This is a genomic window from Parasegetibacter sp. NRK P23 (assembly GCF_023721715.1).
In the GTDB taxonomy this organism is placed as follows: Bacteria; Bacteroidota; Bacteroidia; order Chitinophagales; family Chitinophagaceae; genus Parasegetibacter.
This window is the reverse complement of the sequence record NZ_JAMDLG010000017.1, coordinates 173,015-230,685: the sequence shown is the minus strand read 5'-3', so window position 1 is coordinate 230,685 and position 57,671 is coordinate 173,015. Positions and strand designations below refer to the sequence as shown.

Sequence of the window (57,671 nt, the reverse complement as noted above, 5' to 3'; positions counted from 1 at the left end):
CCCAATCATCCATATTGCCTCGGAAACGTTGGCAGAGGATCATGGGTGCTCCGGAACCAACGGTGCGGTAAGCGATTTTTCGGCCATTGATATCGGCGAATTGCGTAGGTGCATTCACTGCTGTAATGCTTGGTTTGTCTGACATAAGTGTATTTTTTGTGTTGTCGTTTTTACAACCGGCGAATGCCAGCAGGCAGAGGATGTAAGCCGGAAGCATGGTGCGTGGAAGAAGGATGATTTGTCTCATGGTAGTATGTTTAATGGAATGGAACAAAGCTATTCCTTCAAAGTGCCGGATACAATTCACATATGGATCCGTTCATTGTATAATTAGGATTAAAACGAATTTGTATTCAGCGGTTGTTTTTAAAATGTGTTGATATGTACAAGAGTTGTGACCGTATATGAATTGCCACCGCTGTAAGGTCTTGATAGCTTTGCGGAAGAAAATCATTCACAACGCTAAAAGTTTTCATTATGAAAAGAACATTCAACACACTCGCCACACTGTTGCTGGCTTCCGTTTCAGTAACTGCCGTTTACGCGCAGAAGCCATCTTCGGAATTATTGAATCCCACCAACCATGCGCTGGTTATGATCGACCACGAAAGCCAGATGGGATTCGCCGTAAAAAACATCGACATGATGGAACTGCGCAACAATACGGCTATGGTGGCTGGCGCCTCTGTTATATTCAAAGTGCCCACTGTGGTAACCACCGTCGCGGAGAAATCTTTCAGCGGGCCCGTGTTTGCCGAAGTGGAAGCATTTTACCCACAGGCTACTTCCAATTACATCGACAGAACCACAATGAACGCCTGGGAAGATGTGAACGCGCATAAAGCGATTGTGGCAAAAGGAAAAAAGAAGATCGTGCTCGCGGGACTCTGGACCAGTGTATGTATTGTTGGTCCGGCATTATCAGCCAAAGCGGAAGGATACGATGTGTATGTAATTACCGATGCCAGTGGTGACGTGAGCAAAGAAGCGCATGAAATGGCGATGTACAGAATGATACAGGCCGGCATTAAGCCGCTTACTTCCATTCAGTACCTGCTCGAATTGCAACGCGATTGGGCCCGCAGCGAAACGTACAAGGCTGTTACCGATCTGGTAAAAAAATATGGCGGCGCTTACGGAATTGGTATTCAGTATGCCCATGAAATGTTGAAACACTAAAATGTTTCAACTGTAATCGACTCGTTCCATCTCCTTCATTTAATTCATCCACATGAACCGGTGTTTCTTTTTTGTACTCTTTGTAATGTGTAGTATTGCTTCCTTCGCGCAGCGAAAAGCCGATATCATCCTTTATAATGGAAAGGTGCATACGGGCGATGAAGCCATTCCGCTGGCCGAGGCCATTGCGGTGAATGGGAACAGGATCAGCAAGGTAGGCAGCAACAAAGATGTGCTGCGGCTGAAAGGCAACGGCACAAAAATGATTGATGCGAAAGGACATACCGTGATTCCCGGCCTGTTCGATAGTCATCTCCATGTGATCAGGGGAGGCAGATTCTACAACACCGAATTAAGGTGGGATGGCGTGAAATCACTGAAGCGCGCCCTGCAAATGCTGAAAGAGCAAGCCGAAAGAACACCCAGCGGACAATGGGTGCGCGTAGTAGGGGGATGGAACGAGTTCCAGTTTGAAGAAAAAAGACTGCCCACCATAGAAGAGATCAATGCGGCTACCGGAAATACACCCGCTTTCATTTTATACCTGTACGGAAAAGCATGGCTGAACAAAGCCGGATTAAAGCAAATCGGCATAACAGGAGCAACCGCGAATCCCAAAGGCGGACTCATTGAAAAAGACAGCGAAGGCAATCCTACAGGTTTGCTGGTGGCCGAGCCGAACGCGTTCATCCTTTATTCCACACTGGCAAAGTTGCCCGAACTGACTACGGAGGAAAAAATAAATTCCACCCTGCAATACATGGCCGAACTTAACCGGCTTGGGGTAACGGCGGTAATGGATGCCGGCGGCGGGTTTCAGAATTTTCCTGACGATTATGGTATTACAGATTCACTGAACACAGTTGGTAAAATCACCGTTCGGCTCCCGTATTTTCTTTTCGCCCAGAAAGCTGGTTCGGAACTGGCCGACTTCACCCGCTGGACAAATATGGTAGACATAGATGTGCACCATGCCAATGGCATCAACGAAATTGATTACCATGTGCAGGGCGGCGGAGAGAACCTGGTGGCCGATGCGGCCGATTTTGAAAACTTTCTTTTTCCGCGGCCCGAGCTTCCTGCTTCACTCGAAGCCAGTCTGAAACCCGTAATACGTATGCTGGTACAGCGGCGATGGCCCTTTCGTCTCCACGCCACGTACAACGAAAGCATCTCCCGCGACCTGGATGTGATTGAAGCCGTGAACAGCGAAATACCGCTGAACGGTCTGGTATGGTTCTTCGATCATGCGGAAACCGTCAGCGAAGAAAATATGCGACGCATCAAAGCGCTGGGCGGCGGTATCGCCATACAACACCGGATGGCCTACCAGGGTGAACATTTTATCAGGAGATATGGGGCGGAAGCCGCGCGGAATGCGCCACCTGTAAAAAAAATGCTGGAGTTGGGTATACCCGTTGCCCTGGGAACAGATGGCACCCGCGTGGCCAGCTACAATCCCTGGGTGGCGCTCTATTGGATCACTACAGGAAAGACGATTGGTGGAGCACAGGTGATGGGAATAGAAAATACGCTGGATAGAAACGCAGCGTTATCGCTCCTTACCTTCGGCGGTTATGCATTGCTGAAAGAAACGAATAAAGGAAAGATAAAGGAGGGTTTTTTCGCTGACATCTCGCTGCTGGACAGAGACTATTTCTCGGTGCCTGACCAGGAGTTGTTGTCCATTACTTCAAAGCTTACCATCGTCGATGGAAAACCAGTGTACGGCAGTGCGGAATTCAGTGGTTTTGCACCACCGAAACTGCTGGTAATCCCTGCGTGGAGCCCGGTTAAATACTATGGTGGTTACCAGTAAAAAACGGTATGAAAAAATGTTTCTTTTTTCTGCTGTCGGTTTTTATACAAGATGTTTTTGCGGCAGGATGCATTACTCCCGCAATGCAGGATACTATATCTCCCGGAGAAGCGCGCGTTGATACCTTACCAGGTAAGATGTTATCGCAACGTGCTGCTCCGGGTAACAAAACCGGCACCGCGGTTTCTGCCGGAGGATCAGCCAGGCTGCAATACTTCTATTTGCGCAATGAACAATGGGGCGATGCGCCCAAAGATAATGACGGCTTTGTAATGGCGCGTTTTCTATGGCATGGTGCTGTACAATGGAACAGCCGCCTTAAAACCTTCGTGCAATTGCAAAGCAGTCTTGCAAATGGAAAGAACGATATGAGTCCGGTAGATGAGAATCCGCTTGATGTGCACCAGGCTTATGTCCATTACAAAGTGCCACTATCAGACAGCCTTTCGATGCTGCTCCGTGTTGGCAGACAGGAATTTTCCTATGGCAGTCAACGGCTGATCTCTGTACGTGAAGGACCAAACAACCGGCAGGCATTCGATGCGGCCAACATGATAATGCAGCGGAAAGATCTTCGGCTCGATGCATTTTTCAGCTACTATGTGGCCGCACGGAATGGCATCTTCGACGATGGGTTTCGGCGCGATACCAGGTTGTGGGGTGTTTATCTGGTGAAAAATCAGGTTCCGGTTTTAAAGAACGCGGACTTCTATTACCTGGATATCTGTAAAAAACAGGCAGCTTTCGAAGATGGTACCGGAATGGAGCAGCGTCACTCGATAGGAACGAGAATATGGAACAAAACCGGGAACACGATGTACGACCTGGAAGCGGTTTACCAATATGGCCGGTTCGCTTCAAAAGCCATCCGGGCCTACACCGTCTCCTTGAATACAGCTTATCGTTTCAACAGGTGTAAATACGAACCTGAGATCGGTATAAAAACGGAACTCATCTCCGGCGATAAAACACCGGGCGACGACCGGCTGCAAACCTTCAACCCGCTTTTTCCAAGAGGCGCCTATTTCGGCCTGGCTGCATTGATCGGTCCGGCCAATCTTATAGATGTTCATCCTTATTTTAATTGCGTCCTTCATCCAACCCTCGACTGGGGGATGGACCTGGATATCTTCAGGAGGTATTCCACCCGCGATGGTATTTACGGTCCCAACGTGGCCCTTATCTACCCGGGCGCCAACGTTGCACCCGCTTTCATTGGAAGCCAGCTCGCCACAAACCTGGAATTCAGCGCCAGTAATGCGCTAGCGCTCACCTGGGAGTTCACCTGGTTCAATGCGGGCCCATTTCTCCGCGCAGCGGGGAATGGAAAAGATATTATTTTTACAGCCGTCACACTTCAATATAAATTTTCATCAAACTAAATACCATGCAAACAGGAATTGGCATCAGCGAAGAAGATCGCTCGAAAACCGCTCAGGAACTATGTGTTTTTCTGGCGGATGAATTCGTTTTGTACACCAAAACCCGACACGCGCACTGGAACGTGGAAGGAAGCGATTTTTACGAAAAACACAAATTCTTCGAATCGCAATACGAAGAACTGGATGAAATGATAGATGATGTTGCGGAACGCATCCGCGCACTTGGCCATTATGCGCCTGCTTCACTAAAAACTTTCCTCGAACTAACGCACCTCACCGAATTGAGCCGGGAAAAGAACGACGGCGCTGGTTTCGTAAAAGCTTTACTCGCCGACCACGAAAGCATCATCATCCGGATGCGGGAAAAGATCAATCTGATCAGCAACGATTACAAAGATGCGGGTACAGGCGATTTTATTACGGGACTGATGGAAACGCACGAAAAAATGGCGTGGATGCTGCGGGTGCAGTTGAGGTGATAGACGACCATATTGAAATGTGGATGCGCTAACTTCTTACCTTCTCCGCACCCAATACAATCAGGGTGCCGAGCGTGTAGGCTGCGAGGTCTATCCATTCAAATGAAGTACCTATTACAACTCTTGCCAGGTAATATTTCCCGAGTCCGAGCAGATGAACAATATCGAAATACTGCAGTGTTTCGATCAGGAAGGCGAACAGCAGCGTAGCGATGGCTGTGGGCAATACCGGGAAGCGAAAAAAGCTTCGTACAAAACAATAGATCAGTATTACTACCAGTACATCGCCAACATAGGGCCTTATGACCTGGTCGTGGAGGTATTTTGCGATCAGCACTTCAATGGTGAACAAAAGAATGGTGAGGAGGAGGTATGGAATACTGAAACGGAAATATGCTTTCATGAATGCCTATGAATTTGCTGCTAAAGGTAACAGGATCGGTGGTTCTTTTCTGAAAGCCGGGGAAGAAACGTAACTTGCGCCCGCCCAAAAGCAAAATCAGGGCGATACAAATATGAATACCAGCATCACCGCACCATTGAAAGAACGTTGCCAGGGCACCTGTGAATTGTGTACCGTGGAACCGGCGGCTATCGCCTTTGCCGTGAGCCCTAAAAACAACGACTACATCGAAAACGAAGTGGCGTTGTGTACCACCTGCCTGGCCATGATGGACAACAAAGATGCGGCGCAGCACTGGCAATGCCTTGCGGGAAGCATCTGGAACCCGGAACCCGCTGTGCAGGCCCTGAGCTACAGGATACTGTACGCCAACAAAGAACAGGATTGGGCCGCCGATATTATGAATGGGGTTGAACCGGATGATGCCGTGCTGAACTGGGCCCTGAGCGCTTTTGAAACCGTAGAAGTCCATAAAGACAGCAACGGAACGCCGCTCAGCAACGGCGATACCGTGGTGCTCACCCAGGTGCTGAACGTGAAAGGAACGAACTTCATGGCACCGAAGGGCACGATCGTAAGAAAGATCAGGCTGGTGCAGGATAATCCGGAACATATTGAAGGAAAAATCAATGAACAGACGATCGTGATATTGACGAAGTATGTAAGGAAGTCGTGATGGTGAATAACCTGAACAAGATAATGCCCATATAAAAATCTTCGTTTACACTATCCTGTTATTAACTCTCCTTTTAAGAAAATACGCGTTCTTTCTGAACGGCCATTCATTTGCTCCAGCAGCAGGTGGGTGGCCTTTCTGCCCATATCCACCAACGGTTGCCTGATGTAGGTAAGTGGCGGATCCACGAAATGAAAGAGGTCCGTTTCATCGAAGCCCACAATTTCGGGTAGGGAAGAAGTGTTACGGTGCTTCGATCGCAACAACTTCAGCGCTTTGGTGGCGATGACGTTGGAGGCGCAGATAATGGCTTCCGGTGGTTCCTGTAATTGCAGCAGTTCGTTCATCGCCTGTTCCACCGCTTCTTCCGTCACAACAATATCGATCTCCTTCAGCAAAGATGGGTTGAAAGGGATGTCGGCGGTTTTCAGTCCGTCAATGTACCCGTTCTTACGGTCCTGCAGGTGTTCCAGCGTGGTGCGGTAAGCGATCATGCCAATGCGGGTTTTGTGTTGTAGCAGCAGGTGTTGCACTGCGGCATTGGTGGCTGCGTGGTTATCGAGGCAGATGGTATCGGCTGTGATGTTGGAAAAATAGCGGTCCAGCAATACGAATGGGGTATTCTGTTCCACAAGTGCCTGCAAGGCGTTTGCTGAGTTTTCCGGCGGGGAAAGAATAAGTCCGTCTACCTGCCTGTTGAGTAACGCCTCGAGCAGCTTGTTGAATTTTTCAGGGTGCTCATCGGAACTACCGAAGATCACCGTGTAGCCCTGGAGGTCCGCTTCGTCTTCAATGATGCGTGCCAGCGATGCGGAGAAGGGGTTGGCGATATCCGCCACGATCAGCCCGATGGTAAGTGTTTTGCTGCTTCTCAAACTCCTGGCCGCCTGGTTGGGTCGGTAATTCAGGGCAGCCGCGGCCGCTCTTATTTTCTGCGCCACTTCACGGCTTATCCGCCCTTCCTTCCTGTTGTTCAATACATAAGATACGAGCGCGGTGGAAACACCCACCAGTTGAGCAATATCTTTTAAGGAGGTTTTTTTCTGCATGGCAATCCGTTAGAAAGAAAAAAAATATCGGAACCGAAGTTATTGTGTTCCCGCTATTTACGTTTTTAAAATGCCAATCTACACAATTTCACGATTTGTTTAAACGTTTAAACAAGAATTTTGCTTATTTTTGCACTTGTTGATCTATAATTAAAAGCCACGTGAGATGGAAACAATGAATGCAGGGCTGATTGAGTTTAATCAACCAACAGATCCATATCTGATCGATGAAAGCGGTAGTTTCAACGGGTATCATGTTAAAAAAGTGATGCTGAAAGAAGAGACCGCCGCGCTTACAAAAGAGAAATTTTCAGGCGCCGAACTGGTGCACAATACAAGCGATATCCTGGAGGATGAGTCTATTCACCTCGTGATCGTTTCCGCTCCCGATGAAGCCGATATGAGCCTGGTAGGAAAAGCGCTTCAGGCCGGGAAGCAGGTTCGGATCTTATAAATCACTTTTGCTTTGCTGAAATGAATTGACGGCCATCGTGCCGTACTATGAATACCGTTAACGAATGCCTGCTGTTACAAAGCGGGCTTTCGTATTTAACAGAATGATGCTTGCGTATGGATGTGTTTAATCATCTAAAACGCAAAAAATGAAAACAATTGGAATCAATCTTCCCGGATCTGCCAGGATCTATGTAAGTTTCTCGAAGGGAAGTAAAAAGAAACAAGGCAATTTTATGGAGAACAACCATGCCGAGCTGGAAGAGAAGCTGGATGCGCGTTTCGATGTGTCAGCATTTCAACGCAAGGCGCACCTGGGGAATTTCTTCGCCGGACCACATTGCGTGTTTGATCCCAGGTTGATTAAATAAGATTGTACACCGGAACGATGGCCACGGTAAGTCGACTCACGCAAACGGGTTTGCCGGCTTCGTTGCTGATCCTGATGTCCCACACATGGGTCTTCTGCCCGATATGAATGGGTGTACAAACACCGTGAACGTATCCCTCTTTTACGGGACGGAGGTGGTTGGCGTTGATTTCCAGTCCAACGGCCCGGAACTGCTGTTCATCAATAAGCAGCAGGCTGGCCACGCTCCCCAAAGTTTCCGCCAGTACAACCGAGGCGCCGCCGTGCAGGATGCCGAAAGGCTGGTGCGTGCGGTGGTCAACGGGCATACGGGCGGAAAGGGTGTTGTCGGTAAAGCCGGTGAACGCAATACCGATATAAGATGCCATGTTCGGTGGCAGGTTATTCAGCTTTTCAAGATCAACCGGCTTTGTCCAGATCATATTTTCTTTGATTTAGATGGAATCGTAGATGATTACTTTTTCGAAATAAGCCCTGCATTCATCGAGGAAACCGGTGTGCAGCGGATGCACCTGGTAAAGATCGTGTCCGGCCATATCTTCAAAGAAGATCACCAGGGAAAAAGTATAGCTGGTATCCACTACGGCGCGGTCGATGGAAGAAGGTGTGCCTACATGGAACGCCTTCACGCTTTCAACTTTTTCAAGGGTCTCCAGACTTTTGCGGAAGGCGGCTTTCTGTTCTTCGGTAGTATCGGCTTTCAGCCAGAAAAGGACGTGGTGTGCGAGCATAAATTTTGTTTGAGGGGCGAAGATACGGGGTGCTGATGAACAATGGATGAATGGTTATACCGCATTTGCCGTGGAATGGAAATCCAGCAAAAAGTTGAACAAACTGGTCTCGCCCGGGATGCCCAGTTTTTTCCGCAACCTGTACCTGCTCAGCTCCACACTTTTTATCGTAATGTTCATGATCTGCGCGATCTCTTTGCTGGAGAGGTTCAGCCGGAGGTAGGCGCATAGCTTCAGTTCACTGGGCGTTAGTTTAGGATAATGTTCTTTTAAGGACACCAGGAAATCGCTGTGCACCTTATCGAAGTGTACGGCGAATTGTTCCCAGTCGTTCCGGAGTTTGTGTTCCTCCAGCATCCGCATGATCTTTTTGTATTCTTCATCGGAGGTTTCTTTGTTGTCGGTTTTCTTGAGTTTCTGGAACTCTTCTTTCACTTTGTGCAGCATCTCTCCTTTCTGCACCAGGTTCATGGTAGTGGAAGCGAGTTCTGTATTTTTCAACTGTATTTCGGCTTCGAGCTTTTCGTTGCGGAGACGGATGATCTCTTTCTCGTTTCTTTCCAGTTCCAATTGATGCAGGTATTGCAACCTTTTCTGCTCTTCCGCGTGGCGCTGCTGCTGCCGGATGAATTTGCGGCGCTGCCATTTGTACCCGGCATACAAGGCCGCGAGTGCGATAAACGCATATACGAGGTAGGCCCAGGTAGTGCGGTACCAGGGGGGCAGTACCACGAACCTGAAACTTTGCACCGGTGATTCTTCGCCTTCGAACCTGCGCGCCTTCACCATAAAAGTGTAGGTGCCTGGCGGGAGATACGTATATTCCTTTTCACGTTTTTTGGACCAGGTACTCCATGTTTTATCAAAATCCTTCAGGTAATACGTGTATTCGATATTGTCCTGCTGACCATGCAGGGGAGAAACGAAATCGAAGTGAAGGGAGTTCTGGTTGTAATGGAGCTTTGGTGTACCTGAAGATGCCTGGTAACCGCCAAAAACCGTACTGTCTCTGTTGCCCAGGGTCTTCACCGTGCTGATGAGTACCGAGAGTTGTTCTCGGTCCTTTTTGTAGAGGTCGTAATTGATGTGGTAGAATCCCTGTTCTCCCGCTACAAAAATGTTCTGGTTGTTGTAGGGGTAGATGTGTTCATACCCGTTGGCCATCACTTTGTTGTTGAGCTCGGGGAGGAAGGTGATGCGAGGTTTTTCCCGGATGAATTCCACTACACCCAGTCTTTTGTCGGATACGAACCAGATGTTTCCTGATTCGTCTTCTTTCAGGTATTGCACGGAGATGGGACCGAAGATGCCGCGGAGATAGGCTGAGGGTTCAAAATCGCCTTTGGCGGTATTGTATTCAAAGAGGCCGTTGTCGCTGGAAAGGATGATCCTGTTCTTCACCTTGTAAATGAAGTTCCGGTTTTGCGACAATATCTTTCCCGGATCCTTGTAAGTGGTATTGGTGGGATGAACGCCATTGTCGAGCGCTATTTTGTAGAGACCCTTGTAGGGGTGTGCCACCCAGGCCATATTCTTTTCCACCCCGATGAAGCGGGCCGATTCAAAAAATGTTTGTGTGTTTGTATAGGTGAACTTTCCATTTTTGTAGTGGTAAAAATTCATCCCGTTGTAGGTGCCCGCGGCCACGCCTTCCGAAGGGGAGAGGTTGGATAAGGGGAAGAAGGTCCAGAATCCGGTACTTACATCGAAGGGGATAGCGGCATTATTTTCCACCACGTAAGCGCCTTCGTTGTGCGCCATCAGCAGGTGGCCGTTAATTTCCGACAGGCTCCATACCTGTCCTTTGCTATTGGCTACGGGGTTGAAACTGCTGTGTACAAAACTCAGGTCCCCGCCGGGTTGAAGCGGCGCTTTGAACAGGGCGCGGGAAGTGCCGATATACAGGTTGTTCTGGTGGATCAACGCGGAGTAACCGGCGCTGTGTTCCTGGTTGTCGGGATATATATGCTTGATGGCCTGGTTATAGGCTACCAGGTCGATGCCATTGTCCTGGCCAATCCAGAGGTTCTGGTCCTTATCCGTGAAGATGGAGAGGATATTGTTGTTCTGTAAACCATCCTGTTTCGAAAGCCGCTGGATGAATTCCCCTTTTTTATTAATGATAAAGCAGCCGGCCATATTGGTGGCCACGGCAATTTTATCGGCGCTGATCATGGTGGAAGCGTAGATGTTCTCTTCCGCGATCTTTTGGGTGGTGGAGGTATTAAATGGAGTGAGTTCGTTCTGCCGGAGGATGAACATCCCGTGCCGAAGGGTGGTGAGCAGGGCACTGTCTTTGGAGATGGCCGTAAATGAAGTGATGCGTGCGTTAGGGGGAAGCGCCCCTTTTTCCAGGAAGGGTTTCCACACCCCATCGTGGAAACGGAGCATGCCTTTTTCGATCTCGTGGGCAATGAGGTTTCCGTTCGCGTACCCCATGAAATTCCAGTTCTTCGCGTCGTAGGCGGTCACTTTACCGCTGCTGTACATAAAAAGTTTGCGGTGGGCGCGGAAAAACACTTTGGGTCCGATGGGGATCACATCCCAGATGTCGGCGAAGTCTTTTTCAGTGTCTGGTACTTTGATAGAGGTATAGCTGAGTATCCCGTTTTGATCGGGTTGAAAATAACCGAACTCACTCTGGGAGCCGATATAGATGCGCCCGTCTTCGGCGATGGCCAGGGAGCGGACGATGGTTTCGTTGGGAAGGGGATACTTTTTCCAGTTGCTGCCGTCGAAACTGAGTAGTCCCTCGTTGTTTGCGAAGTACATGATCCCCAGTTTGTCCTGGCCGATCTTCCAGTTCTGGGTCCCGGAATTGGAAGCCTCCCTGGTATAGTTGATGATTTCGGGAAGTGCAATCGTGTTTTGGGCTGTTCCTTTCAGCAATAAAAAGAAACAAACCACGGAAAAGAATTTTCTCATCCTCAGTCAATTTATGGCGTAGGAAAGGTAGGAAAATTTGATTGATGTGGTAATGATGTAGTGAAAAAACGGCGTTTACACGGTGTTTTCACTTTTTGATGTGGTATTGCAGTGGTGGAAAAACACGTGTTTACACCGTGAAGGTCTAGTTTAGCAGGGTCAGAAAATCGATTCATTGCCACTTCTTCAAATGCAGACGATGCTTAGAAAAAACGCCAGACTCATCACGCTACTCCTTTTAATTCTTAGTTCAGCCTCCAACGTTTTCGGTCAGGGATTTTTAAGGGCTGACGGTCAGCGGATCGTTAATGAAAAAGGAGAGAACGTACTCCTGAAAGGGATCGGCCTCGGAGGATGGATGCTCCAGGAAGGGTATATGCTCCGCATCTATAAAGATGGACAGCAGAACAAGATCCGTTCGCGTATGGAAGAACTGATCGGGAAGGAAAACACCGGAAGGTTTTATCAGGCATGGCTCAACAACCACACCACCCGCGCCGATATAGATGCGCTGAAGGCCTGGGGGTTCAACTCAGTACGCCTCCCAATGCACTATAATCTGTACACTTTACCCATTGAAAAAGAACCCGTTAAAGGAAAAGATACCTGGCTGAAAGAAGGGTTCCGGCTCACCGACAGTCTGCTTGCCTGGTGCAAAGCCAACCAACTGTACCTGATCCTGGACCTGCATGCTGCTCCCGGCGGACAAGGCAACGACCTGAACATCTCCGACGGAGATTTGTCTAAACCCATGCTCTGGCACAGCCAGGAGAACCAGCGCAAAACGGTCGCGCTCTGGCGCAAACTGGCCCAACGCTACGCCAATGAACCCTGGATCGGCGCCTACGACATCATTAATGAACCCAACTATGGTTTCGAAGATCCCGTAAATGATAAGAACGGATTGAAAGAAAAGAAGAACGAACCCCTCCGCAAACTGATGGTGGATATTACAAAGGCCATCCGGGAAGTGGATAAAAAGCACCTTATCATCATTGAAGGCAATGGTTGGGGAAACAACTACAACAATGTTCTGCCGGTATGGGACAACAACATGGCCCTCAGTTTCCACAAATACTGGAACCACAACCGCCAGGCCGATATCCAGCATATCCTTGACACCCGGGAAAAGCACAATGTGCCCGTATGGCTCGGTGAAACGGGGGAGAACTCAAATGTATGGTTCACGGAGGCCATTCATCTGCTGGAAACCCACAACATCGGTTGGGCCTGGTGGCCCTTAAAAAAACTGGGCACCAATAATCCGCTGGAGATAAGGTCGAACCCTGAATATGACCAGGTGGTCCGCTATTGGAACGGAGAGGGGGAGCGCCCGGGAAAAGAGTCCGCCACAAAAGGATTGCTGGCACTCGCCAACGACCTGAAACTGCAACACAATATTTTCCATGCTGATGTGGTGGATGCCATGATCCGGCAGCCTTTCTCCACCCAAACCCTTCCATTTCAAAAGAATGAACTTGTAAATGGGCTGACCATCAATGCTTCAGATTATGACCTCGGCAGAAATGGCTTTGCCTATTATGATGTGGATACTGCGGATTACCATATCTCCGATGGCGGTGCCAGGGGTGGTAACAAGGGGCGTACCTACAGGAACGATGGGGCCGACATCAGCCGGGATCCGGATACCAACCAGGTGTACATCAGTCATACTGAACCAGGGGAATGGTGGCAATACACGTTGCAGGTACCGCAAAACAGGAAATACACCATAAAGCTGGAAGTGGCCGCTGAGAAAGACGGGGGAAGGCTGGCGCTGTTGAACGGTTCGGGTAAATTGGGTTCCATCGCCATTCCCGCTACGGGAGGGCTCCACAAATGGGAGACAGTATCTCTGTCTGGGATCGAAATTCCCGAAGGGGAACAGCCGCTGAGGATACTGGCGGAATCGGGTGGTTTTAACCTGAAATCGCTCCGTTTTCAACTAGATTAGTTGAGCATCCTGAAAATGACACCGGTTTCATTCGGGCTGATGTGGTATTGAGGTGGTGAAATGGCCGTTTTTCAGGTGTTTTTGACTGGATTGATGTGGTATTGAGGTGGTGTTTTTCTGCCTGAAAGCTAAATAGTGACCTACTTTTAACATAGGATTTCTAACGATTGAAAAAGAGTTGTTCTTTTATTAACCAAACAAACGCTTGCATATGAAATTGAAAACGTTGCTTCCATTAAGCATTTTTCTCTTGCTTCAGTGCGCCTTTCTCAATGCTTCCGCCCAGGAACGCAAAACTGCCTCGGGAAAGGTGACCGCAAAAACCACCGGCGAACCGCTGCCGGGTTCCACCGTAAAAATAAAAGGTACAGAGTTCGCCACTGTTACAGATGAGTCGGGCAATTTCAGCATATCCGTTCCAAAAACCGGCGCGGTACTGGTCGTTTCCCACCTGGGCATGCTGGATCAGGAAGCTGCCGTTCCGGCGGATGGAAAATTAAATATCGTCATGAACGATGCCGATGCCACCAATATGAATGAAGTAGTGGTAGTAGGATACGGCACCCAGAAGAAAAGTGTGGTAACAGGGGCCATCTCCAGCGTGAAGGCTTCCGACCTGGAAAATATGCCGCTGAACAGGATTGAACAATCATTGCAGGGACGCACTTCCGGCGTAACCATCGCCACGAATAACGGGCAACCTGGCGCAGGCGCCACGGTGCGGGTGCGCGGCATCACATCCTTCAACAACAACAACCCCCTTTGGGTGGTGGACGGTGTTGTGGTGGACAATGGCGGCATCGGCTACCTCAACCAGAGCGATATCGAATCCATTGAAGTACTGAAAGATGCCTCCTCGCAGGCCATCTATGGCGCACGCGCCGCGGCCGGTGTGATACTGGTGACTACCAAAAGAGGGAAATCAGGCGCGCTCCGTGTCAATTACCATGGCTATTATGGTATTCAGGCGCCCACCCGTAAACTTGACCTGCTCAACGCCACCGAATACGCCACACTCCGCAACGAAGCCGCTGTGGCCGCCGGACAGGCGAAGCCATTCGCCGACCCCACCATTTACGGGGAAGGAACCGATTGGCAGGACGTGATCTTCAACAACAGCGCCCGCCGCCAGACCCATGAACTCAGTATCTCCGGCGGAAACGAGCGCTCCACGTATTTCGCTTCCTTCGGCTATTTCAACCAGGAAGGCATCGTAGCCACTGATATCTCTAAGTTCAAAAGACTCAACTTCCGACTGAACTCCACCCATAAACTCGCTTCCTGGATCACTTTCGGTCAGAACCTGGGCTATGCGTATGAAAAAACGCTGGGCATCGGCAATACCAACAGCGAATTCGGCGGGCCGCTCAGTTCCGCCATCAACCTGGATCCCATTACGCCCGTCATCGAAACCGATCCCGCCAAACTAGCCATGGCACCTTACCTGCCCACGCCCGGTAACATGAACGGCGCGGGCATCAGAAGGGACCAGTTCGGGAACCCTTACGCCATTCCGCAGATCGTGGGCCAGGAGTTCACCAACCCGCTCGCATATATCCAAACTCGGCTCGGCAACTATGGCTGGAGCGATAACCTCATCGGCAATGCCTTCCTGGAAGCAGAACCCATCAAAGGATTAAAACTGCGCTCTACGCTCGGTGGTAAACTCTCCTTCTGGGGCGGTGAAAGTTTCTCCCCGCTCGCATGGCTCAAACCTACCGTGGTGACCTCGCAAACTTCCTACAACCGAGGCTCCAACAGAAACCTCCGCTGGAACCTGGAAAATACCGCTTCTTATACCAAAGGTTTCGGAGAACATAACCTGACCCTGCTTGTAGGACAAGGCGCTTACTCAGACGGCATTTCCCGGAACGTTAATGTTACTTATTTCAATATTCCCGCGGATAATTTCGATGATGCTTCCCTCAACTTCAATGTGCCTGCCGACCAGAAAGTATCCGGCGGCAGCGAGAGCCAGGAACATTACGTGAGTTCTTTGTTCGCAAGGGTGAACTATGATTATGGAGAAAAATACCTGGTGCAGGCGCTGGTTAGAAGGGATGGCTCTTCCCGCTTCGGCTCCAACAACAAATACGGTGTGTTCCCTTCTTTCTCCATGGGATGGGTGGCCACCAAAGAATCCTTCTTCCCCGCAACCGATGTGGTGAACTTCCTGAAAGTACGTGGCGGTTACGGCGTGGTGGGTAGTGATGAGATCGGTGATTTCGCTTATGTATCCACGATAGGCAGCGGCAGAAGCTATGCTTTCGGTACCAGCGGCAGCTACCTCATCGGGTACAGTCCAAACGCACCGGCTAACCCCAACCTGAAATGGGAAGAAACCCGCCAGACCAATATCGGCTTCGACGCAACATTGGTAAATAACCTTACTGTAGCCTTCGATTGGTTCAAAAAGAAAACCGTGGGCATTCTCATGAACCCACGTATCCCCGGGTATGTGGGCGCCATTTCCAACCCCGCGGCCAATGTGGCGGATATGGAGAACACTGGACTTGAACTGGAACTCGGCTACCGCAGAAGACTGGGTGAATTTGACCTCTCTCTGAACGGAAACATTTCCCATTATAAAAATAAGATCACCTACCTCGGAGATGGTATTCTTTTCTCTACCACCAACCAGCAAACCGTTCAAACCACGACTTATCCCATCACAAGGTCCATTATCGGACAGCCTTTCAACTCTTTCTTCGGGTTCAAAACCATGGGCATCTTCCAGAACCAGGAAGAGATTGATGCCTATGTAGACAAAGGTGGCAGAAAGATACAGCCCAACGCGGTGCCCGGCGATTTCCGCTGGGAAGATGTGGATGGCAACGGTGTGATCAATGAGAATGACCGTAAGATACTTGGCAACGCATTACCCACCGTGACTTACGGCATGACCCTCAACGCGGCTTACAAGGGATTCGATCTGGTGTTGTTCGGACAGGGCGGCGCAGGAAATAAAATCTACCAGGGACTCCGCAGGCTGGAAGTGGAGGAAGCTAACTGGCAGCGGAAAGCCCTGGGACGCTGGACAGGCGAAGGGTCCACCAACAGCTACCCCCGTTTGACAAGAGACGACAGGAACAACAACTTCACCAATCCTTCTGATTTCTACCTCGAAGATGGCGACTATTTCCGCATCAAAGTATTGCAGATCGGCTACTCCCTGCCCGCGGCCCTGATCCGGAAAGCCGGACTGGCACGTGCACGCGTTTACCTGATGAGCGAGAACCTCGTCACCTTCACCAAATATTCAGGATATGATCCTGAGATCGGTGGTGGATCAGGTGCAGGTATCGACCGTGGATTCTATCCCCAGGCACGTTCCTTCATGGCTGGCGTGAACCTCTCTTTCTAACCCGTTTTCTTCATTCAAACAGTAAATCAAATGAACAAATTCCTTCTATATACAACACTTGCGCTGGGAACGCTTGGCCTCGGTTCCTGCAGCAAGGGATTCCTGGAAGTGGAGCCAAAAGGACTGAACCTGGAATCGAACTATTACCGTAATGAAACCGAAGCCTTCAACGGACTGGTAGCCGTATATGATGTGGTGGGCTGGACCGGTGGCGGACTGGTTACAAAAGTGAACGCGCTGGATGCCGCGTCTGATGACCACCTCGCCGGAGGCGGTAACGCCACGGATGTGAACGATCTCCAGTTGTGGTCGAATTACACGCTCAGTCCCGATCGGGGCCCGCAGGGCGAATTGTGGCGGAAAGGTTTCTCGGGTGTGTTCCGTGCGAATATTCTTTTGCAGAAGATGGGGGACGTGCCCATGGATGAAACCCTGAAAAAACGCTATATCGCGGAGGCCAAACTGTTACGCGGCTATTTCTATTTCGACCTGGTGCGCCTGTTTAAAAACGTGCCCCTCTTCACGGAACCTGTACCCGCTTCCGATATGTACAACGTTACGCAGGCGGCTCCCGCAGACGTATATGCGCAGATTGTGAAAGATATGCAGGAGGCGATTCCGGATCTCCCGCCCACAGTGCCTGCCGCTACTGAAGGGGGAAGAATGACGCAGGGCATCGCCCACGCGTTGCTGGGAAAAGTGTACCTGCAACTCGAACGCTTTAACGATGCAGCCGCGGAATTTGCCGTAGTGAACGGAACACCGGGTGGAACAAGTCAATACGGGTATAAACTCCTCGATAATTTCAGTGACCTTTGGAAATCGAACAATAAATTCAATACCGAGTCCATCTTCGAGATCGGGTACACCAGCACTTCTTCCGGCGACTGGGGCTGTATCGCCTGTACCGAGGGCAATGTGCTGAGCATCATGACAGGGCCCCGCGGATATTCGCCGCTTACACCGGGCGCACCAGACTATGTTTCAGGCTGGAGCTTCCTTGTAGTAACACCAGGCCTCTTCAACGCCATTCATTTCGATCCCCGTTACAATGCCACCATTGCCAACCTGGATAGCCTGAAAGCCAATGGCATTGCAGACTATACGCCCGGTTACAACAATACCGGCTACTTCCTGGAAAAATTTATTGGCCGCCAGTCGAACCGTTCTACCGGCGGAGGCGCCATGGAACTGAACTTTCCGCAGAACATGTACGAAATCCGGCTTGCAGATACCTACCTGCTGGAAGCGGAAGCCATACTTCGTGGATCGGGTGGTAACCTTACGAGAGGCGCAGCTTTGCTGAATGCGGTACGTGATCGTGTAGGTCTTGGCCCCGTGGCGCTAACCCTCGATAATATTGTCCTCGAAAGAAGACTGGAGCTGGCGGGTGAGGGACACCGCTGGTTCGACCTGGTGCGCTGGGGAAGAGCCGCAGCGGCATTGGCTTCCAAAGGATTCGTTGCTGGAAAACATGAAGTATTGCCGATTCCTTTACTGGAACTGGAGAATACCAAACTTGTACAGAACGAAGAATACCGGTAGTTCCATTCATACACCAACAAATCAGAAAACATGAAACGTACATTCCTTCACCAATATATGTTCGCGGCATTGTCCATTTCCGCGGTAACCCTTGCACTCACCTCCTGCACGCCTGAAATGGCTATTGACGATCACGGTCTGGAAGAAGCGCTTACACCAACTTTCAGTGTCACCCCCGTGCAGGGCAAAACAAATACCTATGTGATCCGCAACACCACCGCTGGTTCCATCACCCAGCGTTGGGATATCGACAATGGCGCAGGTTTCGTAAGCGGGAAAACAAGCGATACCGTTTTTTACCCGGATGCCGGGACTTACAACCTGAAAATGCAGGCGATGGGGAAGGGGGGCACCTACTATGATGCCGCACCCGCTTCCCTCAACGTGGCCACTTCCGACCCTGTAGCTGGTAACCTTGTTATGGGCGGAAAATTCAATGCCGGTGATGAAAGCAAATGGACCAAGTCCATCATCACTGCCGGTGTGGACTTTGCCATGGCGAACGGAAAGATGACTGCTACCGGTGGCGGTTGGGGCCACGCAGCCATTTACCAGCCCATCCAGGTGGTAGCGAACCAGAAGTATAAATTCGGCATGATCGTTTCCGGAAGCGGTGCCACCGATGTTTGGTTCGAAGTGTATTTCGGAACCACCGCACCCGTTCCCGGAGCGGACTACAGCTCCGGCGGCAACAAATTCGCCCTGAATACCTGGGCAGGTTGCGGCAATACTGTTTTCAACGGAAACCTCGCCACACTCGCCTGCGAAGGCGCACAGAAAGGCAAGAACGGAGAAATCAGTTTCACTACCGGCGGAACCGTTTACCTCTTCATCAAAACAGGCGGCGCCAACCTCGGAACCAGCGGTATCTCTATCGATAACGTTGAACTAAGAAGAATGTAACCAACAAAGGATCGGCGCATTGAACAGGTGTAAAGCCTCCCCAAATGCACCGATCCCTTGCACCTCAACCGACAACGTTGTGTCGTGGCGTTGCGTCGTTGCGTCGTTGCGAGAAAAAATATCCGCTTTCTGTAAATATAAAATCTCACGCTACGACGCCACGACGCAACGTGAGGCAGCGTGAAAAAAACAAACAAAATGAAACACCTCCTCCACGCCACCATCTTCCTCCTCCTCGCCGGTTGCTCCAGCAAAAGCAAAGTAACCCAGGGCGTTACCATCATCGGCGGCGCTCCCGTTGATAAAGGCTGGACATTTGAGGCCAATCCCTCCTGGTCCGATGAATTCGATTATACCGGTCTGCCCGATGCCACAAAATGGGACTATGATATAGGCGGCTCGGGGTGGGGAAACAATGAACTGCAGTATTACACCAATACCATCAACAACGCGAAGGTAGCCGATGGGAAACTCACCATCACGGCACGTAAAGAAGTCATGGGCGGCAGAGAATATACCTCCGCCCGTCTGGTGACCCGCAAAAAAGGAGATTTCCTCTACGGCCGTTTTGAAATAAAGGCCAAACTGCCCGCGGGCAAAGGAACCTGGCCCGCCATCTGGATGCTGCCCACCGATTATGTTTACGGCGGATGGCCCAAATCCGGGGAAATAGACATCATGGAGCATGTGGGCTATGACCTTCACAAAGTGCACATCAGTACCCACACCGAAGCATACAATTTTAAGATCAATACCCAGAAGTCTGCCTCCCGTATGGTGGAAACCGCCACCACTGATTTTCATGTGTACCGTGTGGACTGGACGCCTTATGCCGTGCGCGGATACATCGACAACCAGTTCCTGTTTCAACACGTGAACGAAGGCAAAGGACACGCCACCTGGCCCTTCGACCAGAAATTCCACCTGCTGCTGAACATCGCTTTCGGTGGCGATTGGGGCGGTGCACAGGGGATAGACCCCAGCGTATTGCCCGTGAACATGGAAGTGGATTATGTACGTGTTTACAAAATGATCGACAAATAAAACTTACACATGCAGCGGAAACCTTCTTTATACCTTATAGCGTCACTGTGCGTCGCTTTTGCACTGTCGGCGGCCTGTTCGGGCGGTTGCAGCAAAAAAACAGGTGCTACGGGTGGCACAACGCCAACACCCAATCCACCTCCGGTACCCGTTCGGTCAGATGTGGCGTTTTATCTTACTAAAAAAGATCAGTCGGTGCTGTTCGCAAAGCAGAACCAGGCTTTATTGTTTGCCAATGCTTCCAATAGTAACGCTACCATTGAGGTGGATACCACGCAGCAGTTTCAATCCATTGATGGCTTCGGTTATACTTTAACAGGAGGAAGTGCCACGCTGATCAATGCGCTTCCTGCTGCGCAGAAGGATAATCTGCTCAAGGAACTTTTCGCCTGGGACAGTACGCATATCGGCGTAAGCTACCTTCGCGTGAGCATTGGCGCATCGGACCTGAGCGCAGCGCCTTTCACTTACAATGATCTGCCCGCAGGGCAAACCGATGTGGACCAAGCCAAATTCAGTATCGATCCTGAAAGGACCGATCTGATTCCCATTTTGAAAAAGATCACCGCGTTGTTTCCGTCCATCAAAATTCTGGGATCACCCTGGAGCGCACCCACCTGGATGAAAACGAACAACGCTTTTGTGGGCGGGAGTCTGAAGCCGGAATATTATGCCGCTTACGCGAAATACTTCGTGAAATACATTCAGGCGATGAAGGCCGAAGGCATTACCATAGATGCCATTACGCCACAGAATGAACCGCTTCATGGCGGGAACAATCCCAGCATGGTGATGCAGGCTTCGGAACAGGCCGATTTCATTAAGAACCACCTGGGGCCGGCTTTCAGGAATGCAGGGCTTTCCACTAAAATCATCGTTTACGACCATAATGCGGATCGCCCGGATTATCCGTTGGCCATTCTCAATGATCCGGAAGCGAAGCAGTATGTGGACGGTTCCGCTTTTCATTTGTATGGCGGTCCTATTTCAGCCCTTACGCAGGTGCGGAACGCGCATCCCGACAAAGCCGTTTATTTCACGGAACAATGGGTGGGCGGGCCCGGTAATTTCGGGAACGACCTGCAATGGCATATTGAGAACCTTATCATCGGAGCCACGAGAAACTGGAGCAGGAACGTGCTGGAATGGAACCTGGCCGCCGATCCCAATTACCGTCCTTTTACAAACGGGGGCTGCAGCAGTTGCCTTGGGGCATTAACGATTGGAGGGAATACGGTGAGCAGGAACGTGGCCTATTACATTATCGCACACGCTTCCAAATTCGTGCGTCCGGGTTCAGTACGGATCGCTTCCAATCATGCGGGTGCATTGCTGAATGTGGCTTTCAAAAATCCTGATGGGAAGAAAGTGCTTATTGTCCTGAACAAAGCGAATACTGCAGAAACCTTCAATATAAAATTCAACGAAAAAATTGTTACCGTCACGCTCGACAGCGGGGCCGTGGGCACCTTTGTGTGGTAACGGAAAACACCAACCAATGACCAGGAACTTTTTTTTACCCGCAGCCTTACTGGCCGGAACGGCATTGTTTGCCCAGCAAAAGAATTCGGGACCACAGGCAACGGTGTTCACTACCGCAAAAAATACAACTATGCGGTTACAGCAAACAGCATCGTTGAAATTCACTCCCATGCCACAGCCGCTGGAAACACAACCCTGTGTGTTTGTGTCCGGTAACAGGCATTTCCAGGAGATCACCGGTATCGGAGCTGCGCTTACCGACGCTTCAGCGGAAACCTTCGCCAAACTCCCTGCCAAGGTACAACAGGAATTACTCACTGCCTATTTCGATCCAGTAAAAGGTATTGGCTACACATTGGCGCGAACGAACATCAACAGTTGCGATTTCTCCAGCGGATCTTACACTTATGTAACCGACAATGATGTTGCGCTGAAAAGTTTTAATGTGCAACACGATGAAGCCTACAAGATACCGTTCATTAAAAAAGCAATGAACGTAGCGGGGAAACTGGACCTCTATGTAAGCCCCTGGAGCCCGCCCGCATGGATGAAAACCAACAACAGCATGTTGCAGGGTGGAAAACTGAAAGCTGAATTCAGGCAAACATGGGCGGATTATTATGTGAAGTTCATCCATGCCTACGAACAGAAAGGGATACCCGTTTGGGGACTCACGGTGCAGAACGAACCCATGGCGAAACAACGCTGGGAATCCTGTATCTATTCGGCCGAAGAAGAGCGCGATTTCGTAAAGGAATACCTCGGTCCCACGCTGGTGAAAGCGGGTATGAAAGACAAAAAACTCATCGCCTGGGACCACAACCGCGACCTGATCTACCAACGCGCGAACACCTTATTGTCCGATCATGGAGCCGCACGCTACATCTGGGGCATCGGCTTCCACTGGTATGAAACCTGGACCGGCGGTAATATGCAGTTCAATAACCTGAAACAGGTGGCCGAATCCTTCCCCGACAAAAAGCTCGTATTCACCGAAGGCTGTATAGAAAAGTTCGACCTGGCACGCATCACCGACTGGAGCCTGGGAGAGCGGTACGGCACCTCCATGGTGAACGATTTCAACAATGGTACCGTCGCCTGGACCGATTGGAACATTCTTCTTGATGAACGCGGAGGTCCCAATCATGTAGGGAATTTTTGTTTCGCGCCCATCCACGCCGACACAAAAAGCGGGAAGCTGCTTTATACGAATTCGTATTACTACCTCGGGCATTTTTCAAAATTCGTGAAACCCGGCGCAAGGCGCATTATCAGTTCATCCAGCCGCGAACAACTGCAAACAACGGCGTTCCGGAATCCCGATGGAAGTATAGTTGTGGTGGTACTGAATACTACTGAACTGGAAATACCATATCACGTATGGATGAACGGAACTGCCGCGCCTTCCACCAGTTTACCGCACAGCATCGCGACCATCGTAATAAAATGATTATGCCCGTTGCATAGGCTCATGCCAGGAAAATAATTATCCTCAACAAGAAACACTTCAACCGTTCCTGCGAGGCACGAAGCAGGCGTCCTTGCTACTGCGAGGCTGCGAGGCATGAAGCAGGAAGCAATGCGTGAAAGAAAATCTCTCGCAATTGCATCATACTTCTTAACGCGGTTACCCTTAGTTACACCGCTTGTTTAACGCGTTCAATCAGCTACGCGGGCACGGTTCAACGAAATTTCTTAAGTAAAATTCTGGTGATGGTTTTGTTCCAATTAAATTTTAACTTTATTGAAACATAAAAATCAAACCATGAAACCCCGTCTGCTAAAATTAATCTGCCTGGCATTTTCAGTTTCGTTGCTTTTTACCTCCTGCGCCAAAGATGGTGAGCAGGGCCCTCAGGGTGAGCAAGGTGAACAAGGGCCCGCTGGTCCTGCTGGTCCTACAGGAGCTACTGGTCCTGCTGGTACAGCCAATGTGATTTATTCCGGATGGTTGAATGCCACGTATGATGAGGATGACTTCGTAGCCGTGCTTGCCGCGCCAAAACTCACCAAAGATATTCTGGACAAAGGCGAAATAAAAGTATACTGGAACCTGGGCGACGCCAACGACCCATTTATTGTGTCGCTCCCTGCAAGAGTGTCCCCTTTGCTGCTTTTTTCTGAAGAAACATTGGAAGATATTTTCGGTACGGACCCCGCGCCTACTATCCAGGTGGATGCCTACTTCTCCACGGGTGAAATTGTGCTGGCCTCCAATTATGGCCCACTCATTAATAGTTCTGGCGGAGTCGCTCAATACCGCTACGTACTTATTCCCGGCGGCACACAGGCACGTACAGCCGAAGGAAAGTCCATCGACTGGAACGACTACAAGCAGGTAAAGGCTTACCTGGGGTTGAAAGACTAATTTTAGATCAACATTTATTTCATATTTACGGCAGGAGTGCGGGAAGTATCCCGGCGCTCCTGCTCGTTTGTTTAATCAAACTATATTCTTATGAGGAACAACAGGGCCGGGCGATGGAAACGATCGCTGGTGGTTAGGTGCTTATCATTCATGCTGCTTGCCAGCCTTGCGGAAACTGCACATGCCACGCCTTTTCAAACAATTGATACGGCAGGAAACCTGAAGGGGCGTGTAACTGGCGCGGAAGAAAACGCACCACTCGCGCAGGTAAGCGTGCAGAACCTGGTAACGGGAAAAGGTGTGTTCACCAGCGCTGCGGGGGATTTTTCCATCAGCGCGAGTCCCGGCGACAGTATCGCCTTCTCTTACATCGGAAAAGCCCGTGAAGTGCTGGTGTACCGGAGTCAGAAGTTTCTGGCCGTTACCCTAATGAACGAATCGGAGAAAGCGCTTTCTGAAGTTATCGTGACGGGTTTTCAGAACGTGGATAAGAAAAAGTTCACCGGATCATCGGTAAAACTGAAGATGGATGAAATGAAGCTGGAGGGGGTAGCCGACGTGAGCCGTATGCTGGAAGGACGCGCAGCCGGGGTTTCCGTTCAGAATGTTTCCGGAACATTTGGCAGCGCACCCAAACTCCGCATCCGTGGGGCCACTTCCATCAATGGTGAAAATAAACCCCTGTGGGTGGTGGATGGCGTGGTGCTGGAAGACCTGGTGAACATCTCCAATGATCAGCTTTCCAGTGGAGACCCTACCACTTTGCTGGGTTCCTCCGTCGCGGGGATTAACGTGAACGACATCGAAACCTTTGACATCCTTAAAGATGCCGCAGCCACCGCGCTGTATGGCGCAAGGGCCATGAACGGGGTAGTGGTGATCACCACCAAAAAAGGGAAGGCCGGTAAGCTGAACGTGAACTATACCGGCAATTACAGCATGCAGTTAAAACCGGTTTACGGCGACTACAACATCATGAACTCCGCAGAACAGATGTCTGTATGGGGAGAACTGGAAAGAAAAGGGTTGCTCACGCCCAGCTTGCTAAGCCAGGCGAATTACGGCGTATACGGGAAAATGTTCGACCTGGTAAATGCCGACCCCAATGGTAATTTCGGCCTGGCCAATACACCGGAAGCAAGGAAGGCGTTCCTGTTGCGTTATGCACGCGCCAATACCGATTGGTACGACCTGCTTTTCCGGAATTCCTTTATCCAGGAACATGCCATCAGCATCTCTTCCGGCTCCGAAAAATCACAATCTTTCTTCTCTACCAGTTTTTATAACGACAACGGATGGACGCTGGCGGATAACGTAAAACGTTACACGCTGAATTTCAGAAACAATTACAATTTCTCCAAAAACCTGAGTGGCGGGTTCCTCACAACGGCATCTTACAGGCAGCAAAGGGCGCCGGGATCACTTTCCCGTACCTCAAACCCGGTTTCAGGTTCCTTCGACCGTGATTTTGACATCAATCCGTTCAGTTTCGCCCTCAATTCAAGCCGCGCCATCACTGCTTATGATGAGAACGGCAACAGGGAGTACTTCAGAAGAAACTTCGCGCCATTCAATATTTTGGAGGAGCTGGAAGAAAACAGGATGCTGATCAACCTGATCGACCTGAAACTCCAGGGCGATCTCTCCTACAAACTTAACCGGCACCTCAAATATGATTTTATCGGATCCATGCGCTATGTGCGTTCCACCAGGGAGCATGAGATTACGGAACGCGCCAATATGGCCAACGCTTACCGCGCGGCTGGCACCTCCACCATACAGGAAAACAATAAGTTCCTGTACCGCGATCCCGATGATCCCGAAGCGCAACCGGAAATCGTTCTGCCTTATGGCGGGTTCTACAACAGGACGGAAAACCAACTCCTGAGTTTCGACATCAGAAACACCGTTTCCTACAACCAGACCTTCAATGGCGTGCACGCGGTTACCGCGCTGGCGGGCCAGCAGGTGCGTCTTGCCGACAGGCAGAACTTCTCCAATACCGGTTACGGCTATCAGTATGAAAATGGGGGCATACCATTTACTGATCCCAGAATATTAAAACAAACCATCGAAGCCAGTTTTCCTTACTATGAAATGTCGAAGACCTTCGACCGCTTTGTAGGTTTTTACGGAAACGTGGATTATATGTACGACAGAAGGTACAGTGTTTCACTCGTGGGCCGGTACGATGGTTCCAACCAGCTCGGTGCGGCCCGTCAGTCGCGCTGGCTGCCTACCGGAACCGTGAGCGCCGCGTGGAACGTGGATGAAGAAGAATTTTTCAGCAACCTTACCATGTTCGATTACCTGAAACTGCGCGGCAGCTACGGACTCACCGCCTCCATGGGGCCCGCCACCAACTCGAATATGGTACTCCGCACCGTGAGTTCCAACAGGCCTTATACTACAGAACGGGAAAATGTTATCCAACTGATCTTCCTCGAAAACTCAGAACTCACCTGGGAGAAAAACCACCAGTTGAGTCTCGGTGTGGACCTGGGCATGTTCAACAACAGGCTCACACTTACCGCTGAACCCTGGTTCAGGAAGAGCTTCGACCTGATCGGCGCGTTCAAAACAAGCGGCATCGGCGGTGAAGCCATTAAACTCGCCAACTATGCGGACATGAAAGCAAACGGTGTGGATGTTGTGCTGGGTGGACAGGTATTGAAAACCAAAAACTTCTCCTGGAGATCAACCCTCACCTTCGGATACAGCACCACCGAAATCACCAACATCAAAAATGATCCGTTGATTTTTGACCTCGTGAAACCTGAAGGGGGAAACCTGGAAGGATATCCCGTAAACGGATTGTTTTCGATCGATTACATCAAGCTGGTGCGTGAAAACGGAACACCCGTATTTACGGATGAAAACGGTGGGCAGGGACAAGCCGTTTACCTTCAGGCCAACGCCAACGACAGTTTCCTGGTTTACCACGGACAAGTGGACCCCAAATTTACTGGAGGGTTCAACAACACATTCAACTACAAAGGATTTTCACTTAATGTATTCCTTACTTACCAGGCAGGGAACTTTATCAGGTTGTATCCCTCTTTCAGGAACGGGTATACCGATTACGACGCGATGCCGAGAGAGTTACTTGATCGTTGGTCTGACCTGGGCGAAGCCACAGTACCAGGCGCCGTGCCAGCCATCATTGATCGGGTAACGGCGGCCCAACTTGCAGGTACTTACGCTTACAACAACTACAATTATTCCAGTGAACGGGTGGCTAAGGGCGACTTCGTTCGCCTGAAGTCCGTTTCCTTATCCTACGCGGTTCCTCAGAAAAAACTGGAGCGGCTTGGCTTTGGAAAGTCGCTTTCCTTCACCGTGGCCGCCATCAACCCCTGGTTGATTTACGCGGATAAAAAACTGGAAGGGCAGGATCCTGAATTTTTTAACACCGGAGGGGTGGCGCAGCCCATTCAAAAGCAGTTTACGTTTTCATTGAAAGCCGGTTTGTAAATCAAAGTTATTATGAAGAAGCACTTAATACAATACATGGCCCTGGTGATGGCGATCGCTTCGCTGGGCTGTAACAAATACCTCGAAAAAGAGCCGGACAACAGGACCCAGTTGAATTCCCCCGAAAAGGTGTCTCAATTGCTCGCCTCCGCTTATCCCGCGGCCAACTACATGGCTTTCGCCGAAGGAAGCACGGACAATGTGGGCGACAGGGGCGCCGGTTCCGCCGATAATACCGCCATGGACCCATTCATGTTCAGGGATGTAAGAAGCAACAACCAGGACTCTCCCGAATTTTACTGGGGCGCCTGCTATAAGGCCATCGCATCGGCCAATATCGCGTTGGAAGCCATCGCCAAAGCACCCGATCAGCAAAGGTACGCCGCGCAAAAAGGAGAGGCCCTCGTGGCCAGGGCTTACGCGCATTTTATGCTGGCCACCTTTTTCTCTAAAGTGTACGATGAAACCACGGCCGCTTCTGATCCCGGTATTCCTTACGTAACCGAAGTGGAAGATGTGGTGGTGAAGCAATATGAAAGAAGAACCGTGGCGTATGTGTACGAGCAAATCGAAAAGGACCTGCTGGCGGGGCTTCCGCTGATCAGGGATGATGTGTACACCGTTCCCGCCTATCACTTTACCCGCAAAGCCGCGAACGCATTCGCGGCAAGGTATTACCTCTTCCGCAAGAACTGGGATAAAGTGATTGAGCATACCAACGATATGTTCGCCACCACCGACGTGGCGGGGTTACTTCGTCCCTGGAACACGGAATACCTTACCATGACCAGGCTTGAATTGTTCGCGGATTATACAAGGGCCACCAGGTCGTCGAACCTGCTTTTGTGTGAAACGGCTTCCTGGTACTTCAGGCAATACGCGATTGGAAGGTATGCCTACGACGCCACTATTTTCAGGCAGATAGGCATCAATGTTCCCGTTTTAAGCGCTTTCGGCCGGGCCCAATGGGCTTTCGCCTACCAGAGTTACGGAGGCGATAACACGGTATATATCCCCAAACTCAACGAGTATTTCGTGCGGGTATCCGTTAACGCTGAAATCGGAACAGGCTATATCATGGCGCCATTGTTTACGGTGGAAGAGGCGCTCTTCAACAGGGCCGAAGCCATGTTGTACAAAAACAATACGGCAGGGGCAGTTGCGCTGCTGAACCAATACCTGAGTACAAGGATTTACAACTATAATCCCGCTGATCCTATTCACAGACTCACGGAAAGTAAGGCTACCACCATTTACGGCGGATCGCCGGCCAGCGCTTTGCTGAATACGGTACTGGACCTCAAAAGAGCCGAATTTATCCACGAAGGTATCCGCTGGTTCGATATCCTGCGTTACAACATCCCGGTGGAACATACCGCGTTGAACGGAGAAGTATATACGCTGGAGGCGGACGATAAGCGGAGGGTGTTTCAGATTCCTGAATCCGCCACACTTTCCGGCGTAGAACTGAACCCACGTTAAACTGATTAAATGCTTTGAAATGATAAAAAGAATCTGCTATACATTATTTGCTTCGGCCATACTGCTGTCGTGCAAAAAAGATGAACTGGGCGAAGTAGGGGAAATTCCCGGCCTGGGCGGCGATACCTGGGCCCCTACTGCCATCGATGCCTGGATTTCCGACAGCCTCACCAAACCGTTTAACATCAGCGTAAAATACAAGTGGGATCCTCATGAGGTGTCGGATCAGTATATCCTGCGCGATTTTGTTCCGCCCAAAGAGGAAGTGGTTACGCCATTGCTTTCTTCCATTAAAAAAGTATGGGCCGATCCCTATATCGCTGAATCCGATTCCGCTTTCTTTAAACAACACTGTCCGAAGTTTTTCACGTTATACGGCAGCGCTATTTACAATACCAGCAACGGCACGAAAGTACTGGGCATCGCGGAAGGAGGCCGGAAAATCAACCTGTTGGAAGTGAATACTTTTAAGACCACGCAAATGGCCGGTTACAAGGCGTCTGATTCCATGCAGGTGAAAATGGCTTTCCATACCGTGCACCACGAAGCCGCCCATATTCTTCACCAGACCGTCATGTATCCGCCCGATTACAAACGCATCAGCGTAGGGATGTACACCACCAACTGGGTGAACGATACCGATGAAAGCGCCCGCCAGGATGGATTTATCACCGCCTATTCCAAACAGGACCCCAATGAGGATTTCGTTGAAATGATCTCCATGATGCTTACGGAAGGAAAAACCGGGTTCGACGCCCTGGTGAACGGTATCACGGGCACAAGCGTAAATGGAACCACCGCAGAAGAGGCGAAAAGCAAGCTCCGGCAGAAAGAAGCCATTGTGGTGAACTACTTCAAAACGGTATGGAACATTGATTTCTACAGTTTGCAACAAAGGGTTCGGTCGGCAACGGCATCTTACATCTACTAATGAATGGACTTTAACAAGAAACAACATTTTATGAAAAAAATATTCGTATTCCTGGCGTTCGCAGTGTGGGTGTTGTCCGGCTGTAAAAAAGAGAACGACAGGGCGTTTGAACAAACGCCGGAGGAGCGGGTGCTGGCAACGCTCAACAGTTTCCAAAAACAGTTGCAGGAAGCGCAGTTCGGGTGGAAAGCGGTGTTGCGCACCGATAGTGGAAAAGGTGCCGCTTATGGCTTCTATTTCCGTTTCAACGATGAAAACCGGGTGGAAATGTTTTCCGATTTCAGCGGCGAAACAGCCACCGTTCCCAAAGAAAGCAGCTACCGCCTGAAAGCGCTGCAGCAGGTTAGTTTGCTCTTTGATACCTACTCCTACATCCACCTGCTTGCTGATCCCGATCCCGATGTGGCGGGTGGTGAACTCGGCGCGGGTTTCGGTGTGGATTTCGAGTTTTTCATGGACAAAGAACTGTCCTCCACCGATAGCATTAAACTCGTGGGAAGGAAGAAAGGTAGTGAAGGCTGGCTGGTAAGAGCCACGCAGGCTGAAATGAACGCCTACTACGGAGGTGACCTCGGTGATGCCATCGCCTTTGAAAACATCAACAGTTACGCGAACTATTTTAAGCGCGTTACGATCGATGGTGTGGAATACGATGTTAAAGTGAACGGAAGAACCATTACGTTGACCTGGCTGGAAGGCGGCGTTGAAAAAACGTTCACCACCGGGTATTATTACACCGTAAACGGACTTGTTTTTACAACACCGTTCACCAATGGCGCCACTTCTTTTCAGGGTCTTGGTCAAATTACCTGGGATCCGGCCACGCCATTACTCACGTTCCGCCCAACAGGTAGTTCCAGCACGGTAAGTGTAGTTGGTAGTGGGCGCCCTTTGTTGCCCGATCCTACCGCCTGGGCAAGGTTCCGGCAAATGGCCATTGATGAAGATACTTATTGGGCTACCGTGGAAGGCTTCCGCATCAACGGGGTAACGGATGCTTACAACATTCAGAACCTTACTTCATTAGGGTTGCCTTACTATTATACGATTTTTTTCCCCGGTTATACCACTACATACGATCTGTTCGCGCCACTCTTTCTGAATACCGCCACCAACTCAGTGGCGCTGCATTATGGCGCGGCATTCAACAGAACCGCCACTGTAGCGGCCGACGGAAGGGCACGATGGAATTTACTGGGAACCCTTGGTACATTCCCTACTTCGGGCCCGTTCTATAATACTACCATACTTTCCGCGTCGGCAGGCGGCTATTATTTTGTGCAAACAGGTGAAAATACTTTCGATATGGTTAGCGCTTCCGATGGGAAAGCCTGGATTTCCTGGGAACTGGTATTATAAAGTTCTAAATATTGTTGTGAAAGAGGGTGTATCAGCGCGATACACCCTCTTTTTATTCAGGATGCTGATAGAGGAAATTTCCACTACGCGAAGCTCATATACTTACCTTACTTATGAGCGGCTGCAATTGCTTTTCAACGGGCTGTCTGAAAGGTATACCCGTAGCGTCGTAGCGTCGTGTCGAGAGATTATTTTTTTCTCGCTACGACGCTACGACGCAACGCTATTTCGAAACGCTGGTGAGCTCAAAAGTGTAGGTGCCCGCAGAAAGATGAAACGTGGTTCCGTTTGGTTGCGGCGCAGCTCCCTTGGTGGTTTTCATGTTCATGCCTGCGGGCAATCGTAAAGCGGCCGTACTATTAAATGGGATTTCTACGTTGTAGATGATCTTATTTTTTTCTTTTTTCCAGGAAGAAACGATTTCACCATAAGGCCCGCAGTGGCTTGCTTCAAAACTTTCCAATCCGTCCACGAAATGGGGTTGCAGCAATACGTTTTTAAAACCGGGCTGTGCAGGATCGGGCTTGATGCCACCCGGTCCTTTGTATAACCATGCGCCTATTTCTCCGAACATGATATGGTTCAGCGAAATGTCTGACTTCGCGTTGATGTCCCAGTTTTCATACAGCGTGGTGGCCCCGTTTTTCACCCACCAGCCCCAGGAAGGATAGGTTTCCCTGGCAGCGAGTTGGTAAGCGGTATTGGCGTAACCGTTCTCGCTGAGTGCGTTCAGGATGGCTTTTGCGCCAAGGATACCCACATCGAGGGCGTACCCGTCGGCAGCCACGCGTTGGTGCAGGTTGGCCGCTACTTTGGCGCGGAGCGCATCGGGAACGATGCCCCAGCAGAGTGGTGCGCTCAATTCGGTTTGTAATCCGCTGCCGTAAATGCCTTTGGCGGTATCCAGGTATTTGGTGTTGATGGCGTTCCTTATTTTTTGTGCAAGTGTTTCGTACTTCGTGTGATCGTTGAGGTTACCTAATAGCTTTGCGGTTTCTGAAAGAATGGTCGCGTCCACAAAATAGTAGATCGAAGACGTGAGTTCCTTGGGAGAAACGGATTTTACGGGCACCCAGTCGCCCAGTCCCCAGTCGGTGAGTCCGGACGGACTGATCTCATTGATATAGTCCACATATTTTTTCATGTTGGGGTAGCTGTCTCTCAGCGGTTGGGCATCTCCGTAAAAAAGGTACAGGTTCCAGGGGATGATGGCGATGGTGCTGGTCCAGTCGGGACCGTTTCCCCAATCGTACCCCCATCCGCCCCAGGTAGGGATGATGGAAGGAAGCACGCCGTTGGGCTGCTGTTCATCGCGGTGGTCGGCCATCCATTTTTCATAGATGGTAAAGGCGTCGTAGCTGTACAGTCCGGTTTCTACAGCAATATGCGCGTCGCCGGTCCAGCCATTCTTTTCCCGTTGCGGACAATCAGTCGGGTAACCGAAAAGATTGGATAGATAAGCGTTATTGGTGGCTTCCCAGATTTTATTAAGTGTTGGATTGGAGGAACGGATATGACCGATGGAAGGAACATCACTGTGCATGAAATGTCCGGTGAGGCTTTCTTTGGAAAGGGTTACAGGTTGTGAACTCTGTACTTCCACATATTGAAATCCTTTGTAGTTGAAGCGGGGTTTAAAATATGCTTCACCATTGCCAGGGAGGATGAAGATGTCGGTCTGGAAAGGGTCATCGTTTCCTTTAGGCCTGTAATGCACATCAATATTGGACAGATCGACCCTGCCGTTTGGAAGCAGCCTTTCGCCGTGTTTCATCCTGATAATCGTTCCTGCTGGTCCTTTTACCCTGATGCTGCTTACGCCGGAGATATTTCTTCCCAGGTTGAACACGGCAATGGAGTCGTTGATGCGGTTCATGGAGATGGCAGGGATTTCTTCCACATCGCGGATGGGGTGTAAAGTTTGTGCGGTGATTTGTGTGGAAGGAGCTTTGGATGGAATTGCGTTTCGCCAGTGCGTGTCATTGAAGGAAGGGGTGTTCCATCCTTTTTGTTCAAGGCGCGCGTCATAATGTTCAGCGGTATAAATACTGTTGAAGGTAATGGGGCCCGTGGTTGTTTTCCATGAGGTGTCGGTGGCGATGGTCTCCACACTGCAGTCCGCATATTGAATGCGCAGGTTCAGGAGAAACGAGGGCCTTGCGCGCCAGCCGGCTTTGTGGAAGTTCCAGACGGCCGTGCTCTGATGGTTGTACCAGCCGTTGCCGAGTATGAGGCCGATGCTGTTGTTGCCCTGCTTCAATTGTTGGGTGACATCGAAGGTGACATAAAGGTTCCGCTTATCAAAGCGGGTGTACATCGGATCGAGCCGGTGATTGCCCGTTTTTTCACCGTTCAGCGAGAGTTCAAATAACCCCGCCGCCGCGATATAAACACGGGCCGAGCGTATTTTTTTGCTGCGTTGAAATGATTTGCGGAAATAAGGCGCGGTTTTGAAGTGCATATCCTGCCCATCAGATATCCATGCGCCCTGCCAGTTTTTTCCTTCCATCATACCCGTTTCAAAATAAGTGATGGGGGAGGAAACAGGACTTTTTCCGGTATCGGTCCATACTTCTACTTTCCAATAGTAACGCGTAAATGGCCCGAGTTTTTTTCCCTGGTAATTGACCAGTGTTTGCGCTGATGCGATTTTTCCTGTGTTCCAGTTGCTGGCTGAACCCTTTGCCAGTTTTGCCGAATCGGTATCCACCATGATCCTGTAATGGCTTTGTTCCTTTCCGGCCGTCTTTACCTCCCATTGCAGGCGGGGCTGCGCCGCATCGATACCGATCGGGTGGGGCAGGTGCTCGCACCGGAGCGTGAACAGGGAAGTTTGTTGCGCCGGCAGTGTGGAGGAGGCCAAAAGCAGGAAAAACAGCAATATATTTTTCTTCATACCATAGTTCTTGTTCAGCCTCAAGTTAAGCGAATGAAGGTGTTCATGGTCCTGCATTTGCATTCCATTTAAAATTCCGGATGGGAGGATAGGATTTTGGGCAGTGCGACCCCGTAGTAAAATGCTACACAAAATCACCAAATTGTGTGTCGTTTTTCCCTGAAACCCATCCTACCTTTACATATCCCCCAACAAAGCCGGTAGAACGGTTTTTGAAAGTTCATTCTTAAAATCAACAGATATGGCAAAGAAGAAAGTGGTGATTGTGGGTGGTGGTTTTGCAGGGCTTAATCTCGCTAAAAAACTGACGGATAACCCGTATTTTGACGTACTGCTGGTAGATAAGAACAACTACCATTTCTTTCCCCCGCTCATTTACCAGGTTGCCACAGCCTTTATTGAGCCTTCCAATATCAGTTATCCGTTCCGGAGGATGTTCCAGCACAAGAACAACCTGCGTTTCCACCTGGGTGGCCTGCTGAGGGTGGACACCGCCGGGAATTATATTGAAACGGAAACGGGCAATATCTCTTACGATTACCTGGTGCTGGCCCTTGGTACGGAAAGCAATTATTTCGGGATGGAGAATGTGCAGAAAGGGGCATTGCCGATGAAAACCATTGATGATGCGCTCCATCTGCGCAACTGTCTGCTGCTCAATATCGAAAAAGCAACACGCATCAGCGATCTGAAAGAACGGGAGAAAGCGCTCAATGTGGTGATCGCCGGGGGAGGCCCTACCGGGGTGGAACTGGCGGGCATGCTCGCGGAAATGGGCAGGAACGTGGGCGCCAAAGATTACCCGGAAATCCGTGGCGTACATTCTAATATCTACCTGGTGGATGCCGGAAAGGCGCTGCTGGGACCCATGAGTAAAAAATCGCAGGAAGAAGCCTATAAAGTATTGCAGGAGCTGGGGGTGAATATTATCCTGAACACCCCGGTAAAAGATTATGCCAACGGAGAAGTGATACTGGCCGACGGGCGCACCATTCCCACGCCCACGCTCATCTGGGCCTCAGGAGTGATCGCCAGGGAAGTGCCCGGTTTGCCCGCGGAAAATATTGGCCGGGGACGGAGGGTTTTGGTGGACGAACTGAACCGGGTGAAAGGCACGCAAAATGTCTTCGCCCTGGGAGATTTGTGTTTTCAAACTTCCGATCCCGCTTTCCCTAACGGACACCCGCAACTGGCACAGGTAGCCATCCAGCAGGGCGTTCTGCTTGCAAAGAACCTCACCATCATGGAGAAAGGCGGGCAGCCCAAACCATTCACCTACAACGATAAAGGCAGTATGGCCATTATCTCTAAGTTCAAAGCAGTGGTGGACCTGCCGAAAGCCTTCTTTAAAGGCATCTTCGCCTGGTTCGTATGGCTGTTCATTCACATCATTCCCATTGCCGGTTATCGCAATAAAGCAAAACTGGCCTACAACTGGTTCTGGTCGTTTATTACAAATGACCCGACGCTCAGGCTGATCATACGTCCGCGGAAGCCGTAGCCGGTGCGTGAAAGCAACTGAGTTCCGTCTGTGATTCGTTCAGCAGGTCAGTATATCGCATAGACGCGGAAGCGGAGGTGATAGCAACAATAGTGATGCTTACCGTACGCATAGATGTTTCGCGTTCCATCCGGATGGCGTAAGCCGCATCGGCACCCATGCCTCCGGTAAGATGGAATTGGCGCAGCGCATCCGCGGAAGTAGCAGGATGCTGTGCGAGCCAGGCATTGAACCAGCTTCTCCGCTCCGATGCCATCGTTTCATCATAGAGTGTGGCCGATGACCAGATGTGCGCGGTTGCCGCATCCAGTTCACGGATATGCCGGACCTTTTCATCCCACCTGCATTCAAATAAGGTATTGTTTCCATACAACACAATGGTAAAGGGCTCCACACCTGCAAGGGGGAGGTTACGGAATGCCATTACAGGGTCGTCATGCAGCAATATGGCAGGGAGGATGGTGCCCCGGCTCCGGGAATAGGGGGGGCGGTATTCGTGTTTAATGAACGCGCCGTTCAGCAATATACCCGTGTGGCCGTTCTCACCCATCGCGATCCAGGTGCCTCCGCCTTTTGGATCCCTGGGATAAAGCAATCGTTTGCCGGGTGCACCATACCATTGCGGTGATAAAGCGGGCGTTCTCCCCGTGTTTTCATCCCTGCTTGAACCCAGTAAAACACCGTTATCTCCCGGAACAAAAGTTACTGTGCACATTGCTCCCGGTATTTTAGAGTTGATGAGGCCACGCCGAAAGAAGAGGGCAATTCAATGGGTGCGACTTCCTGCACCCCTGTTCTGATCTGCGCCATGTGGTGAATGGCGTGTTCAATATTGTAGATCAGTTCCCGGAAATAATTGGTCTGGATCACCGTATGTTCCTGGCTGTCGGGATGATAGCGCACCTCCAGTTGTATGGCTTTGTCTTGTGAAGGCAGGCTGGCCTCGATTTTCCCGAGGGTGTCTTTTGCCGTTTGAATACAGGTTTCCAGCAGGAGATCACGTTTCCTGTTCTCATAGTTCACGGTGCCGGAAAGGTATCCTTCCGCCAGGCACTGCATCATTTCAATGATATGCCTGGTGTGCTGCCCGATGGAAGCGCCCATTAAGGTGTGACAGGCTTGTTTGTAATGATGGGCCGGCAAATGTTGTAAAAGATGATTGAGTTGGTGGAATACAATACCAAGGGCATGTTGAATACCGGTCATATAGAATAGAAGTTTTACACTGATTTGTTCTGACTAAATCTACGGAAAAAAAGCATCGCGGGATTGTTGTTTTTCACCAGCGCAAGCAAAGCGGTACAGGCGGACAATACCATACACGCATAGAAAAAAAGGAGTCCACCATCGTCCATGACGACTATTCCCAATACAGTAAAGTGCGCCAGCAAAGCGCCGCACATGAGACCCGAGCCCAGCAAGGCTCCCCAGGCGGTGAACCGGGGCCATAACAACAGGAGCGCGGCCAGCAATTCCAGTACACCGGTGAGCAGGCGTCCACCGGGTTCCATGCCCATGGTGGAAAAGATGTAAACCGATTCGGGCGCTGCGCTGAACTTGAAGTATAAAGTTTGCAGCAATACCACTGCGGGCAGTATGCGCAGTACCCAGAGGAGTTTGGTGTTCATTTTTTAAGGTGAATACGGCTGGTAGCAAAAAACCTTACAATGCGGTGTAAGGTTTTCTTCAACCGGGCGTATTCATTGCAAACATTTAAAAAGTTTCATGAAAAAGTTATCCAGTCTTGTTTTAGCCTTATTGTTCGGAACAGTTCTTTTTGCCCAGAATGATCCATCCGGGTTGCTGGTGAACGATGCCGCGCCAGACTTTGCGGCCAGCACCGGCGATGGACAAATATTGCAACTCAGCAGCGCGCTTAAAAAAGGGAAAGTAGTGCTTGTGTTCTACCGCGGCGAGTGGTGTCCGTATTGCAACCGGCAGTTGTCTGCCCTGCAGGACTCTTCAGCATTGATCCTGGAAAAAGGCGCCGCAATCTGGGCCATTACACCGGAAAAGCAGGAGAACATTACAAAAACCGTTTCCAAAACAAAGGCCGACTTCCCCATTCTCCACGACCAGGGACTGCAGATCATGCAGGCCTATAAAGTGGCTTTCCCGGTAGAACAAAAAACGATCGACCAGTACAAGAAATTTAAGATCGATCTCATGGAAGTGAATGGAGAGAATGGCGCCAACCTCCCGGTTCCCGCGGTGTACATCATTGATGAAAAAGGAAAAATTATTTACCGGTATTTCGATAAGGATTACCGGAAAAGACCCAGCGTGAAGGAAATACTCTCACACCTTTAACTCAGTTTTTTAACGCTTCTTCCCAGGTTTTTTTCACCTGCGGAGGAAGTGTTTCCATTGGTTGATTTTTTCCTGCAAGCCGCACGATGATCCCGTTCTGCACACTGAACTTCCTGCAAAGGTGACAGAGCAGCAGGTGCAGCCGTAACTTGGCCCGTTGGGAAAAACTCAGTTTCCCTTCTTCCAGCCTGGAGACATAATCGGTGGCCTCACTACACGTGAGCATCAGTCCGTTTTTTTCTTTCATTTCCATCCGTTTTTTTCTATGCAGCGGCGCAGGTTCAGTTTTGCCCGGTGCATCAGTACCCAGTAATTAGACGAACTGATCGCTAAAGCCTTACAAATTTCTTCACTGCTCATGTCTTCCAGGTATTTCAGCACGAAAACAGCTTCCTGAACTTCCTGCAATTTCTTGCGGCAACGGTGCAAAATTTCCATGAATTCTCTTCCATAAAGCGCCCCATCCGATGCCGGGGGCCAGGCTTGGGGATATTGCTCTTTTTTCCAGTGGTCGGCCTCATCAAAATAAACGGCATGTTCGGCTTGTAAAATCTCCAGCGACCGGTTCAGTTTCCGGAAATGGTCGATGATCTTGTTGCGGCAGATGGCGAATAACCAGGTTTGCTCCGATGCTGTTCCGTTGAATTGTTCCTTTGCCCGGAACGCGCTGTAAAAAGTATCCTGCACGATGTCCTGTGCGGTTGCCGCGGGTTTCACCCTTGCCAGGGTATAGCTGTACAACAGATCGCCATAACGGCTGACCCATTCCTCCGGTTCAAGTTGGTATCTTGGGGAAGCGCCCATTTCCGGGCAAGTTAAGGATAACAGGTGGCTTTCCGCCCTAATTGATTAAATTTACGAGGTCGCGATCTGTTACATTGCATCCACTTCATACGATACCTGTTCAGCATTTATTCCGCTGCATACTTCTGAATGCGGATGAGTTCCTTTTTGTATTGCCTTCGTTCCGCCGCGATTGGGTGCTTTCCCTTATTATTTTATTGGCTGCCGTGGCTGTTTTCTGGTGGATCAGGTCGCTCCGGGAAAAGATACTGCTGGAAAAAACACTCAACCGTTTTGCGACTTCACTGTATGGCAGGTCTAGTGTGGAAGATATCTTCTGGGAAATCGCCCGCAACATACTGCTACTGCCTGGTTTCAGGGATTGTGTGATTTACCAGTATGACCCTGCAAGAAAAGTGCTGGTGCAGAAAGCTGCCTGTGGTCCCAAGAATCCGCACAAAAAGGAAATACTCAATCCCATAGAGATTCCGCTGGGCAAAGGGATCGTAGGCAGCGTGGCGGAAACGCTGAAAACGGAACGGATACAGGATACCTCAAAAGATGAACGGTACATCATTGATGAACAGACGCGTCTGGCCGAACTGGCCGTGCCCATCATCATTGATGGTGCTTTGTTTGGGGTGATCGATACCGAGCATCCGGAAAAAGGATTTTACACCCTTTACCATGAAAAGCTGCTGCGGAATGTGGCTGATCTCTGTGCTGTACGTATTTCCCGTTTCCTGATTGAAGAGCAACTCCGCGCGAAAATTGCCCGTGACCTGCACGATGAAATGGGTTCCACACTCACGTCCATCAATATCCTCTGTAAAGTGGCCCTGCAACAAATGGATGACCGTCCCGCATTGAACAACCACCTGCACCGCATCAGGGAATATTCAGCTGGACTCATGGAAAGCATGAGCGATATCGTCTGGGCCATCAACCCCGCGAACGATACGTTCTGCAAGCTCCTGATCCGGATGAAGGAACTGGCTGCCGAAATGCTGGAACCCATGCAGATCGCCTATCATTTCCGGAATGAGGGGGCGATGGAAGAAGTAAAACTGAACCTGGAACAGCGCAAGAACGTTTACCTCGTGTACAAAGAAGCCCTCAACAATATGGTGAAATACAGCAGGGGCAATGAATTGGTGGTGAGTTTCGAGTCTTCTGATAAAAGCTTCCGGCTCCGCATCTCCGACAACGGCTGCTCCTTCGATCCCTCACGGGAATACTCCGGCAACGGGCTGCGCAACATGCAGGTGCGGGCCGGCGAACTGGGTGGCGCGCTGATTATGGATGCAGTACCTGAAAAAGGAACCTCCATCTGCCTCGAAGTACCTTTCACCTGATTAGGGTATTGGTACCGGGAAGAACAAATAGTAAGTTACAAACCAAATACAGTAGAATGGTTTCAATATTGATCTATGAAGACAATGCCAGTTTAAGAGAGGGCCTGTGCAACCTCATCGCCCTGACCGACGATTTTACGGTGTCCGGCGCTTTCCCCGATTGCTCCCGGCTGAATGAACACCTCGAAATGTTCCATCCCGACGTGATCCTGATGGATATTGATATGCCCGGCATCAATGGCATTGAAGCCGTTAAAAGAATCCGCCTCGTGAACAACGACGTGCAAATCATTATGCTCACGGTCTTTGATGACAACAACCATGTCTTTAACGCGGTGTATGCAGGCGCCAATGGCTATCTGTTGAAAAAATTCGTCTCAGACCGACTGCTCGGTTCTATCCGTGAAGTATTGCGGGGCGGGGCGCCCATGAGTCCTTCCATCGCGCGGATGGTAATCGAGAACATGCAACAAAGCAGCTCACCTAACGACTACCAGTTGACCGCCCGCGAAAAAGATATTCTGCACTCACTCGCCAAAGGCAACAGCTACAAGCTCATCGCCAACGACCTGGGCATCAGCATTGAAACGGTGCGTACGCACATTAAACATATTTACGATAAACTCCATGTGAGCTCCCAGGCCGAAGCGCTCAGCAAAGCTTTCCGCGAAAGACTGGTGTAAATATCCCCTTATTGTGGGATTTTTTCTTTTACCGGGAACCGTGATTTTTGTACCTGCTTACCGTGTTAACCGATGGCGGTTATAATCCACCCTCTCAATATGCCGGCGGAATTTTCTGTCGGCTTTTTTGTGGGCATACCCTACCGGGCCGACAGTCATTTTTTGATGGTTATCTGTTGTAAATTCGTGGTAAGTTGGCGCACGCGCCTGCATATGGTCGAAATACATTTGCATGTGATGCACCAGCGCGCATTATCAGCGCATAACCTTAGGAATGGGTTATTGTTTTGCGGAAGCGACAGTTGTCCCTCAGCATGAAAACCATTGCGAAAATTACAATCGACTGCATGAAAAACTGGCTTGTCTCTTTAATGATGGTAATGGCCTGGACCACAGGTGGCGCTCAGCATTCCGACAACCAATACAGGCTCCCGTTAAAGGAGGTGTTGCAGCGGGTCGAAAAACGCTTCGGAATCACATTGCGTTATACCGAAGATATGGTGGCCGGTCGGGAGCTTACTTACGGGATGTGGCGCTTAAGGCCTGATCTGGAAACCTCCCTGGAGCATATTCTAGCGCCTTTCGACCTTACGGCCACAAAGGCCGGAAACACCACTTACCGGATTAAGTCTTACGAATACCACAGGAAAACGCCGGAGGAAGGAAAGGAGGAAGTGGCCTATCTCGCTTCACTGTACAACAACAGGGCGGAGTGGGAAACACGCAGGGAAGAACTGAAAACCTGCATGTGGAAAGCGATCCGATTGGATAAAATGCCCGAAAGGCCTCAGTCTGCTCCCATTGTTTCAAACTACCGCAAAATGGATGGCTACACCATTGAGAACATCGCCATCGAAATACTGCCCGGACTCTATGTGAACGGCTCTGTGTACAAACCCGTGAAGCGAAAGGGTAAGGTGCCCGTTATGCTTTGTCCCGACGGACATTGGGAACAACACCGGTACAGGGCCGATTGCCAGTACCGTTGCGCTATGCTGGCTAAAATGGGGTGCATAGCCATCAGTTATGATCTCTTCGCGTGGGGTGAGTCGTTGCTGCAGTTTAAACCGGAGGACCACAGGCGAAGTCTCGCAATGACCATACAGGTGTTAGGAACCCTGCGTATACTTGATTGCCTGCTGTCGTGGGGAGAAGTTGATACGTCGCGTGTAGGCATTTCGGGAGGCTCAGGCGGAGGAAGCCATACCATGCTCATTACCGCGCTTGATCCGCGGATCCGGTTAAGCGCTCCCGCCGTGATGCTTTCCAGCTACCACAGCGGAGGATGTCCCTGTGAAAGCGGGCAGCCGATCCACTGGTGCGGAGGGGGGACAAACAATCCCGAAATCGCCGCTATGGCTGCCCCGCGGCCACAATTGATTATTTCCGATGGAAAGGATTGGACAGAACAGGTGCCCCGTGTCGAATTTCCGTACCTGAAAAGGATGTATGCGTTGTACGGTGCAGGTGAACTTACAGAGAACAGGCATTTCCCCGAGGAAGGACATGATTATGGGTTCAGCAAGCGGAACGCGCTCTATGGTTTTCTGGAGCGGCACTGGAAACTTAAAACGGATCACCTTAAAAAAGCTGACGGCAGCTACGATGAGCATTCAATAAAAATAGAACAGCCATCCGCCATGTTTGTGTTTGGAGAAAATGGAGAGCGGTTGCCACCAAATGCCATCAAGGGATTCGGGATGCTGGAGCAGGTGTTTGAATCCGCGATTAAATGATGACCACTACGCGAATTGACTGCGGTTGCGCATTGTTTATGCAATGCATCAGGCAGATAAGCTGGTTGTCAAAGGCGGCTTTTTCCTCCTTTAACAACCAGCTCAAAGTTGTATATCGGGCTTTAATAATGGCCCCTGATGAGCGGCTTTACATTCAGGTTGTAAAATGAACGCAGTTGCTGATGTGTTTCCTCATTTAATGGAGGAAGCATTGCGGCGTTCATATTCGTTTCCACCTGCGATGGTCTGCTCGCGCCCGGGATGATGGTGGTTACTTCGGGATGATCAAGTATCCAGCGCAGCGCCCATTGTGCCGTGCGGTTATCGGGCAGCATGGCGGCCATTTCCGCGGCAAGTTTTACCCCCGCGGTAAAAGGCATACCCGAAAAAGTTTCTCCCGCGTTAAAGGCCTCTCCGTTCGCATTGTATTGCCGGTGGTCTTTTTCGCTGAATGTGGTGTTCGTATTAAATTTCCCCGTGAGCAGTCCGCTGGCCAGTGGTACCCTTATAATCAGCGCCACATTTTTCTCCGCTGCTTTCTGAAATACTTCCTCCGCTACATGCTGACGGAACAGGTTAAAAATGATTTGCAAGGACGCTATGCCTTCCTGCTCCAGGCAAAGCAATGCTTCTTCAGAAGTTTCCACGCTGGCGCCCCAGTACCGGATCAGCCCCTCGTTGCGGAGGGTGCGTAAATGTTCAAATACGGTTCCTTCTTTCATGGTTTCGGTAGGTATGCAATGCAGTTGCTCCAGGAAAAGCTGCTGTACCCCGAGATGCTCCAGTGAGTCGAGTACTTGTTTTCGCATAGACTCCAACGTGAAATTCTGGGGCCATCCGTTTGGTGCGTCATGTCTTCTGCCCAGCTTGGTGGCTACGAACAAAGAGGTATCTGTTTTTTTCAGGAAGGCCCCGATCGTTTTTTCACTGATGCCCATACCGTAAACATCCGCGGTATCAATAAAATTTCCACCGAGGTCAACAAATTGTTGCAGAATGGAGAAAGCTTCGTTTTCATCCACCACGCCCCAGTCGGCGCTGCCCAGCTGCCAGGTGCCGAGCCCGATCTCTGCTATTTTTTCCGATTGAAATGTTCTGTAATTCATCTTACGAAGATAACCAGGGTAGGGTATTGCGAAATAGAATTTTGTGTAGAACCAGGAGAATTATGCGAAAAGAAACGACGTTTTTCAGGCGTTGTTCCCTACCTTAGCCCCAGCCTCGGTAGAACCAGCATCCTTTGAAAGTGTTGAAAATCAAATGTATGCGCATCCTGGAACCAATCTGTATGTTTTTTTTGACCTGTTTCCTGTGTACTTGTAGTCCGGGGGATAACAACAACGCGACCCGACAAACAGAGGGAAAAGCGGTTGAATTAAAAAAGGTAGACGGTCGCTGGATGCTATACAGGAATGGGCAACCCTTCCTGGTGAAGGGAGGGGCGGGTTATACTTATCTCGGGGAACTGGCAGGGATTGGTGGAAATACGATAAGAACCTGGGATACCACCAACCTGGGAGAAATCCTGGATAAGGCCGATAGCCTGGGTTTGGCGGTGGTGGCTGGTTTTGACCTGCCGGGAAGCCACCAGGCATCCACTTTTTATAAGGATACCGCTAAGGTGAATGCGTTGATGAACAGCCTTGAAGTGTGTGTGAAAAAATACAAAAACCACCCCGCCCTGCTGGTCTGGTGCCTCGGCAATGAACTCAGGTTTCCCTTCCATGTGCGGCATATTCCTTTTTACGATGCCTACAATAAAATGTTGCGTCTGATTAAACGGGAAGATCCGAATCACCCTGTTACCACGCCACTCGCTAATTTCGAAAAACGGGAAATCATTAATATTCAGGCCAGGATCAATGGACTTGACTTTATCTCCATCAATACTTTTGGACGGATGAACCAGTTGAAAGAGGACCTCCGTTCTTTCAACTGGTTCTGGGATGGCCCCTTTCTGCTCACCGAATGGGGCGTGCCCGGTGGATGGGAATCAGAAACTACCCAATGGCAATCTTCCATCGAAAACACCAGTACTAAAAACGCTGAACAGTTGCGTGAACTGTATAAAACGGCCATACCGCATGATGATCCCCGCTTTCTCGGATCGCTGGTTTTTTTCTGGGGCAACAAGCAGGAATATACCCATACCTGGTTCAGTTTTTTCACCTACAATGGAGAGCCTGTCGAAACAGTAGAAGCCCTGAAGGATTGCTGGAACGATACTATAACAACACACGTTTCACCAGATATTAAATATATGCTGGTCGATAAGAAAGGCGCCAGGGATCAGTTGTTATTCGCGCCGGGAACCATACACGCCGCTGAAATTTTGATGAACAACACTAAAGGATCGGTAAGTTATGCCTGGGAAATCATACGCGACGACTGGTGGGGGCAGTACACCGGTAAGTGGATCAAACCACTACCCGAAACAAATTTATGGATGGATAGTACAAGTGCCGAGGTGGTTTTTAAGGCCCCGCGGCAGGAAGGCCCTTATCGCATATTTGTTACCGTTAAAAATAATAATGGGTATGCCGCTACGGCCAATACCCCATTTTATGTAGTAGGAGAATGAAAGTAAAGGAAAGTTTTGTTGGCGGACCATCGCGGAAAGAGCTCATAAAGCTCCGTGTGCTCATTGTAATGGGCGTAATAGCGCTTTGCTTTTTCATTCATGCGATAGCCGTAGCCTCAGAAAGGGACAATTTCCTGCTTTACCTGCTTCTAATGATTACCCTGTCCTATTTCTGTTTGAAGGCCCTGCACGAATGGTACCATTATTTTTCCCTATCGGCGCCTTCGCCAAGGCATACCGACAAGTCGTACACGGTTGATGTATTCACTACTTTTTGTGCCGGAGAACCATACGATATGCTGCGGCAAACACTTCAGGCGGCAGTGGAAATGGAATATCCGTCTTCGGTGGTGTGGTGTTGCGATGAGGCGGACGACCCATTCGTGCGGAGCATATGCCTGGAATTAGGCGTTAGACATGTAACCAGGACAGATAAAAAGGACGCGAAGGCGGGCAACATCAACAACGCGTTAAAACTTGCCCATGGGGAATTGTGTGTTGTGCTGGATCCCGACCATGTGCCGGCCCCGGGCTTCCTGAAAGCCGTTGTGCCTTTTTTTGATGATCCCGGTATTGGCTTTGTGCAGGTGGTACAGGCTTATTACAACCACCCGGAAAGTCTTGTGGCCAAAGGTGCAGCTCAGCAAACCTACCAGTTTTACGGCCCGATGATGATGTGCATGAACACTTATGGTACGGTGCAGGCCATCGGCGCGAATTGTACCTTCCGGCGCTCCGCGCTTGACTCCATTGGCGGACATGCCGCTGGTCTTGCGGAAGACATGCACACGGCCATGCAACTTCACGCCAAAGGATGGAGATCAACTTATCTTCCGGCAGTGCTTTCACGCGGGCTCGTGCCCTCCACACTCTCCGCGTATTACAAACAACAGCTGAAATGGTCGAGGGGTACTTTCGAATTGCTGGTGACGGCCTTTCCGCGGTTATTCAAACATTTCACGTGGCGGCAGCGGCTCCATTATTTCACTTTGCCGTTTCATTATGCCGGTGGACTTATATTCCTGCTCAATTTTCTTATCCCCATTTTAAGTTTGCTGACAGGCGCGATGCCCCTTGATATAGATATCGCCGAGTTTGCGCTGGCCGGCTTTCCTTTATTCACCATGATCCTGCTGATCAGGCATTATGTGCAGCACTGGGTAGCCGAAGAAACCGAACGGGGCATCCATGTGGTGGGGGGCTTTCTGCAGATCGGCACTTGGTGGATACACCTCCTGGGGATGTATTATACCCTGATCCGGAAAAAAGTTCCTTATATCCCAACACCCAAGCACGGGAACGATCATACGCCCCTTGCGCTGAACCTTCCTAACCTTTTTGTGATCACTGCGTCTTTGGTGGCCATCGTGCTGGGACTCGATTACGACCTCAATCCCTATTCATTGTTTATGGCGGCGTTGGCGCTGGTGAACGTATGTATCATGGTGGTGGTATTGCTGATTTCAAAAAATCAGCAACGTAATTGGGATGGGGTGCCTTCCCGCACGAGAAAGGTAAAAATGGGTTTTTGGAAATGGCGCCACGGGGTGTACGCTTTTATGAGAAAATATGCGGTCATCTGCGCCCTGATGGTACTGGGAGTTGCTGTATGGGGATACTTGTCGGGCGATGCGGAACCATCATTCGGTGAATCATCCGGAGTACAGTACAAGTTTGATAGGTTTTATTGGGGAAGGGTGGACAATGGTATTGAGCATGGAAAAGTGAGCGGCCTTACAAGTATGCTTGCATTCCATGTGCGCCAATTGGATGAAAGGGAACTATTGCCGGAGATGAAACGTATTGTGTCGAAAGGGGCCATCCCATTTATAAGGTGTACGTTTAGTGTTAAGAATAAGGAGGAATTATACCAGTTGGCGAATGGCGCATACGATACTGCGTGGATGGCGTCAGCGGAAGCGCTGGCAAAAGTGGATCATCCGGTATTCATTAGTTTGTCATTGGGCTTGGAAGAAGGTACTTCACGGTTTTTGTTCAGAAAGATATGGGAACGGATACACGGTATTTTTGAAAACGCCGGGGCTAGTCAATTTGTATGGGTGTGGGATGTTGAGGATGCTTCGGTTTTACCCGAAGTATATCCCGGAAGAAGGTTCGTTGACTGGCTGATGGTAAACATGAGTATTCCAGATTCTATTCCGGGAGCAACGACCGTACCTTCTTTTGATGTGCTTTACAAGAAGTGGCACGAACTGCCTGTATTTCATGCGGGAGTGCCAATTATGTTCAGGGCTCCTTTCCATTCAGATGGCGGTTTCAATTTTGCCTGGTGGAATACCGCCATTGAAACAATACAGAAAAAGTTTCCTGAAGTGATGGGGGCTTTTGTAGAATCTGATGAAGGAACTTCCCTGCAGGCGGATTCGTTGCAGCAGCACTGGAAAGATAAATTGCACTCAGGCGTCGATCAAACGTTGTTGGTAAAAAGTGGTTTGAAAGCAACCGGCAGTTTTGTCGTATGGAAGAAGCGCCATCTTCCGGATTCCCTCCGGGGTGTTGTTTACGACAAAGGGTTTCATTGGTTCAGGAATAAGCACGAACCCAGCAGAAAGGCTTTGGAAAAGGATTTCTGGGAAATGAAAAAAGCCGGTATCAACACGGTGTTCCGTTCCATGCCAGGTATATACGACCAGAATATGATGCGGGTAACGCAAGCATCCGGCATGATGTTGGTATCGAGGTTATGGCCGTATTTTGATATAGCCGGTCTGAACGATGAAAAAGCTTTAAAGAGGGAGAAAGAAAGGATCATTCAATTGGTTAAAAAACTGGGTAGTGAAAAGAATATCATCGCCTGGAATATCAGCGGAGATATGCTTGAGGCGATAGAACAACGTTATCCGGCTCCTGGAGGCTTTGCTTTGCGCACCCAATACCTCGGCTGGCTGGAAAAGCTTTGCCACCTCATCCACGAAGTTGATACCGCCAGGCCCGTATGTATAGATGTGCGTTGGGATGAAAGAGGAGAGTCGCGTTTGAAAATGTTAAAAAGGCATGTACCTTCTGCGGATGTTTTTCTCTTAACTGCGGACAGCATGAATAAGACGGCACTCAATGCGTCGCTTCCCGATAGGGCGGTGTGGGGTAGTGTTCCGGCAAACTGGTGGGGTGTATTAGAAAAAAAGAATCATTCGCCGCTGGTTCTTCCAGCCTGGCAGGATATGCAAAGCAACAACCACCTGGAATTGGATGGTGTGATGGACCTGAATGGTAACAGAAAGGAGAGTTATGATTCCATGGTGAAATACTGGCGCCCCGGTTCAATGCCGGCCAAAGCTGTTCTTCCTGAAATAAAAATCCTCAAACCTGCTAAGGTGGTGCTGGAAAAAGAAGTGCTTACGTACAACCTTTTGTCCCGTAACGAAAAGCAGCAGGACTGGCGGTTTATACCCGATTCGGTCCGGTCTTTTAAAATCGAATGGTACCTCATCAAAACAGATGGGTATGGCACTTACCTGAGCATGGCTCCGGTTGGGAACGGCGCACAGCTCCGGCTCACCATACCGCACGCGCCATCAAAATACCGGCTGTATGCAAAAATCAGTAATGACAGCACTACCAGAACTACTATGTCTACATTGAATATCCCCTTGTACTAGCGCGCTTCAATACAAGAGCATATTCAATATAAAATTCATCAGCACAACTCCTTTCAACACTAACCCTTTACCCCAAACTATTCTCTGGAGAAATTATTTTTTCTTCACGCCCTCCACTTGTTTCACCGTAACCATCTTCCCTTTGTTTCCCCAACTGTTGAGGATGTAATTCGTGACATCCGCGACTTCCTCATTGCTGATACCCGGGTTAGGCATCGCTGTACTGTATTTCTGCCCGTTCACGGTAATGGCGCCGCTCAAACCATATTTCGCCGCGTATATAGCGTTGTTCGGATTCTTCAATATATAATCCGCACCGGCAAGCGGAGGAATGGCTCCTGGTGTGCCTTTGCCGTTACCCAGGTGGCAGGTGATGCACAGTTCTTCATACAATGCTTTCCCTCTTGCCTTACTTTTTTCCAGTTCTTTATCCTGGTTTGGAAGAAATGCGAGGAGCGGCAAACAGCTTACCAACACTGCTGCTATCTTTTTTTGTTTCATGTCTCTGATATGGTGTCCGGCCCTCTTCAGGCAGCGGGTACAATCTTAATAATTTTTCCTCCTTCTACGGATACATAAATAAACCCATCGGGGCCCTGCTCTACATTGCGCACCCTTCCTATCTTGTCCAGCAGTATTTCCCGGTGCGTTACTTTGTTGCCGTTAAGCTCCAGCCTTTCCAGTCTTTGTAATACCATGCCGCACACCAATACGTTTCCTTTCCAGGAAGGATATTTGTTGCCGGTCACGAAAACGAGGTTGCTGGTGGCGATGGATGGTTTCCAATAGAAAACGGGCGCTTCTATACCCGGGAGCGTGGTGTCTTTTGAAATGATTGCTCCGTTGTAATCGATCCCGAAAGTTACTTTCGGCCACCCGTAATTTTTTCCCTTCCGCACAATGTTCAGTTCATCTCCACCCATGGGACCATGTTCCGTTTCCCAGAGTTCTCCGGTTTGCGGGTGCAGCCTTAAGCCCTGTGGGTTCCGGTGTCCGTAAGAGTAGATGGCTTTGATGGCCCCGGGTGTATTGTAAAAAGGATTATCGGTGGGAATGGTACCATCGTCTTTTATCCGGTACACTTTTCCATTATAGGTTTCCAGCGACTGGGCTTTTTCTTTTTCCCCTCTTTCCCCGATAGAGAAATACAGGTAGCCATCTTTGCCAAATTCCATTCTTCCTCCGAAGTGAACGCCTGAAGTGGTGTACGGCGAACCTTTGAAGAGTACTTCCTGATCGGTGAGCGCATTGCCTTTCAGTTTCGCCCGCATAATATGTGTCATGCCGCCGTTTCCGTCGGGGTTGGGCGCGGAATAGGAAATATATATCCAGCCGTTCTCCGCGTATTTCGGATGCAGTTGCAGGTCGAATAACCCGCCCTGTCCACGGGCATACACTTTCGGTACGCCGGTGATCTCCTGCTCCTGCACTTTTCCGTTCCTGATCACTTTGATCTGCCCGGATTTCTCCGTTACCAGGATATCACCGTTCGGCAGGAACTCCATTCCCCAGGGTACATTGATGCCGGTTTCAATGATCTCCATGTTGAACGTAAGTTTCTCCGATTTAATCGGGTCCTGCTCCGAAAAGCCGGACATTACACAGGCGATGGCGGAACAGGATACCGCTACCAGCAGGGACCATTTTAAATTTAACTTCAGCATGTAAGGTGTTTTGAGTAAATGTTCCGTAAATATAGGACACCTTACTGAGTTCTAAGGACAGTGTTTTAACGGATAGTTACTGCTTGATGATTTTCCTGAATTCAACTGTATTTTCAATGGAAAGGCATACCAGGTAGGTGCCCTGGGCCAGCTGGCCCACTTCCGGCAACGCGATATTGCTCTGCCCCTTTGTGAAGGTGCATTTCCTGGAGAACATTGTTTTCCCGTGCATATCCATCACATAAATGGTCCCCGTTTTGTGGGCCGGAACTGAAACAGAGAGCTTCGCTACGGTTTGAACCGGGTTCGGTGTTACCTGCCAGCGCAATACATCCGCGTTGTTCAGGGGAAATACCGCGCTGTACATGAATGTTCCGCTTTTATCCACTTGTTTAATGCGGAAGCATACTTTTTCAGCTTCCGGGAGCGAGGAAGGCGTGAACTGGTAATTGCCATTTAAACCGGCGTTGAAAGCCACGGTGCCTATTGTTTCGAAGCGGTTACAGTCGGTGGACTGTTGCACTTCATAATGCGCCACCTGCTGTTCTTCCGCAACTTTCCAGCTGATAACGGCGCTTTCTCCGTTACGCTTCGCTGCTACGCTCACGAATTTCACGGGAAGTGTGGCGCTGTTTACGGTTACGGTAAGTGGGGTTGAACTGTTGGGGCAACCGGTAAGGGCATCAGCGCTCAGATAGAGGTTGTAGGTGCCTGCCGTTGTAAATGTATTGGAAGTAAGTGAAAAGTTACTGCTGGTGGTAGTATACATGGAAGTGGCGAAACTCGCGCCGGTATTATCCATTAGAGCATACCAGTTGTTCGATGATACATTGCTGATGTTCAACAGCAAGTCTTGTCCTTCGGTAATGATGGCGCTTCCGGGCGTAATGGATGGTGTTGCAGGTGCACTGCAACCCACTGTGACGGTACCGCATCCATTGCTTTCCGCTCCACCACTGGCTTGTGCGGTGGCATGCAATACCCCGTTGTAATATAAAGTATTGGCGGAAAGTGTAATGTTCCAACTGCTGCCGCTAATGCTCACTGAACCAATCTGTGCTCCATCCTGGTACAGCCTTATGATACCGGTAAAGGAGGAAGGCATGGTGCCTGAAACACTGGTACTGCTGCCGGTGTAGCTCCCTGTAATTGTAGGACAGCTGGCGGGTGTTAATACGGTAGCTGGGGAAGATGCCGAGCTGGTGCATCCGCTGATTGTTTGTTGCGCATAATAGGTTTCGCCGTTGGTCATGGCTGGAACTGAAACGCTCCATGCTCCGCTACTGTTCACAGTAACCGCGGAACCTGTGGCCGTTCCGGACGGACTGGTACCTTTGTACACTTGTACGCTTGCACCGGGGTAGGCAGAGGTGCCGGAAATGGTGGTGGCACCATGAAGCAGGTTGCCGGTAGCATTGGTGGTAATGGATGGCGGCTGGCTGAAACAACTTACGGTAAAGGTAGCCGACTGGGTCATGCAAGACGATCCGGTTTGAGAATATAACTTTAATTGATCGCCGGTTTGCAGAGCTAGGCCTGAGAACGTAAACCCGGTACCGGTGGTTGTAATGCTCTGTTTGTATTGTCCGTTAATGAACAAACGCAGTACATCTCCGGTTGCGGCGCCGGTTCCTGATATGGAAGTATGGGAGGCATAAACGGGCTGTGTTATGCTGAGTGCATTGGTGGCTAATGGTGAAGGTGTGCCGCTGCTGCCACTATTGATACAAACGAATACCGGAGAGGAGCTGCAGCTGCCATTGTTGGTAACGATCATATAAACGCCAGTGGCAACATAGTTGGTGCCGCCGGAGCATCCGTTGGTATAATAAGCGAAGCTTGTAGTGGAAGGGTAAGTAAGGTTCGTACCGTTACTTACCATATTTGACGTAGGAGAAGACGAAGTGGTGGGCACGAGGTATACTGCAACGGTATTGCCCGATGCGGTAGAAGGCATGGTGCCTGAAATTCCTTTCAAAGATCCACAGGAAAGTACTGGAGAGGCCGGTGGCGTAATACAACCCGAAGCCGTAACATTATTGGATTGCAGGCATTGCGTTTCTCCACTGGCCTGCGCCCTGGCGTAAAACACATCTCCGTTTGCAATGCTGGACACGCTTATGCTCCAGGTATTTCCGCTGTTTACCGCTGTAGTGCCCACGGAACTTCCGTTTTTGTAGAGCGTGATGGTGGCTGAACCGGGTTTAGTAGCATCCATCCTGCTCCAGGTGCCTGTTACGGAGATATTGCTGCCCGTGGCTATGGGGCTTGACAAAACAGGTGCCGCGGTGCATACAGCGCTTACACCATTGAAGCCGGAAACGGTAATGGTTGGTTGCGCGTTGGTAACGGATTGCCAGGCAGCTGAAACATTCGCGTTGGCGGCATCATCTATCCCGTAAATATCGGAACGGCTTCCCTGGAGTGCAGAGGAAGGCGAAGTAACGGTGGTGGCCACCAGTCTGAACGACGCAGGGTTGCCGATAGCGGTTAAGGGAACATACCAGTCGTAAAAATAGTCCGGTGTATTGCCATCGGTCGTAAGCGCGCGAGATATCTGTGAATGTGTATTGAGGGGATAAGTGGCCACGGGAGCGCCTGGGGAAGCTGAACCGTCCACATGGTAAACGGCTACCCGAAAGTTTGTTTCCAGCACCACTTCATATTCAAAACCGGGGTTCCCGCTTGAAGTATTGGTGCCTGCAACATAATTCGGATCGGCATAAGGACCGGTATTCCCGATTTTGCCATCGGTATCCACCAGGATACTGTATCCTTTGGAACCGCTGATCACGTTTCCGATGCGGAGCCTGAACATGAGGTTCGTGCCATCAGTATATATATAGAAGCCGCTTCCGTCGAATGTTTTTACGATATCCGTAAAGCCGCCATTGGGCCCTGTGGCTACATCGCCTGTAGGCTCAACAACTGCGGGGGGGACTACTTTGAAAGCGATCTCACTTTGCGTAATGTCACTTGTGGTGAAACCGGTTACCGTAGCGGAACTGTAAGCATCACCATTCGGGTTGAGCACGGTAACCCCGGCGCCTCCGACCGGACGGATGATCTGCCCCGGCGATTGGGCCATAGTATTTGAGGTGAAAAAAAACAGAAATATTCCGGAAAGGAATAAAGAGAAAGGCATAGCCACTCTACGAACGGGTGTGGGTAGTGGTTGGGTCACAGGAAATGAATTTTAAAATTGAAAAACAATCCGCTAATCATTGTTCACTGTGTAAAAAGAACACTTTTTGGAGATGAATAATATTTTTAAAGCGTGTTTAACCACCGATTAACAAAAGAAAAAAAGCCCCGTGCTTGCACACAGGGCCAGGGGAGTTTATTTCAGGTGTGATTATTTCACTACCTTAATGCCGCTCGCCAGGAACCTGATCTCTTTTTTTGGTTCCGTAATGGCGTCAATTTCCTCTTTTGATTTTTTGGCATCCTTGGCGTAATGCTTCAATTCATCTACGGATGTGGTAGACAGGAACGCGTCTCCTTCCAGCACTACCGTTTTCCCTTTCAGGTCGGTGGGAACGAAGAATGCATAGTCTTTCATTTTTACGAAGGCGGTAGTGTTGTCGTCGATTTTCAGGTTGATCCAGCAGCCTTTTTTAGGGCAGACATCAATCACTGTGGCTACGATCTTTGTAGCAAAGCTATCCTTCTTTTCAAGTTGTGCCGGGATCTTCGTGATGTTCACGGCGCCTTTTTCATTTACGGGCGCACCGTAAACATCGCCGGGCTTTGCAGGACCTTCCGGTGGCTGCGCGTTGGAGAAATGAGCGGTGGCAAGTAGTGCCAGGACGAATGCAATCTTTTTCATCTGATGTGTATTTAGGAAGGCCAAAGATACATCTTACAGTTGAAACCGGTGGGTGATGCAGGATGGCACTTCATCGGCATAATGGCTCACGTAAATGAGCGTGGTTTCCGGCTGGGCGCAGATCATATCGGTGAGCCAGAGCACCTGATCGCGTTGCATGTCGTCCAGCCCCTGGCAGGGTTCATCCAGTACCAGCAGCGGCGGGTTTTTGATGAACGCTCTGATAACCAGGAGCAACCGTTGGGTGCCGAGTGGAAGTCTTACCAAAGCGTGCTCATACAACTGCTCAATGTTCAGGATGCGTAACCAACCGCGGATCAGTTTTTCCTGAGCGGCGCTGAGTGGCCGGAATAAGCCAATCGTATCAAAGATACCTGAGCCGATCACATCGGAGGCGGGAGAGAAGGAGTTAAAACTGAGGTGCAGTTCGGGGGAAACGTAACCGGTATTCTTTTTAATGTCCCAGATGCTTTCTCCCGAACCGCGCTTCCGGTCGAAAAGAGTAATATCGTTCGCATAAGCCTGCGGATTATCTCCGGTGATCAGACTGAGCAGGGTGGATTTCCCACTCCCGTTCGCACCCGAAAGCAGCCATTTCTCTCCTTTGTTGACGGTCCAGTTCAGTTGTTGCAGAATATATTTTTCCCCGTAGCGCACTGTGACGTTGCGGAGGGCCACTGCCGTGGAGAAGGAGGCCTTCAGGGCAGGCATGCCTTCGGGAAGGTCGGGCAAAACTGTGGTGTGCTCTGGTTCTTTTTCGGGATGATATTCCTTTCGTTTGCCCGAGAAGTGAACTTTGCCCTTCTCCAGCACCAGTACATCTGTGATGAATATCGGAATTTCTTTGGATGGTCCCGTAATGATAAATTGAATGCCATGTTCGGCAAGTTCTTCCATGCCACGGTGCAGGATGGCGCGCCCCTGCACATCCAGGCCCAGGAACGGATTGTCCATAATAAGCACTTCGGGTTCGGTGGTCAGCGCTTTCACAAGTTGCACCCGTTTGTTTTCACCGTTGGAAAGCTGGATCAGCGGGCGTTTCAGCAAGGTGTCGAGCTGAAATGCATGTATCCATTGCCTGATAGCGGTTTGCTGCAGGTGTTCTTCCCCGAGGTATTCGGTAACCGTGGCGCTGTCTTCGGAATCCATCGACTGGAAACGTTGCTGGTAGTAGAAATCGTTGGTATTCGACCGTGTTTTGAACTGGTGTTGTTGTGGAAGGTATGCCATGCGTGGTTTGCCTTCGGCATGAATAAAACCTTCGTGAAACCTGTAATGGGCCAGCATTTCAACGAGTGTGGTTTTTCCGCTGCCCGATGCCCCGGTGATCAGCCAGTGTTCCTGCGGTTGAATAGAAAAAGAAACATCATCTAAAATTTTCTTTCCTGAAAGAGTATGCGTTAAATGCGAAATCGTGAATGAACTGCTCATGCCTGCAAGATAGGAACAAAGCTGAAAGTGTGAGGGTGGGGGCTTAGGAGAAAATCACCGAAAATGACAACGTGGAAACACCCCTTGCGGGGTGAGAAAACAACGTCGGTGGCACCGGTTTTCCCCAAAACCGGGGAAAACGTTCATTTCAGCAAAAAGGAAATCACTGAGTAGGTTAAAAGAAAAACACGGTACCCGGTGGCACCGCTATAGCGGTGCCACCGGGTACCGTGTTTTAATCGGCAACTAGATGATACCGGCCAGTTCCAGGCTCTTCTTCTTCAGCTTCCTAATCTCCACGTCTTCGATCACCGCGTCGGGGGTAACAATCAGCGAGGTGGCGTTTTCTTTCCACCAGTTGTTTTGTTCCAGCTCTTTGAACGCGATCACACCAACGAGGTAGTTCCTTTCTTCATGGGCGTGCCATTCTTCGATCCATTCGAACTTTTCGCGGGGGATATGCTTCCAGTCGGTGAAGCTCACGTACACGCGCATGTAGAATTCGTTGCCGAGTTGGTGCGGTGTATGGTGATACAGTTTTTTGTATTCGTATTTGTATTGGTAGCGGAGTGCGGCGATATCACTCAGTACAGCGGAGGCGGTAGGGAAACTGCCTGCTCCTTTACCGTAGAAGAATTGCTTGTCGGCGAAACCGCTTTCTATCACTACGCCATTGTATTCGTTCTTAACGAAGGCAAGGTGGTCGTCGTGTTTCACGAATTGCGGCAGCACGAAGGCGGCTACTTTTCCGTTCTCCAGTTTCTGTGCCTGGGCCACGAGTTTGATCTCGTAATTCTTTTCCCGTGCAACATTGGCGTCTGTGGCTTGGATGTTCTGGATACCGTTGAATACGATGCCTTCCGTGCGCGTGATGATGCCGTAGGCATGGGTAAGGAGGAAGGTCCATTTGTTGGCAGCGTCGAAACCTTCCACGTCCAGTTTGGGATCGGCTTCGGCGAAGCCCAGTTGCTGCGCCTGTACCAGCGCCTGTTTGAATTCCAGTTTGTCCTCGAACATTTTGGTGAGGATATAGTTGGTGGACCCGTTCACGATGGCTTTGATGGAATGCAGCAGGTCGTTGTCGTAGTATTCTTCCAGGTTACGGATCACCGGGATGGATGCGCAGGCTGCGGATTCGTACAGCATGGAGTGCCCGGTTTTTTCCTGTAGTTCCAGCAATTCAGTGAGGTGTTCGGCGATCATTTTTTTGCTGGCGCTCACCACGTCTTTTCCGTTGTTCAACGCGGTTTTCACGATCTGGAAAGCGGGTTCGCTTTCGTTGATCACTTCCACGATCACATTGATTTCCGCATCGTTCAACAGTTCGTTTGCATCTGTGGTGAATAGTTCTGCCGGAGCGTTCCTTTTTTTAGCCGCATCTTTTATACAGACCTTTTTGATGGATGCTTTCAGTGAAGGCGTTTTCTGCAAAACTTTGTACAATCCTTCGCCTACTACGCCAAAACCGAAAAGTCCGATCGTTAATTGTTTGTGTGCCTCCATGGTTATCGTGTTCAGATTTTTATTGATGAATAAGTCGCGCTCAGGCAAAAGCCGGCGCGTGTTTTTTTATAACTGATTGATAGATGCTTTTGAAGGTTTGTTCCAGGTCGTTGATCAGGTCTTCGCTGTCTTCGAGTCCGATGCTCAGTCGGATCAGGCTATCGGCCACACCGTTGGCGCGACGGATATCCGCGGGAATAGATTTGTGTGTCATCTGCGCGGGATGGCAGAGCAGGCTTTTGATGCCACCCAGACTTTCCGCCAGTTTGAACAACTCTGTTGACATAACGAATGCATTTGCCGCTGCTTCGGTATCGTCTTTCAAAGTAAAAGATACCACACCACCGAATGCCGATTGTTGTTTAGCCGCCAGCAAATGGTTGGGGTGGGAACTGAGCCCGGGATAA

General features: G+C 50.0%; 46 protein-coding genes (2 of these 46 running past the window's edge). 26 read left to right on the top strand and 20 right to left on the bottom strand.

Annotation, left to right across the window (positions count from 1 at the left end):
- Positions 1–247 carry the 5' portion of an alpha/beta fold hydrolase gene (locus tag M4J38_RS18650; protein WP_251761323.1) on the bottom strand. 725 nt of this gene lie to the left of the window's left edge, so only the first 247 of its 972 coding nucleotides appear in the window; the start codon lies at positions 245–247; its stop codon lies off the left edge, out of view.
- Between the two features lie 230 nt (positions 248–477).
- On the opposite strand from M4J38_RS18650, the gene M4J38_RS18645 reads away from it, so the two are divergent.
- The 4 genes from M4J38_RS18645 to M4J38_RS18630 all read left to right on the top strand — a co-directional run bounded on the left by M4J38_RS18645 (position 478) and on the right by M4J38_RS18630 (position 4,859).
- Positions 478–1,179: a hydrolase gene (locus M4J38_RS18645; RefSeq protein WP_251761322.1), complete on the top strand. Its 702-nt coding sequence runs from the start codon at positions 478–480 to the stop codon at positions 1,177–1,179.
- 52 nt (positions 1,180–1,231) lie between these two features.
- Positions 1,232–2,998: an amidohydrolase gene (locus tag M4J38_RS18640; RefSeq protein WP_251761321.1), complete on the top strand. Its 1,767-nt coding sequence runs from the start codon at positions 1,232–1,234 to the stop codon at positions 2,996–2,998.
- Positions 2,999–3,081: 83 nt separating this feature from the next.
- On the top strand, positions 3,082–4,380 hold the full coding sequence (locus tag M4J38_RS18635) for an alginate export family protein (protein ID WP_251761320.1): 1,299 nt from the start codon (positions 3,082–3,084) through the stop codon (positions 4,378–4,380).
- 5 nt (positions 4,381–4,385) lie between these two features.
- A complete protein-coding gene (locus tag M4J38_RS18630; protein WP_251761319.1) occupies positions 4,386–4,859 on the top strand; it encodes a Dps family protein in 474 nt (157 codons plus the stop codon).
- Positions 4,860–4,887: 28 nt separating this feature from the next.
- Here M4J38_RS18630 and M4J38_RS18625 read toward each other — a convergent pair whose 3' ends face one another.
- Positions 4,888–5,262 (bottom strand): DUF2809 domain-containing protein, encoded by a 375-nt coding sequence (locus M4J38_RS18625; protein ID WP_251761318.1) that lies wholly within the window; start codon positions 5,260–5,262, stop codon positions 4,888–4,890.
- Positions 5,263–5,374: 112 nt separating this feature from the next.
- Between M4J38_RS18625 and M4J38_RS18620 the strand changes: the two genes are divergently transcribed.
- The gene (locus M4J38_RS18620) at positions 5,375–5,938 is read left to right on the top strand and encodes an alkylphosphonate utilization protein (RefSeq protein ID WP_251761317.1); all 564 of its coding nucleotides are present in this window, start codon (positions 5,375–5,377) and stop codon (positions 5,936–5,938) included.
- 50 nt (positions 5,939–5,988) lie between these two features.
- Here M4J38_RS18620 and M4J38_RS18615 read toward each other — a convergent pair whose 3' ends face one another.
- Positions 5,989–6,987: a LacI family DNA-binding transcriptional regulator gene (locus M4J38_RS18615; protein ID WP_251761316.1), complete on the bottom strand. Its 999-nt coding sequence runs from the start codon at positions 6,985–6,987 to the stop codon at positions 5,989–5,991.
- A gap of 166 nt (positions 6,988–7,153) precedes the next feature.
- On the opposite strand from M4J38_RS18615, the gene M4J38_RS18610 reads away from it, so the two are divergent.
- Together M4J38_RS18610 and M4J38_RS18605 are read left to right on the top strand one after the other, a co-directional pair.
- Positions 7,154–7,441, top strand: coding sequence for a Gfo/Idh/MocA family oxidoreductase (locus tag M4J38_RS18610; RefSeq protein ID WP_251761315.1), 288 nt, complete (start codon positions 7,154–7,156; stop codon positions 7,439–7,441).
- Between the two features lie 148 nt (positions 7,442–7,589).
- Positions 7,590–7,811 (top strand): hypothetical protein, encoded by a 222-nt coding sequence (locus M4J38_RS18605; protein ID WP_251761314.1) that lies wholly within the window; start codon positions 7,590–7,592, stop codon positions 7,809–7,811.
- Here the strand turns inward: M4J38_RS18605 and M4J38_RS18600 are convergent.
- Genes M4J38_RS18600 through M4J38_RS18590 form a run of 3 tightly spaced genes read right to left on the bottom strand, consistent with a single transcriptional unit; the run spans position 7,804 to position 11,466 of the window.
- Entirely contained in the window at positions 7,804–8,232 is a 429-nt protein-coding gene (locus M4J38_RS18600) for a hotdog fold thioesterase (protein WP_251761313.1), read from the bottom strand. The genes M4J38_RS18605 and M4J38_RS18600 overlap by 8 nt on opposite strands.
- A 12-nt stretch (positions 8,233–8,244) precedes the next feature.
- Positions 8,245–8,541: a Dabb family protein gene (locus tag M4J38_RS18595; protein ID WP_251761312.1), complete on the bottom strand. Its 297-nt coding sequence runs from the start codon at positions 8,539–8,541 to the stop codon at positions 8,245–8,247.
- Between the two features lie 54 nt (positions 8,542–8,595).
- A complete protein-coding gene (locus M4J38_RS18590) occupies positions 8,596–11,466 on the bottom strand; it encodes a triple tyrosine motif-containing protein (protein ID WP_251761311.1) in 2,871 nt (956 codons plus the stop codon).
- A gap of 199 nt (positions 11,467–11,665) precedes the next feature.
- Here M4J38_RS18590 and M4J38_RS18585 point away from each other — a divergent pair, with 199 nt between their 5' ends.
- The 12 genes from M4J38_RS18585 to M4J38_RS18530 all read left to right on the top strand — a co-directional run bounded on the left by M4J38_RS18585 (position 11,666) and on the right by M4J38_RS18530 (position 31,372).
- Positions 11,666–13,420, top strand: coding sequence for a cellulase family glycosylhydrolase (locus M4J38_RS18585; protein ID WP_251761310.1), 1,755 nt, complete (start codon positions 11,666–11,668; stop codon positions 13,418–13,420).
- A gap of 211 nt (positions 13,421–13,631) precedes the next feature.
- On the top strand, positions 13,632–16,784 hold the full coding sequence (locus M4J38_RS18580; protein WP_251761309.1) for a TonB-dependent receptor: 3,153 nt from the start codon (positions 13,632–13,634) through the stop codon (positions 16,782–16,784).
- A 30-nt stretch (positions 16,785–16,814) separates the two neighbouring features.
- Positions 16,815–18,329, top strand: a complete 1,515-nt coding sequence (locus M4J38_RS18575) for a RagB/SusD family nutrient uptake outer membrane protein (protein WP_251761308.1) — start codon at positions 16,815–16,817, stop codon at positions 18,327–18,329.
- Positions 18,330–18,359: 30 nt separating this feature from the next.
- Positions 18,360–19,232, top strand: a complete 873-nt coding sequence (locus M4J38_RS18570) for a hypothetical protein (RefSeq protein ID WP_251761307.1) — start codon at positions 18,360–18,362, stop codon at positions 19,230–19,232.
- A 198-nt stretch (positions 19,233–19,430) separates the two neighbouring features.
- A complete protein-coding gene (locus M4J38_RS18565) occupies positions 19,431–20,276 on the top strand; it encodes a family 16 glycosylhydrolase (RefSeq protein WP_251761306.1) in 846 nt (281 codons plus the stop codon).
- Between the two features lie 9 nt (positions 20,277–20,285).
- Complete coding sequence (locus M4J38_RS18560; protein WP_251761305.1) at positions 20,286–21,758, top strand: glycoside hydrolase family 30 beta sandwich domain-containing protein; 1,473 nt, start codon at positions 20,286–20,288, stop codon at positions 21,756–21,758.
- Positions 21,759–21,774: 16 nt separating this feature from the next.
- A complete protein-coding gene (locus M4J38_RS18555) occupies positions 21,775–23,208 on the top strand; it encodes a glycoside hydrolase family 30 beta sandwich domain-containing protein (RefSeq protein WP_251761304.1) in 1,434 nt (477 codons plus the stop codon).
- Positions 23,209–23,523: 315 nt separating this feature from the next.
- Entirely contained in the window at positions 23,524–24,126 is a 603-nt protein-coding gene (locus M4J38_RS18550) for a collagen-like protein (RefSeq protein WP_251761303.1), read from the top strand.
- A 90-nt stretch (positions 24,127–24,216) separates the two neighbouring features.
- Positions 24,217–27,600 carry a SusC/RagA family TonB-linked outer membrane protein gene (locus M4J38_RS18545; protein WP_251761302.1) on the top strand — a complete coding sequence of 1,128 codons (3,384 nt, stop codon included), beginning with the start codon at positions 24,217–24,219 and terminating at the stop codon, positions 27,598–27,600.
- 12 nt (positions 27,601–27,612) lie between these two features.
- A complete protein-coding gene (locus tag M4J38_RS18540; RefSeq protein ID WP_251761301.1) occupies positions 27,613–29,082 on the top strand; it encodes a RagB/SusD family nutrient uptake outer membrane protein in 1,470 nt (489 codons plus the stop codon).
- Positions 29,083–29,101: 19 nt separating this feature from the next.
- Positions 29,102–30,013 carry a putative zinc-binding metallopeptidase gene (locus M4J38_RS18535; RefSeq protein ID WP_251761300.1) on the top strand — a complete coding sequence of 304 codons (912 nt, stop codon included), beginning with the start codon at positions 29,102–29,104 and terminating at the stop codon, positions 30,011–30,013.
- 30 nt (positions 30,014–30,043) lie between these two features.
- Positions 30,044–31,372 carry a DUF4302 domain-containing protein gene (locus M4J38_RS18530; RefSeq protein WP_251761299.1) on the top strand — a complete coding sequence of 443 codons (1,329 nt, stop codon included), beginning with the start codon at positions 30,044–30,046 and terminating at the stop codon, positions 31,370–31,372.
- Between the two features lie 223 nt (positions 31,373–31,595).
- Here the strand turns inward: M4J38_RS18530 and M4J38_RS18525 are convergent, their stop codons facing one another.
- Positions 31,596–34,268, bottom strand: coding sequence for an alpha-L-rhamnosidase (locus tag M4J38_RS18525; protein WP_251761298.1), 2,673 nt, complete (start codon positions 34,266–34,268; stop codon positions 31,596–31,598).
- A 241-nt stretch (positions 34,269–34,509) separates the two neighbouring features.
- On the opposite strand from M4J38_RS18525, the gene M4J38_RS18520 reads away from it, so the two are divergent.
- On the top strand, positions 34,510–35,769 hold the full coding sequence (locus tag M4J38_RS18520; protein ID WP_251761297.1) for an NAD(P)/FAD-dependent oxidoreductase: 1,260 nt from the start codon (positions 34,510–34,512) through the stop codon (positions 35,767–35,769).
- On the opposite strand, the gene M4J38_RS18515 is transcribed toward M4J38_RS18520, so the two are convergent.
- Genes M4J38_RS18515 through M4J38_RS18505 form a run of 3 tightly spaced genes read right to left on the bottom strand, consistent with a single transcriptional unit; the run spans position 35,747 to position 37,397 of the window.
- A complete protein-coding gene (locus tag M4J38_RS18515) occupies positions 35,747–36,484 on the bottom strand; it encodes an NRDE family protein (protein ID WP_251761296.1) in 738 nt (245 codons plus the stop codon). The genes M4J38_RS18520 and M4J38_RS18515 overlap by 23 nt on opposite strands.
- A complete protein-coding gene (locus tag M4J38_RS18510; protein WP_251761295.1) occupies positions 36,472–36,975 on the bottom strand; it encodes a hypothetical protein in 504 nt (167 codons plus the stop codon). Before M4J38_RS18510 ends, M4J38_RS18515 begins: the two co-directional genes overlap by 13 nt.
- Positions 36,976–36,989: 14 nt before the next feature.
- Entirely contained in the window at positions 36,990–37,397 is a 408-nt protein-coding gene (locus M4J38_RS18505) for a DoxX family protein (protein WP_251761294.1), read from the bottom strand.
- 97 nt (positions 37,398–37,494) lie between these two features.
- Between M4J38_RS18505 and M4J38_RS18500 the strand changes: the two genes are divergently transcribed.
- On the top strand, positions 37,495–38,079 hold the full coding sequence (locus tag M4J38_RS18500; protein WP_251761293.1) for a peroxiredoxin-like family protein: 585 nt from the start codon (positions 37,495–37,497) through the stop codon (positions 38,077–38,079).
- 1 nt (position 38,080) lies between these two features.
- Here the strand turns inward: M4J38_RS18500 and M4J38_RS18495 are convergent, their stop codons facing one another.
- Both M4J38_RS18495 and M4J38_RS18490 read right to left on the bottom strand, forming a co-directional pair.
- A complete protein-coding gene (locus M4J38_RS18495) occupies positions 38,081–38,326 on the bottom strand; it encodes a hypothetical protein (RefSeq protein ID WP_251761292.1) in 246 nt (81 codons plus the stop codon).
- On the bottom strand, positions 38,323–38,883 hold the full coding sequence (locus M4J38_RS18490) for a sigma-70 family RNA polymerase sigma factor (protein ID WP_251761291.1): 561 nt from the start codon (positions 38,881–38,883) through the stop codon (positions 38,323–38,325). Before M4J38_RS18490 ends, M4J38_RS18495 begins: the two co-directional genes overlap by 4 nt.
- A gap of 74 nt (positions 38,884–38,957) precedes the next feature.
- Between M4J38_RS18490 and M4J38_RS18485 the strand changes: the two genes are divergently transcribed.
- From M4J38_RS18485 to M4J38_RS18475, 3 genes are all read left to right on the top strand, one after another.
- Complete coding sequence (locus tag M4J38_RS18485) at positions 38,958–40,217, top strand: GAF domain-containing protein (protein ID WP_251761290.1); 1,260 nt, start codon at positions 38,958–38,960, stop codon at positions 40,215–40,217.
- A 56-nt stretch (positions 40,218–40,273) separates the two neighbouring features.
- Complete coding sequence (locus M4J38_RS18480; RefSeq protein WP_251761289.1) at positions 40,274–40,900, top strand: response regulator transcription factor; 627 nt, start codon at positions 40,274–40,276, stop codon at positions 40,898–40,900.
- Positions 40,901–41,247: 347 nt separating this feature from the next.
- On the top strand, positions 41,248–42,636 hold the full coding sequence (locus M4J38_RS18475; RefSeq protein WP_251761288.1) for a S9 family peptidase: 1,389 nt from the start codon (positions 41,248–41,250) through the stop codon (positions 42,634–42,636).
- Between the two features lie 122 nt (positions 42,637–42,758).
- Here M4J38_RS18475 and M4J38_RS18470 read toward each other — a convergent pair whose 3' ends face one another.
- Positions 42,759–43,742, bottom strand: coding sequence for an aldo/keto reductase (locus M4J38_RS18470; RefSeq protein ID WP_251761287.1), 984 nt, complete (start codon positions 43,740–43,742; stop codon positions 42,759–42,761).
- 293 nt (positions 43,743–44,035) lie between these two features.
- Here M4J38_RS18470 and M4J38_RS18465 point away from each other — a divergent pair, with 293 nt between their 5' ends.
- Both M4J38_RS18465 and M4J38_RS18460 read left to right on the top strand, forming a co-directional pair.
- Entirely contained in the window at positions 44,036–45,217 is a 1,182-nt protein-coding gene (locus M4J38_RS18465; RefSeq protein ID WP_251761286.1) for a glycoside hydrolase family 2 TIM barrel-domain containing protein, read from the top strand.
- Entirely contained in the window at positions 45,214–48,837 is a 3,624-nt protein-coding gene (locus M4J38_RS18460) for a glycosyltransferase (protein WP_251761285.1), read from the top strand. Before M4J38_RS18465 ends, M4J38_RS18460 begins: the two co-directional genes overlap by 4 nt.
- 93 nt (positions 48,838–48,930) lie before the next feature.
- On the opposite strand, the gene M4J38_RS18455 is transcribed toward M4J38_RS18460, so the two are convergent.
- From M4J38_RS18455 to M4J38_RS18425, 7 genes are all read right to left on the bottom strand, one after another.
- Positions 48,931–49,338: a cytochrome c gene (locus tag M4J38_RS18455; protein WP_251761284.1), complete on the bottom strand. Its 408-nt coding sequence runs from the start codon at positions 49,336–49,338 to the stop codon at positions 48,931–48,933.
- A gap of 26 nt (positions 49,339–49,364) precedes the next feature.
- Positions 49,365–50,501, bottom strand: a complete 1,137-nt coding sequence (locus tag M4J38_RS18450; RefSeq protein WP_251761283.1) for a PQQ-dependent sugar dehydrogenase — start codon at positions 50,499–50,501, stop codon at positions 49,365–49,367.
- 76 nt (positions 50,502–50,577) lie between these two features.
- Complete coding sequence (locus M4J38_RS18445; protein WP_251761282.1) at positions 50,578–53,589, bottom strand: T9SS type A sorting domain-containing protein; 3,012 nt, start codon at positions 53,587–53,589, stop codon at positions 50,578–50,580.
- Between the two features lie 267 nt (positions 53,590–53,856).
- Positions 53,857–54,330: a DUF4920 domain-containing protein gene (locus tag M4J38_RS18440; RefSeq protein ID WP_251761281.1), complete on the bottom strand. Its 474-nt coding sequence runs from the start codon at positions 54,328–54,330 to the stop codon at positions 53,857–53,859.
- A 33-nt stretch (positions 54,331–54,363) separates the two neighbouring features.
- Complete coding sequence (locus M4J38_RS18435; protein ID WP_251761280.1) at positions 54,364–55,761, bottom strand: ATP-binding cassette domain-containing protein; 1,398 nt, start codon at positions 55,759–55,761, stop codon at positions 54,364–54,366.
- A gap of 246 nt (positions 55,762–56,007) precedes the next feature.
- On the bottom strand, positions 56,008–57,264 hold the full coding sequence (locus M4J38_RS18430) for a homoserine dehydrogenase (protein ID WP_251761279.1): 1,257 nt from the start codon (positions 57,262–57,264) through the stop codon (positions 56,008–56,010).
- 40 nt (positions 57,265–57,304) lie between these two features.
- Positions 57,305–57,671, bottom strand: the 3' portion of a protein-coding gene (locus M4J38_RS18425) for a PLP-dependent aspartate aminotransferase family protein (protein ID WP_251761278.1). Its footprint extends 815 nt past the window's final position; the window shows 367 of its 1,182 coding nt (coding positions 816–1,182); its start codon lies off the right edge, out of view; it ends in the stop codon at positions 57,305–57,307.

Coding starts and splice junctions, on each gene's coding strand:
- M4J38_RS18525 (WP_251761298.1), bottom strand. CDS start 34,268: ATGAAGAAAAATATATTGCTGTTTTTCCTGCTTTTGGCCTCCTCCACA.
- M4J38_RS18515 (WP_251761296.1), bottom strand. CDS start 36,484: ATGTGCACAGTAACTTTTGTTCCGGGAGATAACGGTGTTTTACTGGGT.
- M4J38_RS18575 (WP_251761308.1), top strand. CDS start 16,815: ATGAACAAATTCCTTCTATATACAACACTTGCGCTGGGAACGCTTGGC.
- M4J38_RS18625 (WP_251761318.1), bottom strand. CDS start 5,262: ATGAAAGCATATTTCCGTTTCAGTATTCCATACCTCCTCCTCACCATT.
- M4J38_RS18510 (WP_251761295.1), bottom strand. CDS start 36,975: ATGACCGGTATTCAACATGCCCTTGGTATTGTATTCCACCAACTCAAT.
- M4J38_RS18560 (WP_251761305.1), top strand. CDS start 20,286: ATGCAGCGGAAACCTTCTTTATACCTTATAGCGTCACTGTGCGTCGCT.
- M4J38_RS18450 (WP_251761283.1), bottom strand. CDS start 50,501: ATGCTGAAGTTAAATTTAAAATGGTCCCTGCTGGTAGCGGTATCCTGT.
- M4J38_RS18645 (WP_251761322.1), top strand. CDS start 478: ATGAAAAGAACATTCAACACACTCGCCACACTGTTGCTGGCTTCCGTT.
- M4J38_RS18630 (WP_251761319.1), top strand. CDS start 4,386: ATGCAAACAGGAATTGGCATCAGCGAAGAAGATCGCTCGAAAACCGCT.
- M4J38_RS18565 (WP_251761306.1), top strand. CDS start 19,431: ATGAAACACCTCCTCCACGCCACCATCTTCCTCCTCCTCGCCGGTTGC.
- M4J38_RS18585 (WP_251761310.1), top strand. CDS start 11,666: ATGCTTAGAAAAAACGCCAGACTCATCACGCTACTCCTTTTAATTCTT.
- M4J38_RS18535 (WP_251761300.1), top strand. CDS start 29,102: ATGATAAAAAGAATCTGCTATACATTATTTGCTTCGGCCATACTGCTG.
- M4J38_RS18595 (WP_251761312.1), bottom strand. CDS start 8,541: ATGCTCGCACACCACGTCCTTTTCTGGCTGAAAGCCGATACTACCGAA.
- M4J38_RS18505 (WP_251761294.1), bottom strand. CDS start 37,397: ATGAACACCAAACTCCTCTGGGTACTGCGCATACTGCCCGCAGTGGTA.
- M4J38_RS18430 (WP_251761279.1), bottom strand. CDS start 57,264: ATGGAGGCACACAAACAATTAACGATCGGACTTTTCGGTTTTGGCGTA.
- M4J38_RS18555 (WP_251761304.1), top strand. CDS start 21,775: ATGACCAGGAACTTTTTTTTACCCGCAGCCTTACTGGCCGGAACGGCA.
- M4J38_RS18635 (WP_251761320.1), top strand. CDS start 3,082: ATGCAGGATACTATATCTCCCGGAGAAGCGCGCGTTGATACCTTACCA.
- M4J38_RS18620 (WP_251761317.1), top strand. CDS start 5,375: ATGAATACCAGCATCACCGCACCATTGAAAGAACGTTGCCAGGGCACC.
- M4J38_RS18530 (WP_251761299.1), top strand. CDS start 30,044: ATGAAAAAAATATTCGTATTCCTGGCGTTCGCAGTGTGGGTGTTGTCC.
- M4J38_RS18465 (WP_251761286.1), top strand. CDS start 44,036: ATGCTATACAGGAATGGGCAACCCTTCCTGGTGAAGGGAGGGGCGGGT.
- M4J38_RS18455 (WP_251761284.1), bottom strand. CDS start 49,338: ATGAAACAAAAAAAGATAGCAGCAGTGTTGGTAAGCTGTTTGCCGCTC.
- M4J38_RS18540 (WP_251761301.1), top strand. CDS start 27,613: ATGAAGAAGCACTTAATACAATACATGGCCCTGGTGATGGCGATCGCT.
- M4J38_RS18495 (WP_251761292.1), bottom strand. CDS start 38,326: ATGAAAGAAAAAAACGGACTGATGCTCACGTGTAGTGAGGCCACCGAT.
- M4J38_RS18600 (WP_251761313.1), bottom strand. CDS start 8,232: ATGATCTGGACAAAGCCGGTTGATCTTGAAAAGCTGAATAACCTGCCA.
- M4J38_RS18440 (WP_251761281.1), bottom strand. CDS start 54,330: ATGAAAAAGATTGCATTCGTCCTGGCACTACTTGCCACCGCTCATTTC.
- M4J38_RS18460 (WP_251761285.1), top strand. CDS start 45,214: ATGAAAGTAAAGGAAAGTTTTGTTGGCGGACCATCGCGGAAAGAGCTC.
- M4J38_RS18550 (WP_251761303.1), top strand. CDS start 23,524: ATGAAACCCCGTCTGCTAAAATTAATCTGCCTGGCATTTTCAGTTTCG.
- M4J38_RS18580 (WP_251761309.1), top strand. CDS start 13,632: ATGAAATTGAAAACGTTGCTTCCATTAAGCATTTTTCTCTTGCTTCAG.
- M4J38_RS18590 (WP_251761311.1), bottom strand. CDS start 11,466: ATGAGAAAATTCTTTTCCGTGGTTTGTTTCTTTTTATTGCTGAAAGGA.
- M4J38_RS18545 (WP_251761302.1), top strand. CDS start 24,217: ATGAGGAACAACAGGGCCGGGCGATGGAAACGATCGCTGGTGGTTAGG.
- M4J38_RS18445 (WP_251761282.1), bottom strand. CDS start 53,589: ATGGCCCAATCGCCGGGGCAGATCATCCGTCCGGTCGGAGGCGCCGGG.
- M4J38_RS18615 (WP_251761316.1), bottom strand. CDS start 6,987: ATGCAGAAAAAAACCTCCTTAAAAGATATTGCTCAACTGGTGGGTGTT.
- M4J38_RS18475 (WP_251761288.1), top strand. CDS start 41,248: ATGAAAAACTGGCTTGTCTCTTTAATGATGGTAATGGCCTGGACCACA.
- M4J38_RS18490 (WP_251761291.1), bottom strand. CDS start 38,883: ATGGGCGCTTCCCCAAGATACCAACTTGAACCGGAGGAATGGGTCAGC.
- M4J38_RS18610 (WP_251761315.1), top strand. CDS start 7,154: ATGGAAACAATGAATGCAGGGCTGATTGAGTTTAATCAACCAACAGAT.
- M4J38_RS18435 (WP_251761280.1), bottom strand. CDS start 55,761: ATGAGCAGTTCATTCACGATTTCGCATTTAACGCATACTCTTTCAGGA.
- M4J38_RS18640 (WP_251761321.1), top strand. CDS start 1,232: ATGAACCGGTGTTTCTTTTTTGTACTCTTTGTAATGTGTAGTATTGCT.
- M4J38_RS18470 (WP_251761287.1), bottom strand. CDS start 43,742: ATGAATTACAGAACATTTCAATCGGAAAAAATAGCAGAGATCGGGCTC.
- M4J38_RS18500 (WP_251761293.1), top strand. CDS start 37,495: ATGAAAAAGTTATCCAGTCTTGTTTTAGCCTTATTGTTCGGAACAGTT.
- M4J38_RS18605 (WP_251761314.1), top strand. CDS start 7,590: ATGAAAACAATTGGAATCAATCTTCCCGGATCTGCCAGGATCTATGTA.
- M4J38_RS18570 (WP_251761307.1), top strand. CDS start 18,360: ATGAAACGTACATTCCTTCACCAATATATGTTCGCGGCATTGTCCATT.
- M4J38_RS18480 (WP_251761289.1), top strand. CDS start 40,274: ATGGTTTCAATATTGATCTATGAAGACAATGCCAGTTTAAGAGAGGGC.
- M4J38_RS18520 (WP_251761297.1), top strand. CDS start 34,510: ATGGCAAAGAAGAAAGTGGTGATTGTGGGTGGTGGTTTTGCAGGGCTT.